The organism is Actinobacillus seminis (assembly GCF_002263215.1).
Classification (GTDB): Bacteria; Pseudomonadota; Gammaproteobacteria; order Enterobacterales; family Pasteurellaceae; genus Actinobacillus_B; species Actinobacillus_B seminis.
In genome coordinates this window covers 1-57,671 of the sequence record NZ_NLFK01000002.1, presented here as the reverse complement: position 1 = coordinate 57,671, position 57,671 = coordinate 1, and the positions used below count along the sequence as shown (strand labels likewise).

General features: G+C 41.5%; 53 protein-coding genes, 1 pseudogene and 1 riboswitch (1 of these 55 running past the window's edge). Of the genes and pseudogenes, 12 read left to right on the top strand and 42 right to left on the bottom strand.

Translation table 11 applies throughout. The annotated features are described in order from the left end of the window. From rodA to rhlB, 5 genes are all read right to left on the bottom strand, one after another. Positions 1-1,010, bottom strand: partial view of a rod shape-determining protein RodA gene (gene rodA / locus CFY87_RS02485; protein ID WP_094945726.1) — the 5' portion only. 82 nt of this gene lie to the left of the window's left edge; the window shows 1,010 of its 1,092 coding nt (coding positions 1-1,010); it begins with the start codon at positions 1,008-1,010; the stop codon falls past the left edge of the window. Then, a complete protein-coding gene (mrdA, locus tag CFY87_RS02480) occupies positions 1,010-2,935 on the bottom strand; it encodes a penicillin-binding protein 2 (protein ID WP_094945725.1) in 1,926 nt (641 codons plus the stop codon). Before mrdA ends, rodA begins: the two co-directional genes overlap by 1 nt. 15 nt (positions 2,936-2,950) lie before the next feature. After that, positions 2,951-3,418 (bottom strand): 23S rRNA (pseudouridine(1915)-N(3))-methyltransferase RlmH, encoded by a 468-nt coding sequence (gene rlmH, locus CFY87_RS02475; RefSeq protein ID WP_094945724.1) that lies wholly within the window; start codon positions 3,416-3,418, stop codon positions 2,951-2,953. A 9-nt stretch (positions 3,419-3,427) separates the two neighbouring features. Beyond that, positions 3,428-3,736, bottom strand: coding sequence for a ribosome silencing factor (rsfS, locus tag CFY87_RS02470; RefSeq protein WP_094945723.1), 309 nt, complete (start codon positions 3,734-3,736; stop codon positions 3,428-3,430). Between the two features lie 158 nt (positions 3,737-3,894). Further along, entirely contained in the window at positions 3,895-5,175 is a 1,281-nt protein-coding gene (rhlB, locus tag CFY87_RS02465) for an ATP-dependent RNA helicase RhlB (RefSeq protein ID WP_094945722.1), read from the bottom strand. Between the two features lie 200 nt (positions 5,176-5,375). Between rhlB and rho the strand changes: the two genes are divergently transcribed. The 6 genes from rho to slyD all read left to right on the top strand — a co-directional run bounded on the left by rho (position 5,376) and on the right by slyD (position 10,611). Beyond that, entirely contained in the window at positions 5,376-6,638 is a 1,263-nt protein-coding gene (gene rho, locus CFY87_RS02460) for a transcription termination factor Rho (protein WP_094945721.1), read from the top strand. Positions 6,639-7,044: 406 nt separating this feature from the next. Continuing rightward, positions 7,045-7,090, top strand: a riboswitch (PreQ1 riboswitch). A gap of 1 nt (position 7,091) precedes the next feature. Next, the gene (queC, locus tag CFY87_RS02455) at positions 7,092-7,784 is read left to right on the top strand and encodes a 7-cyano-7-deazaguanine synthase QueC (protein WP_094945720.1); all 693 of its coding nucleotides are present in this window, start codon (positions 7,092-7,094) and stop codon (positions 7,782-7,784) included. After that, positions 7,777-8,196 (top strand): 6-carboxytetrahydropterin synthase QueD, encoded by a 420-nt coding sequence (queD, locus tag CFY87_RS02450; protein WP_094945719.1) that lies wholly within the window; start codon positions 7,777-7,779, stop codon positions 8,194-8,196. Before queC ends, queD begins: the two co-directional genes overlap by 8 nt. Next, positions 8,193-8,819, top strand: coding sequence for a 7-carboxy-7-deazaguanine synthase QueE (locus CFY87_RS02445; RefSeq protein WP_094945718.1), 627 nt, complete (start codon positions 8,193-8,195; stop codon positions 8,817-8,819). The genes queD and CFY87_RS02445 overlap by 4 nt, the downstream gene beginning before the upstream one ends. Before the next feature lie 408 nt (positions 8,820-9,227). Further along, positions 9,228-9,938, top strand: a complete 711-nt coding sequence (locus CFY87_RS02440) for an SIMPL domain-containing protein (protein ID WP_158216600.1) — start codon at positions 9,228-9,230, stop codon at positions 9,936-9,938. Between the two features lie 61 nt (positions 9,939-9,999). Continuing rightward, on the top strand, positions 10,000-10,611 hold the full coding sequence (slyD, locus tag CFY87_RS02435) for a peptidylprolyl isomerase (protein WP_094945716.1): 612 nt from the start codon (positions 10,000-10,002) through the stop codon (positions 10,609-10,611). A gap of 122 nt (positions 10,612-10,733) precedes the next feature. Here the strand turns inward: slyD and CFY87_RS02430 are convergent, their stop codons facing one another. Next, positions 10,734-12,392 carry a putative transporter gene (locus tag CFY87_RS02430; protein WP_094945715.1) on the bottom strand — a complete coding sequence of 553 codons (1,659 nt, stop codon included), beginning with the start codon at positions 12,390-12,392 and terminating at the stop codon, positions 10,734-10,736. A gap of 207 nt (positions 12,393-12,599) precedes the next feature. Between CFY87_RS02430 and CFY87_RS02425 the strand changes: the two genes are divergently transcribed. After that, on the top strand, positions 12,600-14,387 hold the full coding sequence (locus CFY87_RS02425; RefSeq protein ID WP_094945714.1) for an ABC transporter ATP-binding protein/permease: 1,788 nt from the start codon (positions 12,600-12,602) through the stop codon (positions 14,385-14,387). A gap of 168 nt (positions 14,388-14,555) precedes the next feature. On the opposite strand, the gene rpoC is transcribed toward CFY87_RS02425, so the two are convergent. From rpoC to alaS, 8 genes are all read right to left on the bottom strand, one after another. Beyond that, entirely contained in the window at positions 14,556-18,818 is a 4,263-nt protein-coding gene (rpoC, locus tag CFY87_RS02420) for a DNA-directed RNA polymerase subunit beta' (RefSeq protein WP_094945713.1), read from the bottom strand. A gap of 98 nt (positions 18,819-18,916) precedes the next feature. Further along, on the bottom strand, positions 18,917-22,945 hold the full coding sequence (gene rpoB / locus CFY87_RS02415) for a DNA-directed RNA polymerase subunit beta (protein WP_094945712.1): 4,029 nt from the start codon (positions 22,943-22,945) through the stop codon (positions 18,917-18,919). Positions 22,946-23,371: 426 nt separating this feature from the next. Continuing rightward, positions 23,372-23,740: a 50S ribosomal protein L7/L12 gene (rplL, locus tag CFY87_RS02410; RefSeq protein ID WP_094945711.1), complete on the bottom strand. Its 369-nt coding sequence runs from the start codon at positions 23,738-23,740 to the stop codon at positions 23,372-23,374. A 51-nt stretch (positions 23,741-23,791) separates the two neighbouring features. After that, positions 23,792-24,283, bottom strand: a complete 492-nt coding sequence (rplJ, locus tag CFY87_RS02405) for a 50S ribosomal protein L10 (protein ID WP_094945710.1) — start codon at positions 24,281-24,283, stop codon at positions 23,792-23,794. Positions 24,284-24,601: 318 nt separating this feature from the next. After that, entirely contained in the window at positions 24,602-25,489 is an 888-nt protein-coding gene (gene galU, locus CFY87_RS02400) for a UTP--glucose-1-phosphate uridylyltransferase GalU (protein WP_094945709.1), read from the bottom strand. A 75-nt stretch (positions 25,490-25,564) separates the two neighbouring features. Further along, the gene (locus tag CFY87_RS02395) at positions 25,565-26,929 is read right to left on the bottom strand and encodes a phosphohexomutase domain-containing protein (RefSeq protein ID WP_094945708.1); all 1,365 of its coding nucleotides are present in this window, start codon (positions 26,927-26,929) and stop codon (positions 25,565-25,567) included. Between the two features lie 42 nt (positions 26,930-26,971). Then, positions 26,972-27,145, bottom strand: a complete 174-nt coding sequence (gene csrA, locus CFY87_RS02390) for a carbon storage regulator CsrA (protein WP_094945707.1) — start codon at positions 27,143-27,145, stop codon at positions 26,972-26,974. 159 nt (positions 27,146-27,304) lie between these two features. Continuing rightward, entirely contained in the window at positions 27,305-29,932 is a 2,628-nt protein-coding gene (gene alaS, locus CFY87_RS02385; protein ID WP_094945706.1) for an alanine--tRNA ligase, read from the bottom strand. A 348-nt stretch (positions 29,933-30,280) separates the two neighbouring features. On the opposite strand from alaS, the gene CFY87_RS11440 reads away from it, so the two are divergent. Further along, positions 30,281-30,373: a hypothetical protein gene (locus CFY87_RS11440; protein ID WP_115610066.1), complete on the top strand. Its 93-nt coding sequence runs from the start codon at positions 30,281-30,283 to the stop codon at positions 30,371-30,373. Between the two features lie 98 nt (positions 30,374-30,471). Here the strand turns inward: CFY87_RS11440 and mnmA are convergent, their stop codons facing one another. The 10 genes from mnmA to CFY87_RS02335 form a co-directional block, all read right to left on the bottom strand. Further along, a complete protein-coding gene (mnmA, locus tag CFY87_RS02380) occupies positions 30,472-31,623 on the bottom strand; it encodes a tRNA 2-thiouridine(34) synthase MnmA (protein ID WP_094945705.1) in 1,152 nt (383 codons plus the stop codon). Positions 31,624-31,660: 37 nt separating this feature from the next. Beyond that, positions 31,661-31,915 (bottom strand): (Na+)-NQR maturation NqrM, encoded by a 255-nt coding sequence (gene nqrM, locus CFY87_RS02375; RefSeq protein ID WP_094945704.1) that lies wholly within the window; start codon positions 31,913-31,915, stop codon positions 31,661-31,663. Between the two features lie 3 nt (positions 31,916-31,918). After that, the gene (locus CFY87_RS02370; RefSeq protein ID WP_094945874.1) at positions 31,919-32,962 is read right to left on the bottom strand and encodes an FAD:protein FMN transferase; all 1,044 of its coding nucleotides are present in this window, start codon (positions 32,960-32,962) and stop codon (positions 31,919-31,921) included. Positions 32,963-33,161: 199 nt separating this feature from the next. After that, positions 33,162-34,385 carry an NADH:ubiquinone reductase (Na(+)-transporting) subunit F gene (nqrF, locus tag CFY87_RS02365; RefSeq protein ID WP_094945703.1) on the bottom strand — a complete coding sequence of 408 codons (1,224 nt, stop codon included), beginning with the start codon at positions 34,383-34,385 and terminating at the stop codon, positions 33,162-33,164. Between the two features lie 14 nt (positions 34,386-34,399). Continuing rightward, a complete protein-coding gene (nqrE, locus tag CFY87_RS02360; RefSeq protein ID WP_094945702.1) occupies positions 34,400-34,996 on the bottom strand; it encodes an NADH:ubiquinone reductase (Na(+)-transporting) subunit E in 597 nt (198 codons plus the stop codon). Positions 34,997-34,999: 3 nt separating this feature from the next. After that, a complete protein-coding gene (locus tag CFY87_RS02355) occupies positions 35,000-35,623 on the bottom strand; it encodes an NADH:ubiquinone reductase (Na(+)-transporting) subunit D (RefSeq protein ID WP_094945701.1) in 624 nt (207 codons plus the stop codon). Beyond that, entirely contained in the window at positions 35,623-36,399 is a 777-nt protein-coding gene (locus CFY87_RS02350; RefSeq protein ID WP_094945700.1) for a Na(+)-translocating NADH-quinone reductase subunit C, read from the bottom strand. Before CFY87_RS02350 ends, CFY87_RS02355 begins: the two co-directional genes overlap by 1 nt. Continuing rightward, a complete protein-coding gene (locus CFY87_RS02345; RefSeq protein ID WP_094945699.1) occupies positions 36,392-37,630 on the bottom strand; it encodes an NADH:ubiquinone reductase (Na(+)-transporting) subunit B in 1,239 nt (412 codons plus the stop codon). The genes CFY87_RS02350 and CFY87_RS02345 overlap by 8 nt, the downstream gene beginning before the upstream one ends. A gap of 2 nt (positions 37,631-37,632) precedes the next feature. Continuing rightward, entirely contained in the window at positions 37,633-38,973 is a 1,341-nt protein-coding gene (locus tag CFY87_RS02340) for a Na(+)-translocating NADH-quinone reductase subunit A (RefSeq protein ID WP_094945698.1), read from the bottom strand. 359 nt (positions 38,974-39,332) lie between these two features. Further along, positions 39,333-39,644, bottom strand: coding sequence for a BolA family protein (locus CFY87_RS02335; RefSeq protein WP_094945697.1), 312 nt, complete (start codon positions 39,642-39,644; stop codon positions 39,333-39,335). A 115-nt stretch (positions 39,645-39,759) separates the two neighbouring features. Between CFY87_RS02335 and CFY87_RS02330 the strand changes: the two genes are divergently transcribed. Continuing rightward, positions 39,760-40,356: a YajG family lipoprotein gene (locus CFY87_RS02330; protein ID WP_094945696.1), complete on the top strand. Its 597-nt coding sequence runs from the start codon at positions 39,760-39,762 to the stop codon at positions 40,354-40,356. A gap of 121 nt (positions 40,357-40,477) precedes the next feature. On the opposite strand, the gene CFY87_RS02325 is transcribed toward CFY87_RS02330, so the two are convergent. Next, a complete protein-coding gene (locus CFY87_RS02325; protein WP_094945695.1) occupies positions 40,478-41,293 on the bottom strand; it encodes a Cof-type HAD-IIB family hydrolase in 816 nt (271 codons plus the stop codon). Between the two features lie 150 nt (positions 41,294-41,443). Between CFY87_RS02325 and CFY87_RS02320 the strand changes: the two genes are divergently transcribed. Both CFY87_RS02320 and nfuA read left to right on the top strand, forming a co-directional pair. Further along, positions 41,444-42,130 (top strand): ComF family protein, encoded by a 687-nt coding sequence (locus tag CFY87_RS02320; RefSeq protein ID WP_094945694.1) that lies wholly within the window; start codon positions 41,444-41,446, stop codon positions 42,128-42,130. A gap of 112 nt (positions 42,131-42,242) precedes the next feature. Then, on the top strand, positions 42,243-42,824 hold the full coding sequence (gene nfuA, locus CFY87_RS02315; protein ID WP_094945693.1) for a Fe-S biogenesis protein NfuA: 582 nt from the start codon (positions 42,243-42,245) through the stop codon (positions 42,822-42,824). 17 nt (positions 42,825-42,841) lie between these two features. Here the strand turns inward: nfuA and paeA are convergent, their stop codons facing one another. Genes paeA through mltG form a run of 6 tightly spaced genes read right to left on the bottom strand, consistent with a single transcriptional unit; the run spans position 42,842 to position 48,206 of the window. Further along, the gene (paeA, locus tag CFY87_RS02310; RefSeq protein ID WP_094945692.1) at positions 42,842-44,164 is read right to left on the bottom strand and encodes a polyamine export protein PaeA; all 1,323 of its coding nucleotides are present in this window, start codon (positions 44,162-44,164) and stop codon (positions 42,842-42,844) included. A gap of 11 nt (positions 44,165-44,175) precedes the next feature. Beyond that, positions 44,176-44,706: a DUF1523 family protein gene (locus tag CFY87_RS02305; RefSeq protein ID WP_094945691.1), complete on the bottom strand. Its 531-nt coding sequence runs from the start codon at positions 44,704-44,706 to the stop codon at positions 44,176-44,178. A gap of 32 nt (positions 44,707-44,738) precedes the next feature. Further along, entirely contained in the window at positions 44,739-45,521 is a 783-nt protein-coding gene (locus CFY87_RS02300) for a TatD family hydrolase (protein ID WP_094945690.1), read from the bottom strand. Further along, on the bottom strand, positions 45,512-46,522 hold the full coding sequence (locus CFY87_RS02295) for a DNA polymerase III subunit delta' (RefSeq protein WP_094945873.1): 1,011 nt from the start codon (positions 46,520-46,522) through the stop codon (positions 45,512-45,514). The genes CFY87_RS02300 and CFY87_RS02295 overlap by 10 nt, the downstream gene beginning before the upstream one ends. Positions 46,523-46,528: 6 nt before the next feature. Next, positions 46,529-47,158 (bottom strand): dTMP kinase, encoded by a 630-nt coding sequence (tmk, locus tag CFY87_RS02290; RefSeq protein ID WP_094945689.1) that lies wholly within the window; start codon positions 47,156-47,158, stop codon positions 46,529-46,531. Position 47,159: 1 nt separating this feature from the next. Then, positions 47,160-48,206, bottom strand: a complete 1,047-nt coding sequence (mltG, locus tag CFY87_RS02285; RefSeq protein WP_094945688.1) for an endolytic transglycosylase MltG — start codon at positions 48,204-48,206, stop codon at positions 47,160-47,162. A 261-nt stretch (positions 48,207-48,467) separates the two neighbouring features. On the opposite strand from mltG, the gene CFY87_RS02280 reads away from it, so the two are divergent. Then, a complete protein-coding gene (locus CFY87_RS02280; RefSeq protein ID WP_094945687.1) occupies positions 48,468-48,797 on the top strand; it encodes a ComEA family DNA-binding protein in 330 nt (109 codons plus the stop codon). Between the two features lie 56 nt (positions 48,798-48,853). Here CFY87_RS02280 and nlpD read toward each other — a convergent pair whose 3' ends face one another. From nlpD to CFY87_RS02225, 11 genes and pseudogenes are all read right to left on the bottom strand, one after another. Then, positions 48,854-50,008 (bottom strand): murein hydrolase activator NlpD, encoded by a 1,155-nt coding sequence (gene nlpD, locus CFY87_RS02275; protein WP_094945686.1) that lies wholly within the window; start codon positions 50,006-50,008, stop codon positions 48,854-48,856. Between the two features lie 217 nt (positions 50,009-50,225). Further along, positions 50,226-50,801 (bottom strand): YqaA family protein, encoded by a 576-nt coding sequence (locus CFY87_RS02270; protein WP_094945685.1) that lies wholly within the window; start codon positions 50,799-50,801, stop codon positions 50,226-50,228. Positions 50,802-50,848: 47 nt separating this feature from the next. After that, a complete protein-coding gene (gene surE / locus CFY87_RS02265) occupies positions 50,849-51,589 on the bottom strand; it encodes a 5'/3'-nucleotidase SurE (RefSeq protein WP_094945684.1) in 741 nt (246 codons plus the stop codon). A gap of 24 nt (positions 51,590-51,613) precedes the next feature. Beyond that, positions 51,614-52,615 (bottom strand): tRNA pseudouridine(13) synthase TruD, encoded by a 1,002-nt coding sequence (gene truD / locus CFY87_RS02260; RefSeq protein ID WP_094945872.1) that lies wholly within the window; start codon positions 52,613-52,615, stop codon positions 51,614-51,616. Further along, complete coding sequence (ispF, locus tag CFY87_RS02255; protein ID WP_094945683.1) at positions 52,615-53,094, bottom strand: 2-C-methyl-D-erythritol 2,4-cyclodiphosphate synthase; 480 nt, start codon at positions 53,092-53,094, stop codon at positions 52,615-52,617. Before ispF ends, truD begins: the two co-directional genes overlap by 1 nt. A gap of 30 nt (positions 53,095-53,124) precedes the next feature. Then, on the bottom strand, positions 53,125-54,936 hold the full coding sequence (locus CFY87_RS02250; RefSeq protein ID WP_094945682.1) for a monovalent cation:proton antiporter-2 (CPA2) family protein: 1,812 nt from the start codon (positions 54,934-54,936) through the stop codon (positions 53,125-53,127). 16 nt (positions 54,937-54,952) lie between these two features. After that, positions 54,953-55,645 (bottom strand): 2-C-methyl-D-erythritol 4-phosphate cytidylyltransferase, encoded by a 693-nt coding sequence (gene ispD, locus CFY87_RS02245; RefSeq protein WP_094945871.1) that lies wholly within the window; start codon positions 55,643-55,645, stop codon positions 54,953-54,955. A 5-nt stretch (positions 55,646-55,650) separates the two neighbouring features. After that, positions 55,651-55,932: a cell division protein FtsB gene (gene ftsB / locus CFY87_RS02240; RefSeq protein WP_094945681.1), complete on the bottom strand. Its 282-nt coding sequence runs from the start codon at positions 55,930-55,932 to the stop codon at positions 55,651-55,653. 217 nt (positions 55,933-56,149) lie between these two features. Then, positions 56,150-56,651 (bottom strand): annotated as a pseudogene (locus CFY87_RS02235) (helix-turn-helix domain-containing protein); the annotation flags it as partial. A gap of 167 nt (positions 56,652-56,818) precedes the next feature. Further along, on the bottom strand, positions 56,819-57,232 hold the full coding sequence (locus CFY87_RS02230) for a type III secretion system chaperone family protein (RefSeq protein WP_094945680.1): 414 nt from the start codon (positions 57,230-57,232) through the stop codon (positions 56,819-56,821). Next, on the bottom strand, positions 57,225-57,410 hold the full coding sequence (locus CFY87_RS02225) for a hypothetical protein (RefSeq protein WP_094945679.1): 186 nt from the start codon (positions 57,408-57,410) through the stop codon (positions 57,225-57,227). Before CFY87_RS02225 ends, CFY87_RS02230 begins: the two co-directional genes overlap by 8 nt. Positions 57,411-57,671: the final 261 nt, after the last annotated feature.

Genomic DNA, 57,671 nt, shown 5'->3' with positions numbered 1-57,671 from the left:
GGCAGCGGTACACCTACAACTGGCAAAATGCCACTCACCATCCCGACGTTAACAAACACATACACGAAAAAAATCAAAATCAAAGCACCAACCAAGGTACGCCCAAAGGCATTTTGTACATTAACGCTAATCATCAGCCCACGAGAAACAATAAAAATATAAATCGCCATTAAAATACAAAAACCAATCATACCATATTCTTCACTTAATACCGCAAAGATAAAATCCGTATGAGGTTCCGGCAAAAACTCCAGCTGCGATTGGGTACCTTGCATCAGGCCTTTGCCCCAAATGCCGCCTGAACCGATCGCAATTTTTGATTGTAAGATATGATAACCGGCGCTCAACGGATCTTTTTCCGGATCGAGCAAGGTGAGCACCCGCGTACGTTGATAATCATGCATTAAATAAAACCACATGATCGGAATAAACGCTGCCAAAGCAACTATCGCCGCAGAAATCAGCCTCCAACTCATGCCCGCCAGGAAAACCACAAAAAACCCTGAAACGCAGACCAAAATGGAAGTTCCCAAATCCGGCTGAATCGCCACCAATAATGTTGGCACAATAATCAGCAATAAGGCGATAAAGGTATCTTTTAAGCTCGGCGGTAACATACGTTTTCCCAAATAACTCGCCACCATCAAAGGTACAGATAACTTCACAATTTCAGAAGGTTGAAAACGAAATATGCCTAAATCCAGCCAGCGTTGCGCCCCTTTACTTATCGAACCGACTAAATCCACCAAAATTAACAAAATAATTCCCATTCCAAATAAATAAGGAGCAATCCGTTGATAAAATTTAGGTGGAAATTGTGCCATCACCAACATCACGGTAAAACCTAAAGCGACTTGGATAAGACGATTTTTAAACATATTTTCGTTACCGCCAGAGGCACTGTATAACACCACTAATCCCAATCCGGAAATCACCACTAAGCCGAGAAATAGCCAAAAATCAATATGTAATCGTCGCCACAAAAAAAGCCAACTATTTTTCTCCTCCATTATGGGGCCTCTCCTTTTTGTTTGTCAGCTTGCTGCCGACTAACTTCCGGTAATCGAATATTCAAATAATACTCCATAATACTACGCACTACAGGTCCGGCATTACTACCGCCACCACCGGCATTTTCCAATATCACCGTTACTATTATCTTAGGATTTTCATAGGGCGCATAGCCGATAAACCAAGCATGATCATGCAGTTCTTTTACCAAATTGCCGGCATTATATGTCTGATTTTCTTTCAAGCTAAATACTTGTGCAGTTCCGGATTTACCGGCGACATGAAAATTCGTACCTAAGAACAGTTTCCGCCCCGTCCCATTCGCGGCATTAATCACATTAAACATACCACGTTTCGCTATATCCCAAAAAGCTTGCTTAGGTTCATTAATATCCTCATATAACAAAGGGTCTTTGTAATATACAATTTGATCGCCTTCAATATAGTGCATCAGATGAGGTGTGTTAATCTTACCGTTATTGACCAATATGGCGAGAGCCTTGGCAACCTGCAATGGCGTAGCAATCCAATACCCCTGCCCAATACCAATTGAAATTGTATCCCCTTGAACCCAAGGTTTTTTATATTTTTTCTGTTTCCAATCACGCGTTGGCATAATACCGGAAGTTTCTTCTAAAATATCAATACCGGTTGGTTCACCAAAGCCAAAACGCTTCATCCAAGCCGACATACGATCAATTCCAAGATTATAGGCAACTTGATAAAAATACGTATCCGACGATTCCGCAATCGCCTTGTTTAAATCCGTGTTACCGTGTCCTGAGCGTTTCCAGTCTCTAAAGCGTTTGGTCGAACCGGGTAAAATCCAATAACCCGGGTCAAACACCGTCGTAGACGGGGTGACGACATTTTCTTGCAATGCCGCCACCGACATAAAAGGTTTGATGGTAGATGCCGGCGGATAGGCACCTTGTGTCGCGCGGCTATACAGTGGGCGATTAACGTCTTCCAATAAACGCTTATAATCTGCACTGGAAATTCCGCCAACAAATAAATTGTTATCGTAGGTCGGCGTGGAAACCATAGCCAACACGCTACTGTCTTTCGGATCCAGCACCACCACCGCTCCCTTGCGGTTACCCAATAAATTGAAAATATAACGTTGCAATTCCAAATCAATGGTCAAATGAATACTTTTCCCTGCCACTGCCGGCTGCTCGCGCAGTTTACGAATCACTTTTCCGCGGTTATTCACTTCTACTTCTTCAAAACCGACGGTACCGTGCAATTCGTCCTCATAATAACGCTCAATTCCTAATTTACCGATATCCGAAGTACCCGCATAATTGGCGTATTTATCTTTATTTTTCAAACGTTCTACATCTTTATCGTTGAGTTTCGCCACATAGCCCAAAATATGCGTCAACGGTTCGCCATACAGATAATGCCGTTTAAAATAAGGTTTGACCTCTAAACTCGGAAATTTATATTGATTAACCGCAAAACGAGCAATTTGTTCTTCGGTCAAATCAGATTTCAACAAAATTGGCGTATAACGTGAAGATCGGCGACGTTCTTTGCGAAAATTCTCAATATCGGCAGCATTTAACCCCACAACCAATTTTAACTCTTCAAAAGTGCGGTCTAAATTTTCCACTTTTTCCGGCACAATATACAACCCGAAAAAAGTCAAGTTTTCCGCCAACAATTTCCCATAACGATCATAAATTAATCCGCGCGTTGGCGACAAAGGCAATAATTTAATGCGATTCCCGTTGGAGCGGGTTTGATAGGTTTCGTAATTAATGACTTGAAGATGATATAAATTGGTAAACAAAATTGCAGACAATCCCAGCACGCCGATAAAGGAAATTAACGCTCGACGGGCAAACAAATTCCGCTCCGCTTTTTTGTCACGAATCGGATCTTGAGGCGGTTGAGAAAGCCATTTTTTCAAGTTCATGGAATGTTTCTCAAATTATTCGCGGTGATAAGGATGATTTGTAGTCAACGACCAAGCGCGATACAAACTTTCCGCCACGACTACGCGCACTAACGGATGCGGTAACGTTAGTGGCGATAACGACCAACTTTGCTCCGCTGCCGCTTTACATTCGGCGGACAACCCCTCAGGTCCACCAATCAATAAACACAGATCGCGCCCGTCATTTTTCCAAGCTTCCAATTGTTGCGCCAGTTGCTCCGTAGTCCAAGGCTTACCCGGAATATCCAAGGTAACAATTTTCCCCTTACCACAAGCCGCCAACATGGCTTTTCCTTCTTGATCCAAAATGCGCTTAATATCCGCATTTTTGCCACGTTTTCCAGCAGGAATTTCAATCAGCTCAAAAGGCATTTCTTTTGGGAAACGGCGTTGGTATTCTTCAAACCCGGCGGTGACCCACGCCGGCATTTTGGTGCCTACTGCAATCAATTGAATTTTCATGGCACCAAACTATGCCCAAAGTTTTTCTAATTGATACAATTCGCGACTGTCTGCCTGCAAGATATGCACCATGGCTTGACCAAAATCCACCACAATCCAATCGGCAGTGGCTTTACCTTCCTCGCCAAAGGTCTCAAATCCCGCTTGTTTACTTTCATCAATTAATTTTTGCGCCAACGAAGATACATGGCGGCCGGATGTTCCGGTACAAATAATCATATCGTCAGTAATCGACGATTTACCACGCACATCAATGGTTAAAATGTCCGCAGCTTTTAAATCATCCAATGTATTGACTAAAAAATCGACTAAATTCATCACTCTTGTTCATGGGTTATGGTTAAAATAAAGGGGATAATTCTAACACGAGAAACCCCGGATAGGAACGAAAGATACATATTTAAGCAGGAAATTGATAAAACAGCGCCAAAAATGACCGCACTTTACGACGTCGCGTCAATAAAGTGCGGTGGGTTTTAGAAACGTTTTTTAAACGGACGAGAATTGCCGCGCGCATTACTGCGACTATTATTATGCGCATTGGTGCGATTTAACGGTTGCGCGCGTTTTAAGTGCAACGGTTTTGGCAAATCGGTTAACAAGGCATTCGGGTCATATTGACTGACAGGAATAGAATGCCCGATATATTCTTCAATTGCTGGTAAATTTATGGCGTATTCTTCGCAGGCAAAACTGATCGAGACGCCGCTTTCGCCCGCGCGCCCAGTGCGTCCAATACGATGCACATAATCCTCCCGATCATCCGGCAAGTCATAATTGAACACATGACTGACATCAGGAATATGCAGGCCGCGCGCCGCCACATCCGTTGCCACCAAAATATCCAGTGCTCCGTCGGTAAATTGTTTCAACAGGCTTAAACGTTTTTTCTGTACAACATCACCGGTGAGCAAACCGACGCGATTCCCATCCGCCGCTAAATACCCCCAAATTTCTTCGCAACGATGTTTAGTATTCGCAAATACAATACAACGCTGCGGCCATTCTTCTTCGAGCAGGGTCATCAACAATGCCATCTTATCTTGATTAGACGGATAGAATAATTCTTCTTTAATGTGGTGACCGGTTTTTTGCAAGGGCTCGATTTCCACATATTGCGGATCATTCATATCTTCAAAGGCAAGCTCCCGTACTTTGTAAGACAGTGTGGCAGAAAATAACATAGTCAAGCGTTGTTGCGCCGGCGGGCATTTGCGCAATAAATAGCGAATATCTTTAATAAAACCCAGATCAAACATCCTATCCGCTTCATCCAGCACCACCACTTGAATGTGATCCAAGCGAATAATCCCTTGCTTGACATAATCAATCACCCGTCCAGTCGTACCGATCAAAATATCCACGCCTTGATCAATGGCTTTTAATTGTTTCTCGTAACCGTCTCCGCCATACGCCAAAGCGGTCTTCAAGCCGCTGACTTGCGTGAAAATGGTGGCATCATGATCAATTTGCACCGCCAATTCGCGGGTCGGCGCCAAAATTAGCGCGCGCGGTTGGGAAGTTACTTTGCCCGTATTTTGCAATAAATGATGAAAAGTGGCGGTCAAAAACGCCATGGTTTTTCCTGTTCCGGTTTGTGCCTGTCCTGCCACATCATGTCCCTGCAAACTCACGGGCAAAGACAATGCCTGAATCGGTGTACAATATTTAAACCCCTGCTGCTGCAAGGCTTGCAAGAGGGTTGGGTGTAAAGGTAAATCAGCAAAACGGCACTGACTTAAATGATGATTTTGCATAATAAAGTCTATTTTATTGAAAATTTGTGCCTAAGCATATCATGAAGTCAAAAAATCCCCAAAAAGGACCGCACTTTTTATAAAAACTTGTAGAATAACTAGACAGTATAGAGATTTAATGATAATTTACCCCTTGTCTATCGCCCTTAAAAAGGCAATTCAAATAAATTTACAACATCCAATCTAATGACATTTCAATTATGCATTTAACAGAACTTAAAAATACACCGGTCTCTGAATTGGTGGCTCTTGGCGAAGGGCAAATGGGCTTAGAAAATTTAGCTCGCTTACGCAAACAAGACATGGTATTCGCAATTCTGAAACAACACGCTAAAAGCGGTGAAGACATTTTTGGCGGCGGTGTGTTGGAAATTCTTCCTGACGGTTTCGGCTTTTTGCGTTCAGCCGACAGTTCTTATTTAGCCGGTCCGGATGATATTTATGTCTCTCCAAGTCAAATTCGTCGTTTTAACTTGCAAACCGGTGACAAAATTGAAGGTAAAATTCGCCCGCCAAAAGACGGAGAACGCTATTTTGCCCTCCTTAAAGTGGATCAGGTCAACGACGACAAACCGGAAGTTTCCCGCAGCAAAATCCTTTTCGAAAACTTAACGCCTCTTCATGCCAACTCCCGTTTAAGAATGGAACGCGGTAACGGTTCGACCGAAGATTTAACCGCGCGTATTTTAGATTTGGCATCACCTATTGGGAAAGGACAACGCGGTCTTATCGTTGCGCCACCTAAAGCGGGTAAAACCATGTTGTTGCAAAATATTGCGCAAAGTATCACCCACAATTATCCGGAGTGCGAGCTGATTGTGTTGTTGATTGATGAGCGTCCGGAAGAAGTCACGGAAATGCAGCGTTCAGTAAAAGGCGAAGTCATTGCCTCTACCTTCGACGAACCCGCCGCACGTCATGTTCAGGTAGCAGAAATGGTGATCGAAAAGGCAAAGCGTTCAGTAGAACATAAAAAAGACGTGATCATTTTACTCGACTCCATCACTCGTTTAGCGCGCGCTTACAATACGGTCACTCCGGCTTCCGGCAAAATATTATCCGGCGGGGTGGATGCCAACGCCTTGCATCGTCCAAAACGTTTTTTCGGGGCAGCGCGTAACGTAGAAGAAGGCGGCAGCTTAACTATTATTGCTACCGCTTTAGTGGATACCGGCTCTAAAATGGATGAAGTTATCTTTGAAGAGTTCAAAGGAACAGGTAACATGGAATTACACTTATCCCGCAAAATCGCGGAAAAACGTGTCTTCCCGGCAATTGATTTCAACCGCTCCGGTACTCGTAAAGAAGATTTACTCACTACTCCTGAAGAATTGCAAAAAATGTGGATTTTACGCAAAATCCTTAATCCAATGGGTGAAGTGGAAGCCATGGAATTCCTCATTGATAAATTAATGATTGCGAAAACCAACGAAGAATTCTTTGAAATTATGAAACGTTCATAACCTTAAATCACATTTTTTGATCTAACCCCTAAAAATTAGATCGTTATTCAAAGGGCTGATTTTGATATCATATCAAACTCAGCCCTTTTAGTTTTAATTGAATTCGTTCTGCATTATAGTACACCTCATCATTGTTTACTTGTTCAAGTTCACCAATGTTCTCAAAAATTTCCTTTCAGGCATTTTTACTTATCCCAGATAAGATGACGTGTCATACTAAATTGTGATGCGTGCAAGCGAATAAAGCTCGCAAACAACTCTATAATGATAAAAAAGATTAAAATACAATGAGTTATACAATGAACAAGATAAAATCGCTCTTTAGCGTTAAAACTCATGTGATTTGCTGATGTATTTCTGTTAAAATCCTGACCGCACTTTTATGTGGACAAAAGTGCGGTGAATTTTACTCGTGGTTCGCAATCCATCCCACGCAAAAAAACTAGGAAAACTATGCAAATTTCAAAAATTTTAAATCCCAATAACGACCGTAAAGCGGTTGTCATTTTTTCCGGTGGACAAGACTCTACAACCTGTTTACTGCTCACCATTGAAGAATATGGCGTAGAAAATGTTCATGCCATGACTTTCCAATATGGTCAACGTCACCATATCGAATTGCAAAAAGCCCAATGGATTTGCCAAGATTTAGGCGTAAAGCAGCATATTTTAGATATGACTGCTATGCAGGTTTTCGCGCCCAATGCCATGATGAACGAAACGAAAATCGTGAAAAACGAAAAAGGCGTGCCTAATACGATGGTGGACGGGCGTAATGCCTTGTTTTTACTTTACGCCGCGATTTACGCCAAAAGCCAAGGCATGACAGATATTATCACGGGTGTTTGCGAAACAGATTTTAGCAGTTATCCCGATTGTCGTGATGTGTTTATTAAATCCATGAACGTCACCTTGAATTTATCCATGGACTATAATTTTAATATTCGCACTCCGTTGATGTATTTAACCAAAGCACAAACGTGGCAACTTGCTGATGATTTAGGTCGCTTGGATTATGTGCGCGAGCATACCCATACTTGTTATGTGGGCGTGGATGGCGGTTGCGGCGAATGCCCAAGCTGTATTTTGCGCGAAAAAGGGTTGGCAGAATATTTAGCGCAAAAAAGTGCGGTAAAAAATGTTTAAGGTTTCAAAAGAATTTAGTTTTGATATGGCGCATATTTTGGACGGTCATGACGGCAAGTGCCAAAATTTACACGGTCATACTTATAAACTTCAAGTAGAAGTCAGCGGCGATTTAGTGCCGGACGGTGCAAAAAAAGGCATGGTGGTGGATTTTACTGATGTGAAAACCGTGGTGAAAGAAGCGATTTTAGATCCTATGGATCACGCCTTTATCTACGACACCACCAGCGAGCGCGAATGCAAAATCGCCGCGTTGCTCAATGAGTTAAACTCAAAAACCTTTGGTATTCCTGTGCGCACGACTGCGGAAGAAATGGCACGTTTTATGTTTAACCGCTTGAAAGGCAAACTATCGATTTCAGCAATTCGCTTGTGGGAAACGCCCACGTCATTTTGTGAGTATCGCGAATGAGTTTGCTCATTAACGCCCCCTGTTTCCCTATTGTAGAAATCTTTGAAAGCCTGCAAGGGGAAGGGGCGAACACGGGTATGCCGAGCATTTTTGTGCGCCTTGGCAAATGCAACTTGGCTTGCCCTTGGTGCGATACCAATTACAATAAATTTGAGCCATGGACGTTAAGCCAAATTCTCGCCAAAGTGCAGTCATTTTCGGCGAAAAATGTCATCATCACCGGCGGCGAACCTACTATTCACCCTAAAATAGTGCTGTTACTTGATGAACTCAAAAAAGATGGGTATTTCCTTGCCATTGAAACCAATGGTCTAAAAGAAATTCCGTCTCAAATTGATTATATCGCCACTAGTCCCAAAGCCATGTACGCAGAAAAATACCAACGTCGCTGCATCAAAAAAGCCAACGAAGTGCGTATTGTGATGGATGCCGACGCCCGTGAGTTTTGTGAGTTTATTGAAAGGAAAATTAGCGCCGACTATTATTTCCTCAGTCCTTGTGAAGTAGATGGTAAAATGAACCTACACGAAACTATCCAATTACTCGGCGAACTTAATGCGCGCCCTAATAAACCAAAATGGTTGTTGAATATTCAAACCCATAAATTGATTGGGATTGAGTAAAAAAGAAGTCAAAAAACTGCGGTCAAAATTCTTGATGTTTTTTAACCGCACTTTAAAACGGAAATTAGCCCATCCGTCCTTTGATATAGTCTTCCCGTTTTTTGGTTTTGTGGCTCGAAGATTTTTTTCGTTTCGTCGATTACCATGGTGTAATCCTGTTTTCCCCTCATGTCCGCTCATGTACGCAATCAGCAATCTTGAACAAGCCAAAACCAATGTGGTAATTAAGAAAGGGACTGTAGTAGATTAGCATAACTGATATACTACAGTCCCAAAAAGAAATATGACAATTTGATGACAACAATGTAAATCAATCAATAAAAAGATGACGTAAAGTACGGTCATTTTTGAACTATTTTTAAACCATATTGACTAAGAGTCAATTTACTGAAAGAAAGGAAAATGAAGATGAAATTAAAACATATTGCCTTTATTTTAATGGCGGCATTGCCCATGAGCCTCTCTGCGAATACCTCACCTGCCGGCACTATTAAAAACGGAAATATCGTGAGTTTTAGTACGGAAGTTGAAAAAGAGGCAGCTCAAGATTTATTACAAGCCACTCTGTTTATTCAAGTTGAAAACGCCACTCTCCCGAAAGCCAATCAGGAAGTAAACAGTAAAATTAACCAAGCGCTTGAGATGATTAAAGCGCAAAGTGCGGTGGAAATTAAACAAAATTCGCGCAACACTTATGTGCGCTATAACCAACAAGGCAAACAAAACGGTTGGGTAGCGTCAGGACAATTGGTATTACAAAGTGCCGACAGCGAAGCCTTATCCAAAATACTATCCGATCTTGACGGTATTTTAGCGATTTCTTCTGTGAACGCGCTGGTTTCGCCAGAAACTATCGCTAAATCCGAAGATGAATTGACCGCGAAGGTGCTGAAAAAATTTGAGCGACAAGCGCAATTAATTAAAACCACGCTGAAAGCCAAAGATTATGCGATTGTGGAGTTAATTTTAACCTCGCCGATAGAAAATGACGACATGGTCGCCAGACCATATGGCGCAATGGCGCGGGTGGCGAAAGCGGATGGTGGTTTCGTGAATCTGGAACAAGGGAAAACCCGTCTAAAAGCGCGTCTTGATGCCAAAATTGAATTAGTGAAGTAATAATGACAGGTTAGCGGATTTCCGCTACAATGAAGCGATTTTAACCAGCAATGAGGTAATGATGAAAGTTGCAAAAAATATCGTGGTAAGCATTGCTTACCAAGTTCGCACCGAAGATGGCGTATTGGTAGATGAAGCGCCGACAAATCAACCGTTAGAATACTTACAAGGTCACAATAATTTAGTGATTGGTCTTGAAAATGCGTTAGAAGGAAAAGCAATCGGCGATAAATTTGAAGTACGCGTAAAACCGGGAGAGGCTTACGGTGAATACAACGAAAATATGGTACAACGCGTACCGAAAGACGTTTTTGTCGGTGTTGATGAATTAGTAGTCGGTATGCGTTTTATCGCTGATACGGATATGGGTCCCTTACCGGTGGTGATCACTGAAGTGGGCGAAACTGATGTGGTAGTTGACGGAAACCATATGCTCGCCGGTCAAGAATTATTATTTACCGTTGAAGTTGTTGCAACGCGAGAAGCTACATTAGAAGAAATTGCCCACGGTCATATTCACCAAGAAGATGGCTGCTGTGGCGCTCACCATCATGACAGTGATGAAGCAGGTCATGGTTGCGGTTGTGGCGGACATCACCATCATCACGGACATGATCACCACGATCATGACCATAACGGTTGCTGCAACGGAAAAGGTGGCTGCAAACATTAATTGAGAAAATGGCGCGCACACAATATAGGGCACCATTAGCGATAAAACGCGTAAAAAAATTGACTGCACTTTATTTCATTGAGCAAAAGTGCGGTCATTTTTATGACAATTCTTCTCTTAATTTATACGATAGTCCATAGCAAGATGGCGAGTAATTGTGGCGAGATGATCCGCAAAAACATGACTAACGGATACACCGTCGCATAAGATAATGCCGCCGCACCACTGTCTTCTTTAATCGCATTAGCAAATGCTAACGCCGGCGGATCCGTCATGGAACCTGCTAATAATCCGCATAGGGTTAAATAGTTTAATTTTAAATATAAACGTGCCAAAATCCCGACAAACATTAACGGAATAAACGTAATAAGCGCACCATATCCCATCCACTCCAAGCCACTTCCATGAACAAAAGTCGCCACAAAATTACCACCGGATTTAAGCCCGACTACGGATAAAAATAATACAATACCGATCTCGCGTAACGCCAAGTTAGCGCTTGGCGGCATAAACCAATAAAGTTTGCCGATACTGCCAATACGCGCAAGAATTAAAGCAATCACTAACGGCCCGCCTGCCAAACCGAGCTTTAAAGCAACCGGAAAGCCAGGAACATAAAACGGAATAGATCCTAACAATACGCCAAGCCCAATACCGATAAACACCGGTAACATTTGTACATGTTGTAATTTTTGCTGTGCATTGCCAATAATTGCAATAGCATGCCCAATCAAATCAGAACGACCAACAACGTGCAAGACATCCCCAAATTGCAACGTAGTATTCGCTGTCGGGACAAGCTCTACCCCGGCGCGATTGAGACGCGAAATCACTACACCGTATTTTTGATGAATACCTAAACCTTTTATTCGTTTACCCAACACTTTTTCATTGGTCACCACAATGCGTTCGGAACGTAAATCACCACTCAATGTTGCCATTGGCACATCAACCTCTTCACCAATCACCAAGCGCATTTTTTTCAAAGCTTGAATTTCGCCCACGATATGCAATAAATCACCTTGGTAAATAGGGGTGTCCGCTTTAGGTACACAAATACTCTCTTCCCGCTTCAGCCGAGAGCAAACTACATCTTTATTATCAAAACCGGGAATATCAATAAGATGCAAACCATTTATATTAGGGTTAGTGACTTTAACATTCATGGAACGCAATATTTCTTTATCTTGTCCACTTTCTTTTTGAAAGCCAAGTGCTTCTTCTTCGACTTTTATTTTAAAAAATAGACGAACCAACCACATGGTCAACAAAATTCCACAAATCCCAAACGGATACGCAACCGCATATGCCATCCCCATAGTTTCAGTCAAATTACTCATGCCCAATTCGGATAAAATTTGTTGCCCCGCCCCAAGAGAAGGTGTATTAGTTACTGCACCGGAATAAATCCCTAAAATAATATCTAATGGAACATCCCCAACTTTATACAAGACTACGACACTTAATGCCCCCACTAAAACAATCAGTGCTGCAAGTCCGTTAAGTTTCAACCCTGACTGTCTTAAGGAAGAAAAAAAACCCGGACCAACCTGAATTCCAATAGTATAAACAAACAGGATTAAACCAAATTCTTGGATAAAGTGCATCGTATGAGCTTCTAATACCAATCCGTATTGACGGGTAAAATGTCCAACAATAATACCGCCAAACAGTACACCGCCAATCCCTAATCCAACGCCTCTAATTTTCCAAGAACCAATCCACAGTCCGATAACTGCAACAAGGGCAAGAAGACTGATGGTGATTGCAATATCACTCATATTTACCTCTTATGACAAAATTTATAAAAAATAACTAATAAGAATTATAACAAGCTCCTTTGGACAAATAAGCAAACAAATATAAAAAGTTGAACGTTTATCACATTTTTCTTGTCAAAGAGATGGTTTTTTTTAACAATATTTGAACAAACACTTGTCTGGCAAATCAAATTTTGCCACAAAAACAATTTTTATTGAGAACAGATCATGAATTGGATTGAAGAATTTTTTACCTCATTACTTTGGATTTTTAAAAGTCTGACAATTACCGGCATTATTTTCACCATTATGCTCGTCATTTTGGCAAAAACAACTCGCTGGGGACACCAGTTTTGGCTACTCGCTCAAGGTTATCTCTCCCCGAAAAACGGGTTAAAACCTATCGGTTATTTCTTTATTATTGTATTTTTTAATTTATTATCTGTACGCTTAGATATTTTATTTTCCAATTGGTATAACACCATGTACAGTTCATTACAAGAAATGAACGCAAAGGTATTTTGGCAACAAATGTTTGTTTTCTCGGGACTTGCGGCGGTGCACGTCATAAACGTCTTATTGACATATTATTTAACGCAACGTTTTACCATTCAATGGCGAACTTGGTTAAATGAAAAAATGTTAGCACAATGGACTGAAAATCAAGCATATTATAAAACCCAATTTCTGACAACGCAGCTTGATAACCCGGATCAACGTATTCAGCAAGATATTGTTTCCTACGTATCCAGTTCCATCGATTTTGCAACCGGCGTGATTTCATCCTCAGTATCATTAGTAGCATTTACCCTTATTTTATGGGATCTCTCCGGTCCGATGACTATTGCCGGCGTAAATATCCCACATACAATGGTGTTTTTAGTGTTTATTTATGCATTGATTAGTAGTGTATTGGCATTTAAAATTGGGCGTCCATTAATTACGCTAAATTTTATGAACGAACACTTAAATGCAAACTATCGTTATTCCCTCATTCGCTTAAAAGAATATGCTGAGAGCATTGCCTTTTATCGCGGTGAAAAAGCGGAAAAAAGTTTACTACTGAAACAATTTGAGAAAGTCATCCATAATGTATGGCAAATGACCTATAGAACTTTAAAATTATCAGGTTTTAACTTGATCGTTTCACAAGTATCAGTAATTTTTCCATTTATTATTCAAGCCACCCGTTATTTCAGTGAACAAATTAAATTAGGTGATCTGGTCCAAACTGCTCAAGCATTTGGTAAAGTTCAAAAGGCACTTTCGTTTTATCGTAACTCATACGATAGTTTTACCGCTTACCTAGCAGTACTGGATCGTCTAACCGGTTTTCACAGCGCCATTGAACTAAGCCACCAAGCATCGCAAACAAAGTTACAACATTCACCGCAACAAGTAGTGTTTAAAAATTTAGATGTTAATACACCGGACGGTGAACCTCTAATAAAATCGCTAAATTTTATTTTAAACCAAGGCAACTCTTTGTTAATTCAAGGTCCATCAGGTGTGGGAAAAACCACATTACTCCGTACGGCTGCCGGTTTATGGTCATATTCGGAAGGCTATATTGCTTGCCCACAAGATAATACCTTATTTCTGTCCCAAAAGCCCTATTTACCGCAAGGGCGTTTAATCGACACTTTATATTATCCGAAAGCTACACCGGAAAATGTCAATCTTGCAAAAGCCCAAGAGATCGTAAAAAAAGTACAACTCGGACATTTAGCGGAGAAATTGGAGCAAGAAAACGATTGGACAAGAATATTATCCTTGGGAGAGCAACAACGCCTTGCTTTTGCTCGCTTGTTATTACATAAACCAAGTGTTGCTTTTTTGGATGAAGCCACTGCCAGCATGGATGAAGGATTAGAGGATGCAATGTATCAACTAATCCGTACAGCGCTTCCTCAAACCATTATTATCAGCGTTGGCCATCGCTCCACCCTACAAAGTCACCACCAACAACATCTACGTATTAACCCAGATAAGAGTTGGCAGTTATTAACGCATTGATCACTTTTCTTATATCACAAATTATGCTCCCAATCCATTTATTGAATTGGGAGCAATCAGAACTTGTGAAAAAAGTACCGCACTTTGCCTAAAGTGCGGTACTTTTTAGTGAAATATCAACAAAACCCTTACTTTCAGCAAGGGTTTTTATCTTCGTTAAATGAGAGGTTATTCCTCGTCCACCATATTCAACATTTCAGCTAAACTCGCGGTCGCATCTTCTGCAGTCATCGTAAACTCCTCTGCAATCGCCTCCTCATCTTCGACAGAAAATCTTACCGGTACTTCCTCTTCAACAAAGCCATTTGTTTTATTTTTCAAACGGTTTTGATGATAAGCAAAACCGGTACCTGCCGGAATTAAGCGACCAACGATAACATTCTCTTTCAAGCCACGCAATTCATCACGTTTACCCGCCACCGCTGCCTCGGTAAGCACGCGCGTGGTTTCTTGGAATGATGCCGCAGAAATAAAGGATTCCGTTGCCAATGACGCTTTAGTAATGCCCAGCAATTCACGTTCAAATTCCACCAACGGTTTGCCTTCAGCTTCACGTTGACGGTTAACAATTTTCACACGTGCCACTTCCACCTGCTCACCCTCTAAGAATTCAGAATCGTAAGCTTGGGTGATGATTCCTTTACGCAACATTTGACGCACGATAACTTCGATATGTTTATCGTTAATTTTTACCCCTTGTAAACGGTAAACTTCTTGTACTTCGTTAACAATATAATTGGTTACCGCGTGTACACCACGTAAGCGTAAGATATCATGTGGCGTTTCCGCACCGTCGGAGATTAAATCACCACGTTGTACCATTTCGCCTTCAAATACGTTCAATTGACGCCATTTTGGAATCATTTCTTCGTATACTTCGCCACCATCTGTCGGTGTAATTAACAGGCGACGTTTACCTTTGGTTTCTTTACCGAAGGAAACAATACCTGAAATTTCCGCTAAAATTGCCGGTTCTTTCGGTTTACGCGCTTCGAAAAGATCTGCCACGCGCGGAAGCCCCCCGGTAATATCCTTGGTTCCCACGGATTCTTGCGGAATACGTGACAAGGCAATACCGATATGCACTTCGGCACCGTCGTCTAAGGTAACAATCGCTTTACCCGGTAAGAAGTATTGCGCCGCGACATCAGTACCCGGAATAACAATATCATTACCTTGTGCATCAACTAATTTCAATGCCGGACGTAAATCTTTACCGGCTGTCGCACGTTCTCCCACATCTTGCACCACGATAGAAGACAAACCGGTTAACTCATCAGTTTGACGAGTAACTGTCAAGCCATCAACAATATCTACGAATTTCACAAAACCGCTTACTTCTGAAATAACCGGCATCGTATGTGGATCCCAGTTTGCCACGATTTCACCGGCATCTACTGCTTGACCGTCGCCTTTATTTAAGATAGCACCATAAGGTACTTTATAATGCTCTTTGGTACGACCAAAAGCATCAATAACGGTTAGCTCCGTATTACGTGAAGTGACAACCAATTTACCTTCATTATTTGTTACAAATTTCACATTCGTCAAACGTAAGGTACCGGTATTCTTCACTTGAATACTGGACTCTTTTGCTGCCGCAGATGCCGCACCACCGATATGGAACGTACGCATGGTTAACTGTGTACCAGGCTCGCCGATAGATTGAGCCGCAATTACCCCAACTGCTTCACCTTGGTTAATCAAATGCCCACGAGCAAGATCGCGACCATAACATTTCGCACAAACACCGAAGTCAGTATTACAGGTCACTACAGAACGCACTTTAATGCTATCCACAGAGTTAGCATCAATTACGTCACACAATTTTTCGTCCAACAAGGTGTTACGTGGAATTAATACTTCGTCGGTACCCGGTTTTAAGATGTCTTCTGCCGCCACACGACCTAATACACGATCACGCAAGGCTTCTTTAACATCTCCCCCTTCGATCAATGGTGTCATCACAATGCCTTCGTGAGTACCGCAGTCATCTTCTATGATCACCAAGTCTTGTGCTACATCAACCAAACGACGGGTCAAATAACCGGAGTTCGCTGTTTTCAACGCAGTATCCGCAAGCCCTTTACGTGCACCGTGGGTAGAAATAAAGTATTGTAAAACGTTCAAGCCTTCACGGAAGTTTGCAGTAATCGGGGTTTCGATAATCGAACCGTCTGGACGTGCCATCAAACCACGCATCCCCGCTAACTGACGAATCTGCGCTGCAGAACCACGTGCCCCAGAATCTGCCATCATAAAGATGCTGTTGAAAGAGGATTGTTTTTCCAATTCACCATGACGGTTCACCACTTCTTCGGAAGATAAGTTTTCCATCATTGCTTTAGCAACACGCTCATTAGCCGCAGCCCAAATATCGATCACTTTATTATAACGTTCACCCGCTGTGACAAGCCCTGATTGGAATTGCTCTTGAATTTCAGCCACTTCTTCTTCCGCCGCAGAAATAATTTCATATTTTTTCGCCGGAATAACCATATCGTCAATGCCGACGGAAGAACCGGAACGTGCCGCATAAGCGAAACCGGTGTACATGATTTGGTCAGCAAACAATACACTTGGTTTCAAACCTAAACGACGATAACTTTCGTTGATCAATTTTGAGATCGCTTTTTTACCCAAGGTTTGGTTGAACAAACTAAATGGCATTCCTTTTGGCGCGATCATCCATAAAATAGCACGACCGACGGTAGTATCCACCAAGTTAGTTTGTGCTACCCATTCATTTGCCGTATTTTTCACATATTCTGTAATACGCACTTTCACGCGAGAATGCAATTCCGCTTCACCGGTACGATAAGCTTTTTCCGCTTCACACGGATCTTGCAATAACATTCCTTCGCCTTTACCGTTTACTTTGTCGCGCGTCATATAATATAAACCTAAGACCACGTCTTGCGACGGAACGATAATTGGCTCACCGTTTGCTGGTGATAAAATATTGTTGGTTGACATCATTAACGCACGCGCTTCTAATTGCGCTTCAAGTGTTAATGGAACATGAACCGCCATTTGGTCTCCATCAAAGTCCGCGTTAAACGCCGCACAAACAAGCGGGTGTAACTGGATCGCTTTACCTTCGATCAAAATCGGCTCAAAGGCTTGAATACCCAAACGGTGCAAGGTTGGCGCACGGTTTAACAGGATTGGGTGTTCGCGAATTACTTCCGCAAGAATATCCCAAACAATCGCATCTTCACGCTCAACCATTTTCTTAGCGGCTTTAATTGTCGTCGCAAAACCGCGACTTTCTAATTTCGCATAAATAAATGGACGGAATAATTCCAACGCCATTTTTTTCGGCAAACCGCATTGATGTAGATGCAAGTATGGTCCTACGGTAATTACGGAACGCCCCGAATAATCAACACGTTTACCTAATAAGTTTTGACGGAAACGACCTTGTTTACCTTTGATCATATCCGCAAGCGATTTTAACGGACGACGGTTAGAACCAGTGATAGCACGACCACGACGACCATTATCTAATAACGCATCTACTGATTCTTGCAACATCCGTTTTTCATTACGCACGATAATATCCGGCGCAATCAAATCTAAAAGACGTTTTAAACGGTTGTTACGGTTGATCACGCGACGATATAAATCGTTCAAATCTGAAGTTGCGAAACGACCGCCGTCTAAAGGAACTAATGGGCGTAAATCCGGTGGTAATACTGGCAATACAGTTAGCACCATCCACTCCGGTTTATTGCCGGATTGAACAAAGGCTTCTAATAATTTCAAACGCTTAGTGATTTTTTTACGTTTTGTTTCAGAGTTGGTTTCTTGCAATTCTTCACGTAAATTTTCGCATTCTGCTTCTAAATCCATGTCACGCAACAAGGCTTGGATGGCTTCTGCCCCCATTTTAGCATCAAATTCATCTTGCCAACGATCTTCCGCTTCCATAAATTGTTCTTCAGTTAACAATTGTCCACGTTCCAGATCGGTCATGCCCGGCTCGATCACAATATAAGATTCAAAATAAAGCACACGTTCGATATCGCGCAATGGCATATCTAATAATAAACCGATACGGGATGGAAGTGATTTTAAAAACCAAATATGTGCTACCGGGGAAGCAAGTTCAATATGTCCCATGCGTTCACGACGAACTTTGGCTTGGGTAACTTCAACACCACATTTTTCACAAATTACACCACGGTGTTTTAAACGTTTATATTTACCGCATAAACATTCATAGTCTTTAACCGGCCCGAAAATACGGGCACAGAAGAGACCATCACGTTCAGGCTTGAACGTACGATAGTTAATGGTTTCCGGTTTTTTTACTTCACCAAATGACCAAGAACGGATCACATCCGGTGAGGCTAATCCAATTTTGATGACATCAAAATCATCACTTGATTTTGATTGTGCTTTTAAGAACTTAACTAAGTCTTTCACGATTTGCTCCTGTCGGAGTTAAACTTATTCAAGTGCGGTCAAAAATTTTTATTTTTTAACCGCACTTGGGCGTACATTAAAGTCTTTTTTCGCTTAGATTACTCTTCATCTAAGTCGATATTGATACCAAGCGAACGGATCTCTTTCATGATTACATTGAACGATTCCGGTGTGCTTGGATCCATTTGGTGCGTGCCGCTAACGATGTTTTTATACATCTTCGTACGACCGTTCACATCATCGGACTTCACGGTTAACATTTCTTGTAATGTGTATGCCGCACCATAAGCTTCAAGCGCCCACACCTCCATCTCACCGAAACGTTGACCACCGAATTGTGCTTTACCCCCCAATGGTTGTTGTGTAACAAGACTATAAGAACCCGTTGAACGAGCGTGCATTTTGTCGTCAACTAAGTGGTTCAATTTGAGCATATACATATAACCGACGGTAACCGGACGTTCAAATTTCTCACCGGTACGACCATCATATAAGGTAATTTGACCAGAAGTCGGCAAACCGCCTAATTGTAAAAGCTCTTTAATTTCTTTTTCATGCGCGCCATCAAACACCGGCGTCGCAAGCGGCATACCTTTACGTAAGTTTTGTGCTAAACGCATCACTTCTTCATCAGTAAAGGTACTTAAATCTACTTTTTGCGATCCTTCACCCAAATCATAAGCTTTTTGAATATAACCGCGCAATTTTTCTACACTTTGTTTTTGTTTGATCATGGCATTGATTTGATCACCAATCCCTTTTGCCGCCAAACCTAAGTGTGTTTCAAGAATCTGACCGATATTCATACGTGACGGAACCCCTAGAGGGTTTAACACGATATCCACCGGTTGACCGTTTTCATCATAAGGCATATCTTCAACCGGGTTAATTTTTGAAATAACCCCTTTGTTACCATGACGCCCCGCCATTTTATCACCCGGTTGGATGTGGCGTTTCACTGCAAGATAGACTTTCACGATTTTTAAAACGCCCGGTGCCAAATCATCCCCTTGAATAATTTTGCTACGTTTCACTTCGAGTTTATGTTCAAACTCTTTGCGCAATTCTTCGTATTGTTCCGCTAATTGCTCTAACTGATTTTGTTTGTCTTCATCAGCTAAGGTTTGCTCCAACCATTTCGTGCGATCCAATTTATCCAATTGTTTTTCATCCACACCGCCGGAAACAAGCAATTTACGTACGCGGGCAAATAAACCAGCTTCTAAAATCTCCAATTCTTCCACAAGGTCTTTTTTCGCTTGTTTCAGCTGCATTTCTTCGATTTCTAAAGCACGTTTATCTTTTTCTACGCCATCGCGCGTAAAGACTTGAACATCAATAACGGTACCAGACACACTGTTTGGCACGCGTAAAGAAGAATCTTTTACATCAGAAGCTTTTTCACCAAAGATCGCGCGTAATAATTTTTCTTCCGGCGTTAATTGCGTTTCACCTTTTGGTGTCACTTTACCCACCAGAATATCGCCACCTTTTACTTCAGCTCCGATATAAACAATACCGGATTCATCAAGTTTGCTTAACGCTGCTTCACCTACGTTTGGAATATCCGCTGTGATTTCTTCCGAACCTAATTTGGTATCACGTGCCACACAAGATAATTCTTGAATATGAATTGTTGTGAAACGATCTTCTTGTACAACACGTTCAGACACTAACATTGAATCTTCGAAGTTATAACCGTTCCATGGCATAAATGCCACACGCATATTTTGACCTAACGCCAGTTCACCTAAATCGGTTGATGGACCGTCGGCAAGAATTTCGCCACGCTCAATTGGTTCACCTAAATTCACACAAGGAATTTGGTTAATACAAGTATTTTGGTTAGACCGAGTGTATTTAATTAAATTATAAATATCAATCCCTGCTTCACCTGCTATGGTTTCATCTTCATTTACTTTCACCACAATACGGGAAGCATCCACATATTGAATAATACCGCCACGTTTTGCTACCACTGCGACACCGGAGTCCAATGCCACCGGTTTTTCCATTCCGGTACCCACCAACGGTTTATCTGCACGTAATGTTGGAACCGCTTGGCGTTGCATGTTCGCCCCCATCAAGGCACGGTTCGCATCATCATGTTCAAGGAATGGAATAAGCGCCGCCGCTACAGAAACGACTTGCTGCGTAGAAACATCCATATAGTGAATTTCTTCCGGACGATATAAACCAGATTCACCAAATTCACCGCGACAAGTAACGAACGCATCAGTAAAACGCAATTCTTCGTCTAAATTTGAGTTTGCCTGTGCAATGACATATTTACCTTCTTCAATAGCAGACAAATACTCAATTTCTTCGGTCACTTGACCATTAACAACTTTACGATATGGCGTTTCTAAGAACCCATAATCGTTCGTACGCGCATACACGGAAAGTGAGTTAATCAAACCGATATTCGGACCTTCCGGGGTTTCAATCGGACATACGCGACCATAGTGAGTCGCATGAACGTCACGAACTTCAAAGCCGGCACGTTCACGGGTCAAACCGCCCGGTCCCAATGCAGAAATACGACGTTTGTGTGTGACTTCTGACAACGGGTTATTTTGATCCATAAATTGTGATAATTGAGATGAACCAAAGAATTCTTTCACTGCTGCAGAAATCGGCTTCGCGTTAATTAAATCTTGTGGTGTTACCGCATCTAAATCCCCCAAAGACAAACGCTCTTTTACCGCTCGTTCTACGCGCACCAAACCGATGCGGAATTGGTTCTCTGCCATTTCACCTACAGAACGGATACGACGGTTACCTAAGTGGTCAATATCATCCACTTCGCCACGACCGTTACGAATTTCAATCAGTTTTTTCATCACACTGATAATATCGTCTTTACTTAAAATACCGCTACCGGTTTCTTCTTCAATACCGATAGAACGGTTGAATTTCATACGACCAACCGCTGATAAATCATAGCGTTCTTGAGAGAAGAATAAGTTATCAAACAAGCCTTCTGCAGCTTCTTTTGTTGGTGGCTCGCCCGGACGCATCATACGATAAATTTCTACTAAAGCGCTTAAACGATCATTTGACGGATCTACACGCAAAGTTTCGGAAATATAAGGACCATGGTCTAAATCATTGGTAAATAACGTTTCAATGGTTTTATAACCGACTTGTGCTAATTTCGCTAATAGCTCTAAGGAAATCTCCATATTTGCAGCACAAATAATTTCACCCGTTTCTAAATCCACATAATCTTTAGCAGACACTTTACCGACAATGTATTCAGTCGGTACTTCAACTTGAGAAATTTGATCTTTTTCTAAAGCACGAATATGACGCGCAGTAATACGACGACCGCGTTCCACATAAACTTTACCGTTGGCTTCAATATCGAAAGTTGCAGTTTCGCCACGCAATCTTTCCGGTACTAAGGTCATCAATAACTTGTTATCTTTGATTTCAAAAACAACTTTATCGAAGAAAATATCTAAAATTTGTTCAGTCGTAAAATCTAACGCGCGCAAAATGATGGTGGCCGGCAATTTACGACGACGGTCGATACGTGCATAAAGGTTATCTTTCGGATCAAATTCAAAATCCAACCAAGAACCACGGTAAGGAATAATACGTGCGTTATAAAGCACTTTACCGGAAGAATGGGTTTTGCCTTTATCACTATCAAAGAACACACCCGGGCTGCGGTGTAATTGCGACACGATAACACGTTCAGTACCATTAATCACAAAGGTACCGTTATCGGTCATTAATGGAATTTCGCCCATATAAACTTCTTGTTCTTTAATATCTTTGATAGTACCGGGTGCTGCATCTTTATCATAGCTAACTAAGCGCAATTTTACGCGTAACGGCGCGGCAAAAGTCGTACCGCGAATTTGACATTCACGCACATCAAAAACCGGCTCGCCTAATTGATAGCTCACATATTGCAATTCCGTATTGCCATTATTGCTGACAATCGGGAATACAGAACGGAATGCGGCTTCTAACCCTTGCTGCCCATCCGGATCTCTTTGAATAAATTTTTCAAAAGAATCTAATTGAATTGTTAATAAATAAGGTACATTTAAAACTTGCGGACGTTTTCCGAAGTCTTTACGAATACGTTTTTTCTCGGTATATGAGTAAACCATAGGGTTCCTCTGCTTGCTGTTCAGTGACCCAATCGTGCAACATTGAAAAATGTAAAAGCGCACGACAATGATTAACCGTTAATAATGACCGCACTCTGAACCTTACTTCTGTAGTGGGACAACACTCAACAATAACCACAAAATTTACTGTGAGTAAAGCAAAAATCATAACGGTTAATGAATTTTCGCTTTTGGAGCAGCATAAAAGACCAGATGATCATTCACCTAGTCAACTATGCAAAATTTGGATTGCAAATTATAACAAATTGACTATTTTTTAGCAATAGCGAATTATAACTTATATGCTAAGTTACAAAAGCTTGTTATTAGTTTTGAGCGCATAAGCAAACGATACACCCCAAAAAAAGACCCTAATGTTACTATCCGGGTCTTTTTGAATGTTGAAAAGTTGACTAAAGATCAAAATTATTTGATTTCTACTTGTGCGCCAGCTTCTTCCAATTCTTTCTTCAAGGCTTCAGCTTCAGCTTTAGCGATACCTTCTTTCAATACTGCCGGTGCAGATTCAACTAAGTCTTTCGCTTCTTTTAAGCCTAAACCGGTTGCACCACGTACTGCTTTGATAACTGCAACTTTATTAGCACCCGCTGCTGCAAGAACTACGTCAAATTCAGTTTTTTCTTCAGCTGCTTCAGCCGGACCTGCTGCTACCGCTACCGCTGCTGCCGCTGCAGAAACACCAAATTTTTCTTCCATTGCAGAAATTAATTCTACGATTTCAGTTACAGATTTAGAAGCAATTGCTTCAATGATTTGTTCGTTAGTTAATGACATAACAATCAATTCCTAATGTAAATAAATTAAACGAGTTAAGAAACGGTTGAATTAAGCCGCTTCTTGTAATTTGTCGCGATATGCCGCAAGAGTGCGAACAAGTTTGCCTGCCGCCGCTTCTTTCATAGTACCCATTAAACGTGCGATAGCTTCTTCGTAAGTCGGTAATGTTGCTAAGAATTCAACATCTTGGATCTTACCTTCAAAGGCTGCACCTTTAATTTCAAACTTATCGTTTGCTTTCGCAAAATCTTTAAACAAACGAGCTGCTGCGCCCGGATGTTCGTTAGAGAACGCAATAAGTGTTGGACCTACAAACGCATCTTTTAAACATTCGTAATCAGTGCCTTCAACTGCACGACGTAATAAAGTATTACGCACAACACGCATTGAAACACCAACTTCACGAGCTGCTTTACGTAGTTCAGTCATTTTATCTACGGTTACACCGCGAGAATCCGCGATCACAGCAGATAGGGCACCTTTGGCTGCTTCATTTACTTCAGCAACAATTGCTTGTTTGTCTTGAAGATTTAATGCCATTGGTTTTAGCTCCTGAATACACTCCGATTGCTCGGAAATAAAATACCTAATATAGACACATATTAGGGCGAATTCGGTGCCCAGAAGCAAGAAAAATTCTTATTCTGTTCACCATCTACGTAGGATAATTAAGAGACGAAACTTCAACTCCCCTACGGTCTTGGACGGGGCTTGAAAAGGTCAAGCACCAACCAGAAAACCATTATGCAAATAACTTGCATAAATCATAAATAAGGTAGCGGATTATAGCCTCTATACACCTTGTTGTAAAGAAAATAAGCAAATAAATCAAAAAATGACCGCACTTTACCGGTGTAATTACAAAGATTTTACCAATTTCTTCAAATAATCTGCAAATTTTTCACCTAATTGCGGGTGATGCAATCCATACTCAACAAAGGCTTGCATATAACCGATTTTATCGCCACAGTCGAATGTTTCTCCCGTCATATGAAAAGCTTCAACTGTTTCTTTCTCAATTAACATATCAATTGCATCCGTCAATTGAATTTCATCACCAACACCAATTGGCGTTTTTTCCAACAAATCCCAAATTTCAGCAGAAAAAACATAACGTCCCACTACGGCTAAATTTGATGATGCTTCCTCAATACTCGGTTTTTCGACAATGCTGTTAATTTTGGCACTTTCGCCGCCATGTAACTCAACACCGCCACAATTCACAATACCATAACTACTGACATCTTTTTTCGCAACTGGCGCCACCATAATCTGGCTGGTATTTGTTTCTTTAAAACGTTTTAACATTGCCGCCAAATTTTCCGTTTTTTGATTTGCAGTAAAATCCGCGAGCAACACATCCGGCAAAATAACTGCAAACGGTTCATTCCCCACAACCGGACGACCACATAAGACCGCATGACCTAATCCTTTGGCGTTTCCTTGACGTACGTGCATAATTGTTACATCTTTCGGACAAATAGAACGCACTTCATCCAATAACTGACGTTTCACCCGTTTTTCCAACATAGTCTCCAATTCAAAAGAAGTATCAAAATGGTTTTCGATAGCATTTTTGGACGAATGTGTGACTAATACGATTTCTTTAATACCGGCAGCAATACACTCATTAACAACATACTGAATTAACGGTTTATCAACTAATGTTAACATTTCTTTCGGTATTGCCTTGGTTGCCGGCAACATTCTCGTTCCAAGCCCGGCAACAGGAATAATCGCTTTCATTGGTTTTCCTTATTCTAAACAATAAACAACCGCACTTTATGCAAAACGACAAAGTGCGGTAACTTTTTTATACAATTATTGACGTAATAACGCGAGAATTTCCTCAGTTTTTTCCGCCATCAATTGCTTATCGCCTCGAGTTTCAAGATTTAAACGCACAACCGGCTCGGTATTTGAACTGCGTAAATTGAAACGCCAAGTCGGATATTCAATACTGATCCCATCAATTTCATTCACATCGATAGCATCTTTCTCATAAGCGGCACGTACACGGGCAATCGCCGATTTCGCATCAGCAAGTTTGCTATTAATCTCGCCCGGAGAAGGATAAGTATTAATACTGCCACCCACCAATTGTCCTAAGGTTTTTCCAGTGGTGCAGACTAATTCCATGACCAACAACCAAGGAATCATGCCGCTATCACAATAGAAGAAATCACGGAAATAGTGGTGTGCGCTCATTTCACCGCCATAAATAGCATCTACTTCACGCATTTTTTCTTTAATGAAAGAATGTCCAGATTTAGACATAATCGCTTCACCGCCATTTTCTTCCACTAATTTAATCGTATTCCAAATCAAACGCGGATCATAAATGATTTTCGCGCCTTTATTTTTCTGTAAGAAAGCATGACTGAGTAAACCAACAATATAATAACCCTCAATAAAGCCACCGTTTTCATCAAATAAGAAACAACGGTCAAAATCTCCGTCAAAAGCAATCCCCATATTTGCTTTGTTCGCTAATACCGCATCAATAGTATCTTGACGATTTTCAGGTAAAATCGGGTTAGGAATACCGTTAGGGAACGTACCGTCCGGATTATTATGCACTTTAATAAATTCAACCGGTACTTGTTTGGCGCGGAACTGCGCTTCAATCGCATCAACCACGTGACCTGCGACACCGTTACCGGAGTTGATCACCAATTTCATCGGTTTTAGGTTATCTAAATTAATGTAAGACAGCAGATGCTCAACATAATCCCCCAAAACAGATAGCTGCTTATATTCGCCACGTTTGGTCACTGCCGGAAATTGATTTTCTTCTGCTAAACGTTGAATATCAGCCAAACCGGTGTCAACACTAATTGGACGAGAGCCTTTGCGAACAAGTTTTAATCCGTTGTAATCCATTGGGTTGTGGCTGGCAGTCACTTCAATACCGCCATCAGCATCTAAAAAAGAGGTCGCAAAATATACTTCTTCGGTTCCAGTCTCACCTAAATCAACCACATTCACACCGGAGTCCAACAACCCATTTGTCACCGCGCTTTTTAATTCTTTACTGGTTAAGCGAACGTCTCCGCCTACAACAATTGTCTTAGGTTGAAGAAATTGCCCGAATGCACGCCCAATACGATACACAATATCCACGTTTAGTTCATCACCTAAACGACCACGAATATCATAAGCTTTAAAGCAAGTTAATTTACCCATACATTCTCCATATCTTACCAATTACAAAGTCATTTAATTGGGCTACTCACTCTGCTCCTCTTTGATGCGCTGATAAATCTCTTCACGATGAACAGATACATCTTTAGGTGCATCAACCCCAATCTTCACTTGATTACCACGAATATTCAAGATCGTAACAGAAATATCATCCCCAATGAGTAAGCTTTCGCCAACTTTTCTGGTTAAGATCAGCATCTAAACCTCCTCATTTTTTTATTTTTTTGACTAAACATTCCGGTCACCTAGCAATATCCCTATCTGAAATAAAAATAATAAATTTTACGTATCCTACAGCATGTAAAAATAAAATGTCATCACTAAAATACAAACTTGTGAGTTACCTCACAAATTTTATTATTGTATATGAGACTGTAACCATTCAGCACAAACTGCCAGTGCTTTTTCAATATTTTCAGGCTGAGAACCGCCCGCCATTGCCATATCCGGACGTCCGCCCCCTTTTCCACCAACTTGTTGTGCCATTAAATTAACCAACTCACCGGCTTTTACTTTAGTGGTTAAATCAGGCGTCACTCCAACAACCAGGTTCACTTTCCCTTCAAAAGAGGAAGCAAATACAATCACTCCCGAACCCAATTGATTTTTAAGATCATCAACCATCACGCGCAAAGATTTTGTTTCAACTCCATCAAGCTGTTGAATTAAAACGGAAACCCCATGAATTTTAACCGTACTTTTAATTAAATCCGAGCTGGCTTGCATTGCCATTTTTTCTTTTAATGCGCTCAATTCTTTCTCATTTTTCTTCGATTTGTCTTGCAACTGCTGAATTTTTTCCACTAACGAATTCACATCAGATTTTAATAACTCAGCGCTTTGATTGAGTAAATCTTGTTGATGGAACAACCAAGATATTGCATTTTCACCGGTCACCGCCTCAATACGACGAATACCCGCAGCAATCGCCGTTTCACTGATAATTTTAAACAATCCGATATCACCAGTGCGTTTCGCATGAACCCCACCGCACAATTCGATAGAAAAATCTCCCATAGTCAAGACACGCACTTGATCAGCATATTTCTCCCCAAAAAGTGCCATCGCCCCTTTGGCTTTTGCCTCATCCAATGCCATCACATCTGTTTGAATCGGATTATTCGCACGAATTTGTTGATTAACCAAACGCTCAATTTTCGCCAATTGTGCCTTATTAATGGCTTCCTGATGAGTAAAGTCAAAACGCAATGCCACATCAGAGACCAAGGATCCTTTTTGTCCCACATGCGTCCCTAAAACTTGACGCAATGCGGCGTGTAACAAATGGGTTGCTGAGTGATTTAATGAGGTTTGTTGGCGACGTTCTACATCCACCACCGCATTCACTGACTGACCAACGCGCAATTCGCCTTGTGTTAGCTCACCGATATGGCCAAATACTTGACCATATTTTTGCGTATCTTTCACATCAAAATGCAACGCATTACCTTCTAAACGACCGCTATCGCCGATTTGACCGCCTGACTCTGCATAAAATGGCGTATTTTCTAAAATAACAATGCCACTTTGCCCTGCAACCAAACGCTCTACCGCTTTTCCATCATGGAAAAGTGCGGTCACTTTTGCCAAACTTTCTGATTCTGTATAACCTTCAAATTTTGTCACGCCATCCACACGAATGACATTACTGTAATCCATACCGAATTGGCTCGCAGCTTGCGCACGTGAACGCTGCGCGTCCATTTCACGCTCAAAACCTTCTTCATCAATTTTAATATTGCGCTCACGACATACATCTGCGGTTAAATCCAGCGGAAAACCAAAGGTATCATAAAGTTTAAATGCCACCTCACCGGATAATACATTGTCTTTGACATTCACCAAGGCTTCATCCAATAACGTCAAACCACGCTCTAGCGTTCGTGCAAATTGTTCTTCCTCTAAACGCAATAACTTTTCTACATTCACCTGTTTGGCTTGGACATCTTTACCCGCCTCTGCCATCACCTCGATCAAGGTCGGCACTAATTTATAGAAAAATGCCTCTTTGGCGCCAAGTAAATGTCCATGACGTACCGCGCGACGAATAATACGACGTAAAACATAACCACGCCCTTCATTTGATGGAATTACGCCATCCGCAATCAAATAAGCGCAAGAACGAATATGATCCGCGATCACGCGCAATGATTTATTACTTAAATCTGTCTGCCCGGTTAATTGCGCTGCTTTGGCAATTAATTTTTGGAAAATATCAATATCATAGTTGGAATTTACATGCTGCATCACTGCGCTGATACGCTCCAACCCCATACCGGTATCCACGGATGGTTTCGGTAAATTGTGCAGCGTACCGTCTGCCTGACGATTGAATTGCATAAACACAATATTCCAAATCTCAATATAACGATCACCGTCTTCTTCAGGCGATCCCGGTGGTCCTCCCCAAATATGCTCACCGTGATCATAGAAAATTTCTGTACAAGGACCACAAGGTCCGGTATCGCCCATTTGCCAGAAATTATCTGAGGCATAAGACGCGCCTTTGTTGTCTCCAATGCGAATAATACGTTCTGCCGGAATACCTACTTCGTTGTGCCAAATATCATAAGCCTCGTCATCCGTTTGATAAACCGTAACCCATAATTTTTCTTTCGGCAACCCTAACCATTGTGGTGAAGTTAAAAATTCCCAACTGAAATTAATAGCGTCATGTTTAAAATAATCACCAAAACTGAAATTACCAAGCATTTCAAAGAAAGTATGGTGACGAGCAGTATATCCAACGTTTTCTAAATCGTTATGCTTACCACCGGCACGGACACAACGCTGTGCAGTAGTTGCGCGAGAATAGGCTCTTTTGTCCATACCGAGAAAAACGTCTTTAAATTGGTTCATGCCGGCATTGGTAAATAAAAGAGTCGGATCATTTTCAGGTACGAGAGAACCACTCTCAACAATTTGATGCCCCTTACTATGAAAAAAATCAAGAAATGATTTTCTAATTTCAGCCGTAGTTTTCATTAATAAACCCTGTGTTATCCTATTAACAGTCATAAAAAGTTCTCATATTCTTACACATTTTTTCCTTTTAGAAAAAGCATTTTTAGCAATCATCAAAAGAATTTCGCTCTGTATCACAAAACTGAAAAACGTTGACCTCGCCTTATCTAATTCTAAAAAAGTGCAGTTATTTTAATCTGCGCAAAAAAAGTTAAACCGGCTGTCCAATTGATTAAAGTGTAGATTTTTTATAACTAAATCCAACCAAACATTCAAACAGCAAGTTGTGAGTTTCTATTTCAAACATTACCAAAAGACATTTCGTTATTTTTCTCCGATTCCGGAGTGCATTAATAACGTTTCAAACGAATGAAAACAGAAGGTCGTTACGAAAAAGCCTTTGAATGTATTGATGAAGTCAAACAGGAAATCCATAACGATGTGCGTTGCTATAATGCATAACAAATTCAATTAAAACTAAAAAGACTGAGTCCGATACAATATCAAAATCAGCCCTTTGAATAACCATCTAACTTTTTATGATCAGATAAAAACAGAAATTATTTCAACTGTATATCAATAATCCCTCCTCCAAGGCACACTTCGCCTTGGTAAAAAACCGCGGATTGTCCCGGCGTGACCGCAATTTGCGGCTCGTCGAAACACACTTTAATGCAGTCATCGTTGACAGGGATGACGTTGCAAGGGATATCCTGTTGACGGTAGCGGGTTTTAACTGTGCAACGAAAAGCTTCATGTATCGATTGACGATTGACCCAATGCAATTGCTGCGCGATTAATCCGCGGGATAATAAAGCAGAATTATCCAAGCCTTGTGCTACAATTAATTCATTGTTTTTCAAGTCTTTTTTGACTACATACCAAGCATTTTCATCTTTGCCTTTAATTCCTCCGATACCTAAGCCTTTGCGCTGACCTAGGGTGTGATACATCAATCCTTGGTGATGCCCGATAATTTCGCCCTCCAAGGTTCGAATATTGCCGGGTTGTGCCGGCAGGTAACGAGCTAAAAAGTCTTTAAATTTACGCTCACCAATAAAACAAATTCCGGTAGAATCTTTTTTCTTCGCCGTTATCAAGCCAAGATCTTCAGCTATCGCTCGCACAACCGGTTTTTCAATATTACCAACCGGGAACAAACTTTGCGCCACCTGATATTTGCTTAATGTATAAAGGAAATAGCTTTGATCTTTATTTGGATCCAGCCCGCGTAAAAGTTGCGCCCCATCCGGCAGATCACGACGACGCACATAATGCCCTGTCGCAATATAATCAGCACCTAAATCTTCCGCGGCATATTCCAAAAACGCCTTAAATTTAATTTCTTTGTTGCACAAAATATCCGGATTTGGTGTGCGACCGGCTTGGTATTCCGCCAAAAAATGTTCAAATACATTATTCCAATATTCTGCGGCAAAATTAATTTTATGTAGCTTAATACCAAGTTTATCGCATACTGCCTGTGCATCCGCTAAATCGGCGGCGGCAGTGCAATAATCCGTATCGTCGTCCTCTTCCCAGTTTTTCATAAACAAGCCTTCCACCTGGTAGCCTTGTTGTTGAAGAATAAAGGCGGATACGGAAGAATCCACCCCTCCGGACATCCCGCAGATGACTTTTTTACTACGATTTACCGCCCGTTGTTGCTCGCTAAGCGGTGCAAAATATTGTTCGTATGTTTTTGATTTCATTATTATCCTATAAAGTAAAGTGCGGTCATTTTTTCCATTATTTTACTTCGTAAAATTGTACCGCTTTTTTAGCAAATTTTTCTTCATATTCCGCAATGGCTTTTTCATCACCGGCATCCAATTTTGCCTGTAGCGTATCGCAAGGTTCTTCACAGTCACACACTTTCTGTAGCCCAAGTGCAGCAATACCGCCGCAGCTCCCCGTGATAGCTTTTTTCTTGAAAATATAACCCAACGCCATTCCTAAAATAACCAGCATAAAAATGCCGAAAGTGATCATAAATAATTGCATAGTTTACTCCTGTTGCATCAGCTTCTTAAACGCGGATGACATTTTATTTTCAAATCCTTTATCTGTCTTGATAATTAAATAAACTGCCAAATTTTCCTTTTCCGCGATCTGTAACGCGCGTTCATCCCCCAGCACAAATAATCCTGTGGATAATCCATCAGCGGTCATTGATGAAGGCGATAACACGGTGATAGAAGCTAAGCGATGCTGAATAGGTAACCCCGTTGCCGGATCAATTTCGTGTGAAAAACGCTGTCCATTTTCTTCAAAATAATTACGATAATCACCCGAGGTTGCCATGGCTAAATTATGCAATCCAATAATTTCTTCGACAGCGCGAGAACCATCAAATTTCGGTTTTTCGATCGCAATTTGCCAAGGTTTGTTCTCAATATTTTTTCCTTTAGCGCGAATTTCGCCGCCAATTTCTACCAAGTAATCGGTTTTATTGATTTTTTCAATATAGTTGGCAACCTGATCAACGCCAAAACCTTTCGCAATGGAAGAAAGGTCAATATAGAGCTGTGGAACGCTTTTTTCAAGATAAAACTTACCAAATTGCTCAGTTAATTTTAATTTATCAATACCAATCCATGCTCGGCGTTCGGCAAGTTCTTGATCTGTAGGACGTTTATCAACGCGTTTTTCCGGACCAAATCCCCACAGGTTAACCAATGATCCCACGGTCACATCCAATTTTCCTTCAGTTATTTGATTTAAGCGAATAGCTTCTTTGATCACCATCGCTAAATCTGCTGAAACTTCAATTGGTGTATTAATTTGTGTATTGTGATTAAATTGACTTAATTCCGACGTTGGAATGTAAGTGGACATTTTATTATTAACATCTTTCAAAATGTTTTCTACGTTCTCATGGACTTCATCTGGTGATAATGGGGTTTCTCCGGAATTCACATATTTAATCGAATAGGTCGTCCCCATAGTATGACCGCTGAGGCTGACTAATTCCGGCGAGTTGTCGCAAGCCGCGAGCATCAATATTAAAATAATGGCGCCAAGCCATGTCGTTAATTGTTTTATTTTCATCATATTCCACTGCCTAAACGCATTTTTTAAAATCATATCTAATATGGTAATTCAGTTATTTCTGCCAAATGCCATATTGCTTTTTCTTGGAAAGAAAATTATCTTCTTTGTCATAGTTTATCTGCAACAAATTTTTATCAACCGCAAGAATGGTGAAAGCGGTCAGAAATCTGACCGCTCTTTTATGGTTTTGGTTGCATCAACCACCGAAATCATCTAATAAGATGTTTTCGTCTTCAACGCCTAAGTCTTTCAACATTTTGATTACCGCGGCATTCATGACCGGAGGTCCACACATATAGTATTCACAATCTTCCGGCGCTTCATGATTTTTGAGATAGTTCTCATAAAGCACGTTGTGGATAAAGCCGGTGTAACCTGTCCAATTATCTTCCGGCAACGCATCTGATAGTGCAACGTGCCATACGAAGTTATCATTTTCAGCTTGTAATTGGTCGAAGTCTTCTTGATAGAAGATTTCGCGTTTAGAACGCGCACCATACCAGAATGACATTTTACGTTTACTATGTAAACGTTTTAATTGGTCAAAGATATGAGAACGCATTGGCGCCATACCGGCACCACCACCGATAAATACCATTTCAGCGTCAGTTTCTTTCGCGAAGAATTCACCGAATGGACCGGAAATCGTAACTTTATCACCCGGTTTTAATGACCAAATATAAGAGGACATTTGACCCGGCGGAACATCCGGGTTACGTGGTGGAGGCGTTGCGATACGCACATTAAGCATAATGATGCCTTTCTCTTCCGGATAAGACGCCATGGAGTAAGCACGGATAATATGCTCGTCCACTTTGGATACATAACGCCATAAGTCGTATTTGTTCCAATCTTCATGGTATTCTTCCGGAATATCAAAATCTTTATATGCTACCGTATGTGGATCCGCTTCGATTTGAATATAACCACCGGCACGGAATGGCACTTCTTCGCCTTCCGGAATCGCTAATTTAAGCTCTTTAATAAAGGTAGCTTTGTTATCGTTAGAAATAACGGTACATTCCCATTTTTTCACGCCAAACACGTCTTCCGGCAACTCAATTTTCATGCTGTTTTTAACGTTAACTTGGCATGAAAGACGATAACCTTCTTTAGCTTCACGTTTAGAAATATGAGACAATTCGGTCGGTAAAATATCGCCACCGCCTTCTAATACTTTAACTACGCATTGACCGCAAGAACCGCCGCCGCCACAAGCGGATGATACGAAGATACCTTTACTTGCCAAGGCACCTAATAATTTTCCGCCGGCCGGTAAATTAATTGCCTTGCTCGGATCATCATTAATTTCAATAGTAATGTCACCGGAATTCACCAATTTTGATTTAGCAAATAAAATCAATACCGCTAAAACCAAAACGATGACGGTAAACATTGCAATACCTAGTGTAATTTCCATTTAGTATCCCCTTTTTACAACTGAATACCTGAAAACGACATAAAGCCAAGCGCCATCAAACCTACGCTGATAAAGGTAATCCCTAAACCACGTAAACCTGCAGGAACATCCGCATATTTCATTTTTTCAGTAATACCGGCAAGCGCAACAATCGCTAACATCCAACCGATACCGGCACCAAAACCGTACACCACGGATTCGCCGAAGTTGTAGTCACGTTGCACCATAAATGATACGCCCCCAAAGATTGCACAGTTTACCGTAATTAACGGTAAAAAGATCCCTAATGCGTTATAAAGTGCGGGGAAGTATTTATCCAAAATCATTTCGAGAATTTGAACTAACGCTGCAATTACACCGATAAAAGTGATGAAGTTTAAGAAAGTTAAATCAACACCCTCCACCAATGCGCCTTCCTTCAAAATAAGATCATATACCAATTGATTAGCCGGTACGGAAATACCCAATACCACGGTTACCGCAACCCCTAAACCAAAGGCAGTAGAGACCTTTTTGGATACTGCAAGGAAAGTACACATTCCCAAGAAGAAGGAAAGTGCCATATTTTCGATAAATACGGATTTAACGAAAAGGCTAAGATAATGTTCCATAAATTATTTCTCCACCTGCTCCGGTTTCCACGTTCTAAGACCCCAGATAATGAAACCAATGATAAAGAATGCGCTTGGTGCAAGTAAGAATAAACCGTTAGTTTGGTACCAACCGCCATCATTGATAGTTTGGAATACCGTCATACCGAATAGCTTACCTGAACCGATTAATTCGCGAATAAACGCCACGGTGATCAACATTGCACCATAGCCTAATCCGTTACCGATACCATCCACAAAACTTTCCACCGGACCGGATTTCATTGCATAAGCTTCCGCGCGTCCCATTACGATACAGTTCGTAATAATCAAACCGACGAAAACGGAAAGTTGTTTAGATAAACCATAAGCATAAGCACGTAAAATTTGGTCAACTAGGATTACCAAAGAAGCGATAATCGCCATTTGCACAATAATACGGATACTATTTGGAATGTAGTTACGGATTAAAGAGATAAAGAAACTGGAAAACGCAGTTACTAAACTCACTGCAATTGCCATAACAATCGCGGTTTCAAGTTTTGTTGTTACCGCTAACGCAGAACAAATACCGAGAATTTGTAATGCAATCGGGTTGTTATTAACAACCGGTGATAACAATAAATTTTTAAGATTTGAGCTTGCCATTAGTGAGCCCCCGCTTTTAATTTCGCTAAATACGGACCAAAACCTTTCTGACCTAACCAGAATTTAAAGGTTTTATTTACCCCGTTACTGGTTAATGTTGAACCGGAAATAGCATCAATTCCGTGTTCTTTGTCAGCAGATGCGGCTTTCCCTACGTGTAATGCCGGCTGATCTTGTTCGTTAAATAATTTTTTATTAACAAACTGTGCTTGCCAACGAGGGTTTTCAATTTCGCCCCCCAGTCCCGGTGTTTCACCGTGTTCATAGTAAGTAATACCGTTAACGGTATTACCATCCGGTTGAACGGATAAGAAACCGTACATGGTTGACCATAAACCGCGTCCGTAAATAGGAAGCACAATTTGTGAAGTTTGTGCATTCGCATCTTTCACTAAATAAACTTCCACTAAATTTTCACGACTGCGGATACCGGCTGTATCTTCTTCCGGTGTGAGTGCGGTGCTTGTTTGCGGATTTTTGGCTGCGGCTTTCGCATCAAAATTTACCGGACAATCCACGTAATCGCCGGAATCCAAATCCACACAACGAGCTTCGATATTTTTAGCAAAAATATCTTTAACTTCGCTGTTTTTAGTATTTGCTTGTAGCAAACCCGCCACACTTAAAATATTTTTTTGTTTATCAAGTTGTTTTTGTTCTTCTTGAGGGGTTTTCAGTAAAACCGCTGAGCCCGCTACAATAACAGAACAAGCCAAACTCAACAGCACAACAATCGAAATTGTTCCGCCTACACTGTCTTTATTAAACTTAGCCATTGCGCGCTCTCCGACGTTTGATATTTGCTTGAACTACGAGGTAGTCGAATAACGGTGCAAATAAGTTAGCAAACAAAATTGCCAGCATCATCCCTTCCGGATAGGCCGGGTTGATAAATCGAATTAACACACACATTACTCCGATCAAAATACCATACCACCATTTACCTTTATTGGTGAAAGCAGCTGATACCGGATCCGTAGCCATAAAGAACATCCCTAATGCAAAACCACCTAATACCATATGCCAATACCAAGGCATAGCAAACAATGGATTTGTCGCTGAACCGACAGCGTTAAATAATGCCGATGTTGCGATCATACCGATCATTACACCTGCGATAATCCGCCAAGATGCAATACGTGCGAACACAATAATTGCCGCACCAATTAACAATGCTAATGTTGAGGTTTCACCGATAGATCCCGGAATATTTCCTAAAAATGCATCCATCCATTGAATTGGTTGACCCGTTGCTACGTGTTTTAATGCTGCTTCACCGCCCATAGACCATTGAGATAACGGTGTTGCACCGGAAAACCCATCAGCTGCGGTCCACACTAAATCACCCGAAATTTGAGCAGGATAAGCGAAGAATAAAAACGCACGACCCGCTAATGCCGGGTTCATAAAGTTTTTACCTACCCCTCCAAAAACTTCTTTGGCAACAACCACACCGAAAGTGGTAGCTAATGCGGCTTGCCACAATGGCAATGTTGGCGGCACGATTAACGCTAACAAAATAGACGTCACGAAGAAACCCTCGTTAATTTCATGTTTACGCACCATCGCAAATAACACTTCCCAGAAGCCACCCACCAAGAATACAACCGCATAAATTGGCAAAAAGAAAACGGCACCTAAAACCATTTTAGCCAGTACACCGGCATCTTGTGACAGCAATCCGAGCATATTTGCTAAAGCAAAATGCCAATCATTGGCAACATTGGTTGCAACGTTTTGATCAAAATCACCGACATTTAATGCCATTAATGATTGCGAACCGACATTAAACATGCCATAGAACATTGCAGGGAACAACGCAAGCCATACCAACACCATCATGCGTTTTGAATCTAACGCATCACGAACATGTGAGGCTTTGCTTGTTACCGTACCCGGCGTATATAAGAAAGTGGCAGTTGCTTCAAATAACGCATACCATTTTTCATATTTACCGCCCGGTAAAAATGCAGGTTCCATTTTCTCTAAAAGATGTTTCAAACCCATTTTTAACCTTCCTTCTCGATCTTATCTAAAGCGGCGCGAAGCATTGGACCATATTCGTTTTTACCCGGACAAACAAAGGTACAAAGCGCCAAATCTTCTTCGTCCAACTCTAAACAACCTAATGCTTGTGCAGAATCCGTATCGCCTGATGCTAAATCACGCAATAATAACGTCGGAATAATGTCCAGCGGCATAATACGCTCATAAGCACCAATTGGTACCATGGCACGATGCCCACCGTTCACCGCAGAAGTAAAATTAAATAATTTGCTGCTGAAATGTCCTAAGACCGTACGGGTAATTGAGAACTTATCTGCACCCGGCATAATCCAACCAAGGAATTCTTTATCACGCCCTTCTGCAATCACAGAAACCTGCAACGCATAGCGTCCTAAATAATCGACAGGACCGACCGCTTTATGTCCATTTAGCACCGAACCTGAAATCACACGATTTTCACCCTCATTCAATTCGTTAGCGGTTAATTGAGAAAGATTCGCACCAAGTACTGTACGTACTAAACGCGGATTTTTCACTTGCGGACCGGCTAAAGCGACTACGCGACCGTTATAAAACTCACCTGTAGTAAATAATTTACCGATCGCAATCACATCTTGGTAATTAATATACCAAACGGATTTTTTCGCGCTGACCGGATCAATGAAATGAATATGCGTTCCGCTTAATCCCGCCGGATGAGGCCCGCTAAATTCATGCTCTTCAACATTAGCAAGATCAACTGTCGGAATATTGCTATTGCCGGCTTTACATAAATGTAATTTACCTTCATGTAAACGACTTAATACCGTTAATCCATCAATAAAATCTTGTTCATTTTCTTTTAACACCGCCACAGGATCCGCCGCTAACGGATTGGTATCCATAGCATTGATAAAAATTGAAGACGGAACACCATCAACTGCGGCCACTTTACTAAATGGACGAGTACGAAGTGCGGTCCATAATCCTGAAGTTTGCAAGTTTTGACGAACTTGTTCTGAACTCAAGGTTTTTAATTCATCGGCAGTATATTTGGCAAACATGATTTGCTCATCACCTTCCACCTTAATTACCACTGATTGCAACACCCGCTTAGCACCACGATTAATCGCAGTTACAGTACCGCTGGCGGGTGCAGTAAATAAAACGCCCGGATTCTTTTTGTCTTCAAAAAGCACCTGACCTTTTTTTACCACATCACCTTCACGCACCTTCATTGAAGGGCGCATCCCCACATACTCTTCACCAAGCAAAGCAACTTCGGTAATCATATTACCGTTATGGATTACTTGTTCTGGTTTTCCCGAAATAGGAAGATCCAATCCTTTTTTAATCGTAATCATATTGTTTGCACTACTTTTCGTTAGATTAAAAATACAGCTACCACAACCAACAAACCTTGCGGTAACCTCGTCTTGAGTAATGATTTTTGAAATGTAAGCGCAAACAACGCGCTATTTCGCCACCATATAAATTAAAACTCAAATTCGGTTTATAATGCTCCGTTTGCCATCACAACAAACCGCATCGTTAATTTTTGATAAAAAATTAGCGATCCATTTTAACCAAATAATAACGTTCACGCCACTTTATGAGGTCTCTTTTCTGTTTTTTTGCATAAAAAAAGCTGTTTTTGTGGTAAATCAACTTTTAAAATGAGTAAAAAATGAATTTCCTGATAAATACGTATCGTGTTGCCTGTTTAATCACCAATGCCAAGACAATTGGTAGAACGTGGAATTTGTTGCCCTAATTTCGTCCATTCCGCCTTTGTATATAAGTGTAACGCTAAGGCATGAATACCTTGCTGCAAATCTTGCACTAATAATTGGTAGATTTGACGATGACGCCCGACTTTACTCACCCCCTCAAAATGATCGCTTACTAATACGATTTTAAAATGCGATTCCGCACCGCGTCCGGAGCTATGTAAATGGCTTTCATTTTCCACCGCCACAAAGTGCGCTTGAAATTCTCGTAATAATCGTGTCTCCAATTCCTGTTGTTTTGACATAATGTCCTTCTCTTTTTCAATAATCAAAAAATTTTCCCCTAAGTTAATAGGGAAAAGCTATACATTCTGCCTGAAGTTTGCAAGAATACATAAATAAATTTCCAAGGAGATTTCTATGAACTTAACAAAAAAACTGTCTTTCGTTGCTACCATGGCAGCTGCAACTCTGCTCGCTGCTTGCCAAAGCCAACCGAGCAACACGCTTTATTTTACCCCGGCACCGGCAACAGGCAAATTTAATACTGCCAACCAAAATATCGTATTAAACGTGTCCACCCGCGATAACCGTGTGCGACCGGAAATATCCGGTTATGTATATAACGAACAGCTGTTAAAACTCAATTCCGCACCACAGATAACGCAATTATTTGATCAAATCGTCAAACAGGACTTAAACGCCAAAGGTTTCCGTGTCGGTACACCGTCTGCCTCCAATACCAACGTGATTGTTAATGTAAACGATTTCTATGCCAACGTGGAATCCGGCAACTTGCGCCATAAAATCAACGCCTCCATCCAACTGGATATCCAAGTTCAGGGAGCAAAAGGGCAATATACCAAGAAAATTGTCGCAACTCGAATGCAAGAAGGCGCGTTTAGCGCAAATAATGCCGATATTCACAAAGTCTTAAACCAAACATTAGCGGAGGTTGCTCGAACCATCTACCAAGATCAAGAAATTCCGGCAGCCATTCATCAATATTCCAACTAAGCACGTGGAATATTACCACATACCAAAATGCGCCAACGATTTAAAAAGCGCATTTTTATCACTGCGCTTTTTCCGGCTTAATGCATCCTGTCAAAGTGCGGTTATTTTTCCTAGTTTTTTCTTATGCCTCAATTAATCCGCATTGTACTAAAAAATGATAAACCCCGTCATTTTCCACGGAATCTGCAACATAATCCGCCACTTGTTTCACTTTATCCTGAGCATTTCCCATTGCCACCCCAACACCGACGTGCGTCAACATCTCAATATCATTTAGCCCATCACCAAACGCCATCACGTTTTCCATTGCTAAACCCAAATGGGTTGCCGCAATTTCAATACCACGTGCTTTTGAGCCCTGTCCATCAAACACGTCCACGGAATTCGGATGCCAACGCACCACGCTTAACCCCTCTAAAATCGCCGATTGTGCAATCAATGCATCCTGTTCTTGCGTATAAAAAGGCAAAATTTGATAGATATCATGTTGTTTAAAATAGGTTTTATCCACGGAATAATCTGTCGTGATCACATCAAACGCCTCGCGCAACATTGGTGTCCGTTCGGAAACAAACACCTGTTCGTTAGTCAAAAAAGCATAAGCAATTTGATGTTGTTCAAAAAACTCCACAATAGTCGCGATACGCGTTTTCGGCAGCGGAAATTTAGCAAGCGTCTGACCTTGATAAACCACTGATTGCCCATTCATAGTGACAAATAAATCGACGCCCGCCTGCGCAATGACATGCTCCAATTTTTTGGGGAAGGTCACCCGCGCGCGCCCACTGGCAATCGCCGGAATAATCCCATTTGCCCGCAATTTTTTAAATATCTCCAAAGCCCGCTCGGACAAGTGATCTTTATCTTTCATATACAAAGTGTCATCAATATCAAAAAACACCATTTTAATTTGTTGGCGTAAATTAAGAATGCTCATTTATCTTCCTTCTTTTATCAAAAATCGACAAAAATTTTATCATTTTTGCGATCTGGTGCAAAAAAATAAAACACAAAACCAACAAAGATTTTATGCCTTGCACAGAACTTACTACACTTTCCTCAAAGTGTAGTTAAAAAATGGAAGAAAATGAACTGGTTCGGAATACGTTGCGTACAATGTCAACGAAAGTTAGCGATTCCCTCACATCATCTGTGCAGCAATTGTTATCGCGCCATTCGGCGTTTTCACTATTGCGCACGTTGTGGCGCCGCACTTTCAGCATTCGCACTCCATTGCGGAAATTGTTTACGCCAGCCGCCACACTGGGATCAATTGATTATTACAGGACATTATAGCGAACCGCTGTCCAATTTAATCCATCGTTTTAAATTTCAACGTCAATATTGGCTGGATCACGCTTTAGCACGCTTAATGCTGCTGGCAATTTATGATGCCCGACGACATTATGGATTATTAACTCGACCGGAAGTCATTATTCCCGTTCCGCTACATCATCTACGCCAATGGCAGAGAGGCTATAATCAAGCGGCACTCATTGCCAATGTGCTTGCCAAAAAATTATGCATACCCGTTGATCATCAATTTATTCAACGCCAAAAATCCACCAAAACACAACGCGGATTAAGCGCCAAAGATCGGCGCAACAACTTAAAAAATGCCTTTCAAATTAACGCTAAAAATGACCGCACTTATCACAGTATCGCCTTGATTGATGATGTGATCACCACAGGTTCAACCTTAAACGAAATCGCCTTATTAGTCAAAAAAGCCGGCGTAGTACATATTCAAGTATGGGGAATTGCCAAAACTTGACCTATTATTTTTATAAATAACATTTATATAATTAAAATAACAGTGGAAAAAAAAACACACAAAGAGTATGATTTTCCGACAAGGTTACTCAAGTATTAATGTGGGAAAAACTATGCAAATTACTATTTCAGATGCGGCGCAAGCCCATTTTCGTAAACTACTCGATCAACAAGAAACCGGTACCAATATTCGCGTGTTTGTGGTAAATCCCGGTACACCAAAAGCAGAATGCGGCGTATCCTATTGCCCTCCAAATGCAGTAGAAGCAACCGATACCGAAATTAAATATACGACCTTTTCAGCCTTTGTTGATGAAATCAGTTTGCCATTTTTAGAAGATGCGGAAATCGACTATGTTACCGAAGAGTTGGGATCACAATTAACCCTCAAAGCACCGAATGCCAAAATGCGCAAAGTAGCGGATGATGCCCCATTGATTGAACGAGTGGAATATGTGATCCAAAGCCAAATTAACCCGCAATTAGCCGGACATGGTGGTCATATTACCTTATTAGAAATCACTGAAGATGGTTATGCAATTTTACAATTCGGCGGCGGTTGCAACGGTTGCTCAATGGTTGATGTGACCTTGAAAGACGGGATAGAAAAACAATTAGTGAGCCTGTTCCCGGAAGAATTAAAAGGCGCAAAAGATATTACCGAACATCAACGCGGCGAACATTCTTACTATTAAACAAAAAAATCCCATACCTAGGTATGGGATTGTTCTATTTCGCTTGGCGCCAAGTCTGTTCTTAAAGATACCATCAGTTGATCGATTTTAAAATTCTCCGTATCAATAATTTCAAACTTATACCGATCATACAGTACAAAATCCGTTTTCTTCGGAATTTTACGCAGCATGTACATCATAAATCCACCTATGGTCTCGTAATTTTCCGCCTCAGGAAATTGCTCGATCTCTAAGGAACGCATCACATCTTCCAATGGCGTCGCTCCGTCCACCAGCCAAGAACTCTCATCACGCTGAATAATTTGTTCTTCTTCGCTGGAAACCAATTCACCCATGACAATACTCATCACATCATTTAAGGTCACAATCCCCACCACCAAAGCATATTCATTAACGATCACCGCAAAATCTTCACCTGAAGATTTAAATAATTCCAACACCTCATATAAAGATAAGGTATCCGGAATAAATAATGCCTTACGTAAAATACGCTGATCGGTTAGCGACACCGGCTGTTCTTCTTGTAAATAACGCGTTAATAAAGAATGTGATTCCACATAACCTAAAATTTTATCCAATCCGTTATCACAAATCAGAAATTTAGAATGAGGATTATTTTCAATGATACCCAACACCTTTTCACGATTAAAAGCGCGGTCTAAAAACACAATATTTTCACGTGTCGTCATGGTAGATGTGACGGTACGTTGCTGCATGTCAAAAATATTTTCGATCAAATAATGTTCTTGCGCTTTTAACACACCAGCTTCCGCCCCGGCATCCATTATCGCTACAATATCTTCCGACGTCATATTATCCTCACGTACGGTGGAAATTCTAAAGAATCGAAATAGCGCATTAGCAATTGTATCAAATAACCACACTAGGGGTTTAAACACAAAAATACAAAGTGTCATAAGTCGTACAATACGCAATGCCGTCTTTTCCGGATTAGTCATTGCCATTCGTTTCGGCATTAAATCAGCAAATAAAATAAACGCCATCGTTACTAAAATAAAAGATAACCATGAAGCAGATAATTCTAACCACGCTGCCGGCATATAAGGGGATAACGCCTGTTGCAAATAAGGACGGATAGCACTTTCGCCGATAATCCCGCCCAAAATTGCCACCATATTTAAACCAATTTGTACAACGGTAATAAAACGTCCCGGATGTTGCTGCAAATCCAATACCAGTTGCGCCCGCTCATCCCCATCATTGGATAAATTTTGCAACTTTAATTTTCTTGCCGCTGCCAATGAAATTTCAGCAGAAGATACCACCGCACTGACAACAATTAAGGCAACAATACTTAATACAGCCTCAAATAACCCCATAACCTATCCTATTACACATTCTCGCTATCAAACCAGCCTCGGATAAATTGTACCGAGAAAAACAGCGTAATTAACAAACCAAAATACAACACATACGCTAAAATTGGATGTGAACGACCTTCCTCCAATGTCACCTCACGCATTGAAGTCGCATTGCGGAACTCATCAAACATCACTATTCGCCAACCATAGTATTTCACTTCCACAAGCTTATGAGCGCCGGCAAAACTTGCCGCTTTTGCTTGCAAATCTGCCGAACCGAATTTGAAATAAAACGGAAAACCCCAGCGCGTATCTTCATTACGATACACCATTACATTTTGCTCATTTGGTTTTTGCGTATAAATATAGTACACATCCCGCGTCGGCCCATCCGCCGGATTGGCTTTGGTAATCGGTCCGTCTTTATCTACCCGTTTTACTTCAACGCCGGTCACATTCGTCACTTCATAATTTGGCGTCACATAATTTACCACGCCAAACAACACCACGTGGAGTAATAACGCCACTGCTAAAAAGAAATATTTTAAAACCTTCCGCATTTTTATTCTCCTATCAAGCAACAATGCTTATACTATTGTAGCTGAATTTTAAAAAGTTGCTCAAAATTTCGCGTGGTTATTTGAGCACAATCTTCTAACGAAACCCCTTTTAAGGTCGCCACATATTCGCACACTTCACGCACATACGCCGGCTGATTTTGTTTACTACGATAAGGTACCGGCGCTAAATATGGGCTGTCAGTCTCTACTAACAAACGATCCGACGGAATTTTGCGCACAACCTCACGCAAATCTGCCGCATTTTTAAAGGTCACAATGCCTGAAATGGAAATATAAAATCCCAAATCCAAAGCCTGTTTCGCCATCTCCCAATTTTCAGTAAAACAATGCAAAACACCACCGCACTTTTCCGCATGATGTTGTTTTAACAACGCTATCGTATCTTCGCGCGCCGAACGGGTATGCACAATCATCGGTTTATGCAACTGATTGGCAATGTCAATTTGCTTTGCAAACACCGCTTGTTGCAGGCTTTTATTTTCCGCACTGTAATAATAATCCAAGCCGGTTTCCCCAATGGCAACCACTTTCGGATCCGCCGCTAAACGCAACAAACGCTCAAAATCAAAAGGTTCATCATCTAAATCCAAAGGATGTACACCGCAAGACAGCGACACAGAATCAAAAGGTTTTAACGCATCCACAATTTGTTCGTAGCGACGCAAGGTTACGCCTACCGCCAAGATATGTTTTACTTCCCGCGCCTGCGCTTTAGCAATCACATCCTCAATATCCCGGTGTAAATTTTCATAATCCAACGCATCCAAATGGCAATGGCTATCAACTATAAACATCTAAAAAAGTCCTGTTTGTTATTCTCTTCAAAAACCTCGGTAACCAATTTCGTCAATCCGTCTAACAACATTAACTCTTGATTAACCCCATTAATTTGCAGTAAATCTGACCGCACTTGACTGATAATTTGATTGGCACGCAACAACCCAAGCACGGTTTGTTTTTGATTAAATTGTTCAATACCGCGTACCAAATCCTGACAAATCCAACCTTGGTGTATGCCAAGCTTTGCTTTCAGCGCATCTGACAAAAAGCCCGCCAGCCAATCTAATTGTTGAAATAGCAAGTCATTTTCAAAATAAGGCAGCAACTCCAAGGGCGAGCACCGCATATAAAACACCCAAAATTGACGCAGAAAATTTTTCCGTTTGGCTAATAATCCTTGCATCAACATAGTCAACGCCGCTAATGGACGCCCATAACTGACCAAAAGTGCGGTCTGAATTTCGCTTATTTCTTGCACACTTTGCCCCTGCAACCAAGCTATCGCCACAGTTTGCGGCGGCGTATTGATTAACCAACATTGACAACGACTGTAAACGGTTGCTAACAAACTTGCCGCAACATCCGCTTGCAATAAAAAATAGGTGTTCGGACGCGGCTCCTCCAAGGTCTTCAACAAGGCATTCGTCGCGGCTTCGGTTAAACGTTCCGCACCTTGAATCACCACCACTTTATTGCCATTTTGCTGCGCGTGTTGCATAACTTTCTCATTGATTTCACGCACCTGTTCCACGCCAATATCCTTATTATCTATCGGCGCCAAGCGTGCATAATCGGGGTGATTTCCGGCGGAAAATAAATGACAACTATGGCATTTCCCGCAAGGTTCATCTCCTTGTGGTTGCGTGCAAAGTAAACGCTGCGCCACCATATCAACTAACTGCTCTGTTCCCAAACCTTGATCCGAGCGAAACAACAGCGCATGTGGCAACATCTCTTGATGAAGGGTTTGCATCAATTGTTGGTAATAGGGAACTAACCAAGGATAAAGCGCCATGTTCATTTATTTCACACAATTTACAAAGTCAATCACTGCACGTTGAATATCCGCGCGGACTTGCTCAATGGATTGTTCCGCATCAATCACCACCGCATTTGGCAATTGTTGCACTAATTGCAAATATTTAGCTCGAGTGCGGTGAAAAAAATCCAAGTTTTGCCGCTCAATACGATCCAACTCGCCTCGCCCGCACGCACGCGCTAAACCCACTGCCGGATCAATATCCAAATACAGGGTAAAATCCGGCACAAAATCGCCCAACACTGCCTGTTTCAAGGTTACCAATAAATTGGCGTCCAATTGTCTGCCACCTCCTTGATAAGCTTGCGAAGACAGGTCATGACGATCGCCAACCACCCATTTTCCAGCCCGCAAAGCAGGCTTAATCACATTTTCCACTAATTGCACACGCGCCGCGTACAACATCAATAATTCCGCTTTATCGATGACCGCTTCTTCCGTTTCATGTTTGATCAATTGGCGTAGTTTTTCTGCCAGCGGCGTGCCGCCCGGTTCACGAGTAAATACCACCTGTTCCACGCCCAATTGTTGCAGGGTCTTTGCAACCGCTTCATGTGCGGTGGATTTGCCGGCGCCTTCCAGCCCCTCGATTACAATAAATTTTCCTGTCATCTTATTTTCCTTTTTGCCGGTTTCTATACCAACGCAAATATTCCTGTACCGCGCGATTATGCTCCGTTAAGGTTCGGCTGAATTTGTGTCCGCCCGAACCGTCCGCTACAAAATAGAAATAATCGGTTTTTTCAGGATTTGCGGTCGCCTGCAAAGCGCTTTCCGCAGGCATGGCAATCGGTGTTGGCGGCAAACCTAAATTTAAATAAGTATTATAAGGTCCCGGCGTTTCCAAATCTTTACGCCGAATATTCCCGTTATACGCCTCGCCCATCCCGTAAATAATCGTCGGATCCGTTTGCAGCGGCATATTTTTGTTTAACCGGTTAATAAACACAGAAGCCACTTTGCCACGTTCCGCCGCCACCGCAGTTTCTTTTTCCACAATGGACGCCAAAATCAATAATTCATAAGGATTGTTCAGCGGTAAATTTGGATCTCGTTGTTCCCACGCTTGTTGCAACGCCTTTTCCATACGTTTAGCCGCACGTTTTAATAAATCCAGATCCGTCGAATTCGGCGTATAACTATAAGTATCCGGATACAACCAACCTTCTATCTTTTTTTGTTCATGAATGGCTTTGGCAAAATCCGGCAATTGCAACATATCGAAAATCTCCGCATCGCTTTTACCCACCAAGGTTTGTTTTAAGTGCGGTGCTTTTTCTAATTTTTTTCGCCATGCCTTAAAAGTTTCGCCTTCGATAAATTGCACATTAAATTGTACTTCTTTGCCTGAATTCAATAATTGTAATATATCACCTACGGTTTTCACCCCATTTAAAGCATAGGTTCCCGCTTTGACTTTATTTAAATCCGGTCGTAATTTCAATAGCCATGGCAACAATTCGGCATTATCCACTAATTTTTCTTGTTCAAATAAAGCTACCAATTGATTGCCCGTCGTGCCGCGTTTCAACACTAACAACTGATCCGGTTGCGTTTGTACCGGAAGCTCAACAAATGCGTTGATTTTTTGATATGCCCATGCGGCAACCGCCACCAAAATCACAATAAAAATACTGAATCCCAATAAAAATTTTTTCATATAATCCAATCAAACTCACGGAAAAATTCCTCGCCAGTTTACCATATACGCAAGTGCGGTCAATTTTCACAAAGAAAATGTTGGCAAAAACTCCTGAGTTTTGACCGCACTTTATGTCATTTTTGCGAGTTCGATCGCAAAAACGTAGATGCTTGATTGCCGACGATAACCTGTTCGTTCATATTTATCCCCGTTGAATGTTCAACACATTGAGATACCACAACCAATGAACTTAAACACTACCCAAAAGAGGAAATTATCATGCAAGTACTAAAATCAATCAGTTTGGCATTGGGTTTATTGACCGCTTTATTGGGCGCCAACTCTGCCCTTGCAACAACCGACCCACTGCCCAAGCCTGCGATCGCAGAACAAACAGCGCCGGTCATATTGAGCGATAAACTCAATATTAACACCGCCACGGCAGAAGAAATTCAAAGCGCATTACTCGGCATTGGCGCGAAAAAAGCGGAAGCGATTATAGAATATCGGGAAAAACACGGTAATTTCACCGCCCCTGAACAATTGCTGGAAATTCAAGGTATCGGCAAAGCCACATTGGAAAAAAACAAAGATCGTATTGCTTTTTAAGCAAAATAGCATGATGTTATTAATAAAAAACCCGGCATTCACCGGGTTTTCCTCTTTTAACGTTTTGGCAAATAACGTAGCGGATCCACGGATTTCCCTTTATAACGAATTTCAAAGTGTAATTTCACATCTGTTGTACCGGAACTTCCCATTTTCGCAATTTGTTGTCCCGCTTTTACCTCTTGTTGATCTTTAACTAAGATCGACTCATTATGGGCATAAGCACTCAGGTAATCATCATTATGTTTAATAATGATCAGGTTGCCATAACCACGCAAGGCATTACCCGCGTACACTACGCGACCTGCTGCAGCTGCATTGATCGCTTGACCACGAGAACCGGCAATATCGATCCCTTTATTACCACCGTCGGAACGGGAGAAACCTTGTGTAATTTCCCCGTTAGTCGGCCAACTCCAAGCCACATTGGACACCACCGGCGCTTGCTTTGCGACGGTCGTTGGCATTGGCGTGGTTTGTGCTGGTTGAGTAATCGTTGTGGTACCCGCCACTGTTCGTTGTGCTGCCGCACTTGCACTGCCTACCGAAGATTTAATTGGCCCGGTAATGGTTACGTCGGAACCATATTGGGTACCGTTAGGACCCGGCGTATAGGTCACTGCCGGTTGTACCGGTTTAGTCTCAACCGGCGCCGCTGCGACAGTTTGTGTGTTGATTGGCATTGCCGGCGCACGATTATTTGACACATTCAAAATTTGACCAACGCTTAAATTATAAGGCTCAGATATATTGTTCAATGCCGCCAATTCCTTCACATCCATACCGGAAATATAGGCGATTAAGAACATAGTATCGCCTTTACGTACCGTATAGCTGTCGCCTTTGTAAAAACCTTTATCGATTTTACTGTAATCCGGTGCATTGGTTTGTGGATTACGTGGAATTTCAAAATGTTGTGGCACAGATTTCGGCGTACTAACAGGCGTTGTCGGCGCCAGCGCTTGCGGTAAAGCTTGTTTCGGCGCTTGATAGGTTGGTCGAGTTACCACCGGCGTACTCATTTCCGGCGGCATGGATTGCTGCTGAATTTGCGGCTCCCAAGTGCCACCGGTCGCACCGCTGTTATCCACCGGCTGCATAATGCCCGGCGTTAAAGTGCCATCAACACTTTCAACCGGTGCCGGTGTGTTCGAACTGCAGGCAGCCAAAATTGCCATCACAACAGGCAAAACCAAAAACGATTTTTTCATCTCTTTTATTATCCTCTTTTACTTCATATTCGCCGGCATACTTAATTGTTCAATTTCAGGCAACCAACTGCCGCCTTAGACGGCACCCGTTCCTTCCACTGCTTATATAATTCCCGGCGGTAACGCACTTTCATCTTTAATTTCTTCTGATACACAAGCGCTCAACCCAAAAACTATAGACAACAATAATAGTAATTTATTCATTTTAAATCTCTATTTATCTTAAAACTAAATAGGCAACAACTGCAAGAACGACTACTGACCAACCAATTACTTCAATTGATTTACGTAATTTTGCCGCAAATTTCTCACCGCCCCAAGCCGCTAATTTGGCAACCAATAAAAAGCGAGCTGCACGGGAAACAAAGGCGGTAATCAAAAATGGGAAAAATGCCATTTGCATGACACCTGCACAAATCGTAAACACTTTATACGGAATTGGCGAAAAACCGGCAACAAAGACCACTAACACCCCCCAGCGCTCAAACCACGAAATCGCGGTTTCCCAATGATGTTGATAGCCCCATTGTTGGATATAATGTTGAACAAAATCAAAGGTATAATAGCCCAGCCCGTATCCAATAACACCGCCAACCGTTGATGCAATCGCAGTATAAAGTGCCAATCTGACCGCACGTTTCGGCTTGGTCATCGACATTGGAATAAGCATCACATCCGGCGGAATAGGAAAGAAAATAGCTTCAATAAAACTAACAAAAGAAAGCCAAAAAGCCGCATAGTGATGTTTTGACCATTCCATGGTTTTATCATACATAGCACCAAAAATGTTCAATTGTATTTCCTTAGTTAAAAAGTGAAGATATCGCATAAAGCGACGTATTATTCACTTTTTAACCAATCTTGTAAAGCAGCAAGTGAATGATGGGCTGTCATATCCGCTTGAATCGGCGTAATTGAAACATAACCGTTGCGCACCGCATAAAAATCCGTACCCTCTTGTTCATATTCCGGCAATCCGGATGGACCAATCCAATAAATATGCTCACCACGCGGATCTTGCTGTTTAATCACTTCTGCCGCAGAAGATCGGTAACCGAGATGGGTCACTTTAATACCTTTTAATTGCTCATAAGGCAAATCCGGCACGTTAATATTGATTATTTCCCGTGCGTTAAGTAATTCGCCATGCAATTTCGGAATCACATCCGCCACCACTTTCGCCGCACTTTCATAATGTTGACGCCCATCTAAAGATACCGCAATAGAAGGTAAGCCTAAATGACGCCCTTCTAATGCCGCAGCTACGGTACCGGAATAAATCACATCATCCCCTAAATTTGCCCCGGCATTAATCCCGGAAACCACCAAATCCACCTGCCCTGACAAAAATCCGTTGAGTGCCAAATGTACGCAATCCGCCGGCGTTCCGTTAATACAATAATCACCGCTATCTAATTTCATTGGGCGCAACGGTTGTACCAAAGTTAACGAACTCGACGCCGCACTACGGTTACGATCCGGCGCCACAACGGTCACTTGGGCGAATTTACGCAATTCGTGTGCTAAGGTTTTGATCCCCTCGGCATGAATTCCGTCGTCATTTGATAAAAGAATATGCATTTTAATTTCCCTATATAAATAAAATTAAATCGTTTTCACCAACTCACGAATTAACGCGGTCGCATAGCTGCCCGCCGGCAGAAAAAAGCGCAACGCCAACCCTTGAGTATTAAACGCCCAAGAAAAGTCTTCCGCGAACATTAACATAGCACGACGCATTGGCTTTACCCGTTCTTGTTTCATCAAACGCAATAAAGCGGAATGTTGTTCAATAATCTGCATTTCAAAACCATTTGTTTGCGGCATATTATCGCCAATTAACGCCGCGGTTAAGGCAATATCATTTTGCTGCAAGCGCTGTTGCAACGCCGCTAAATCTTCATTTTCATCCACCACAAACCAACTTTGCGAATGGCATAATTGCACAATATCCTTTGGCAAAACACGCTGAATATCCCCTTGCTGAATACGCGCCGACACAATCAAATTAAACACTTCGCTGCGCGCTGCAGAAAGATAAAAACGACGTTTTTTCCGATCTTTCACTTGAATTTCGCCCTTTGCCCAACGCAAAGCTTGCGTCAAATTTTGTCCGTCATGCCCAAAACGTTGATCCATAAAATAATTGGGAAAACCACAAAACATGACATTTTTTAACCGCACTTTTAACTCGTCCGTTTCCACTGCATGGCGCAATAAAATCTCAAAAGAGTTACCTTGCAAACTACCGATACGGATTTTACGTTGGTGCCGACTAACCGCCAGAATTTCTACACCCTCCACATAAAACCGGCTAAAATCCGGCGTAGTCTTACCCGGCATATGTAAAGAAAACCATTGGTCGGTCACCCCGTGGCGATCTTTCAGCCCCGCGTAACTCATATCCCGTGCGGAAATACCGGCAAACTCCGCCAACTTCTCACCAACAAAAATCGTGTTCGCGTTGGTTTTACGTACCTTGACTACCACAAATTCGCCTTCGCCGGAAAAATCGTAGCCCAATTTTTCTTTCACCACAAAATCAGCAAACTCTGCTTTTAAAAGTGCGGTCTGCTTTGGCGCAGTTTGTAAATAGGCTAACTCCATCATTGTTTTTTTACCAACAACGCCACCGCTTCACAAGCAATCCCTTCACCGCGCCCGGTAAAACCTAATTTTTCCGTTGTGGTCGCTTTCACGTTAACTTGCGTCATGTCGCACTGCAAATCTTGCGCAATCAGCACGCGCATTTCGTCAATATAGGAACGCATTTTAGGCGCTTGCGCAATAATAGTCACATCCACATTGCCCACCAGATAGCCCTGCGCCGTCACTTTCGCAAAGGCTTCGCGCAACAAACCACGACTGTCCGCACCTTTATATTGCATATCCGTATCAGGAAATAATTTGCCGATATCGCCCAATGCCGCAGCGCCCAATAACGCGTCCGTCAAGGCGTGCAACGCCACATCCCCGTCACTGTGAGCCAATAAACCTTGTGCATATGGAATTTTCACACCACCAATAACAATCGGACCCTCTCCACCGAAAGCGTGTACATCAAACCCGTGACCAATTCGTATCATTCATCATTTCCTTTTATTTTTGACCGCACTTTAGCGCGCTTTATTCATAATTTGTTGGATTTCCGCCATCAATTCTTGATCCACATCCAACGCAATTTTCACTAATTCTTTATTTTCAAAATTGGCAATTTTCGGATCATAAACCTCTGCCATTAATTTCAATTTATGCCGATCTTTATCAAAATAGGTTTCCGCAATTTCATTCACCACATCCGCCTCCATACCCAACGACAATAACGCTTTTTTACCGGTACGCAACGCCGAATCAAAGGCTTCCCGCACTTGAATATCCGCACCTTCGCGAAACAAATCAATGGCATGAATACGATCATAGGCGCGCGCAATAATGATAATATTCGGGTTCATTTTGCGAGCAAGGTGCACAATATGCGACGCCTGCTGTTTATCATTGATCGCGACAATCAGTAAATCTGCACAATCGACACCTGCGGCGTGTAACAATTCCGGACGAGTAGCATCACCATAATAGGTTTTTATCCCCAATTTTTTCATTCCTGCAATCAAACTCGCATCTTTATCAATCACGATCGGGCGATTTCCTGTCATCACCAACATTTGATTGATAATCTGTCCAAAACGCCCAATCCCGATTAACACCGTGGAACGTTGTTCCTCAATAGTATCGGCTGTTTTTTCGGTTTTATGCGTCAAACGAGGAAGCAAATATTTTTTCTGCAAAATAATAAATATCGGCGTCAACACCATAGATAACACCACGATCGCGGTCATATTCGCTTGTATTTCCACGCTGATCGCTCCTTGTGTCGCCGCAGCAGAAAAAAGTACGAACGCAAATTCACCCCCTTGCGCCATCATAAACATTCGATCGATCGCATTAACATGAGAGGTGCGAGTGATACGCGCGACGATATAAATACAAAGACCTTTGACCGACATAAAGATCAACACACCTAAAATAATCAGCACCCAGTTATCCGTCACCACGGTGAGATTTAATGACATTCCCACCCCTAAGAAAAATAATCCTAGCAATAACCCACGAAAAGGCTCAATATCGGCTTCTAATTGATGGCGAAAACTGGATTCAGATAATAAGACACCGGCAAGAAACGCCCCCATTGCCATGGATAAACCGCCTTCTTCCATCAATAAGGCAGCCCCTAAAACCACCAATAACGCCGCCGCAGTCATCACTTCGCGCGTTTTGGTTTTTGCCAATATTTTAAATAGCGGATTAAGCAACCATAATCCTGCTGCCACAAGTGTGGCTACGGAAACGGCGGCAATGGCGATTTTTTGCCATAAAGGCGTCGCATTTGCCACCTCCGCTGTTTCCATTGGCGATAAAAAGGTTACAAATGCCAATAAAGGCACAATCAATAAATCTTCAAATAATAAAATCGACACAATACGCTGCCCGCGTGGCGAAGCAATATCGCCCCGTTCGCTTAACTCTTGCATCACAATCGCGGTAGAGGTCAACACAAATCCCGCAGCGCCAACAAATGCTATCTGCCAACTAAATCCATAAAGCATTGCAACGGAAGTTAACGCCAACGTACACAAACCAATTTGCAAAGCACCGAGACAAAAGATATGGTGGCGTAGACCCCAAATATGTGACGGTTTCATTTCCAGCCCAATAATAAACAGGAACATCACCACACCTAATTCAGCGACATGAATAATTCCCTCCGAATCCGTGAACACACCAAAGCCAAAAGGTCCAATCACAAGCCCCGCTGCCAAATATCCCAAAACAGATCCTAAACCAAAACGCTTAAATAGCGGTACCGCAACGACGGCCGCCGCCAGCAAAGTGACCACATTGACCAGTTGATTCGCTCCTTCTGCTGCCATCATTTCCTCCTTGTCATCATCTACGAGTTAAATAAAATGCTGCCAATGCCAAATCTTCCGGACGAGTCACTTTAATATTATCGCTACGCCCGGCAACCAAGTGCGGTCGAAATCCCAGCAATTCCATCGCTGACGCCTCGTCAGTCACCACTAACCTATTTTTCTTCGCAAATTTTAAGGCGTTCGCCAACAATTTCGCGTTAAAAAACTGTGGCGTTTGTGCCAACCACAATTGCGCGCGATCTTCTGTTTGTTGAATTTGCAAATCTGCATCGGCGCGCTTAATGGTATCTGTTGCCGGAATAGCTAAAATTGCTCCATTATCATCATCTACCTGCAATAACTGATCTAAATCCTGGTGAGTTAAACAAGGACGCGCAGCATCATGTACCAACACCCAAGTTTCACGCTCCGGCTGAAAATTAATTGCCTTCAGCCCATTTAACACGGAATCCGCCCGATTTTCACCGCCTTCCACCAAACGAATTTTCGCCTGTTTGAGAAATGGCATTTTTTCCACATAAGGATCGGCTCCGGCAACCGCAACAATCACTTCGTCAATTAACGGATAACTTAATAGAACGTTTAACGTATGCTGCAAAATCGTTTTACCATCAATTTCCAAATATTGCTTGGGCTTATCTGCTTGCATTCGGCTCCCGACCCCTGCCGCCGGAACGACAGCAACAAATTGACGTTGAATCTTCATCTTTTTCATTGTCTATTTTCTTTTACAATACGATAAAATATTTCGTCAGATTTAATCATTTCATGCTGCAATCTGGCTCGTTCTTCAATGGCATCCACCCCTTCTTTCAGATTCTTAATTTCTGCTGCAATCAGTTGATTTCGTTGAGAAAGTTTTTCATTTTCTTGTTGACGCCGAGTGATTTCTTTTGATGTCTCTTGATAATCAAAATAACCGTTTTTACCAAACCAAAAATCGCATTGAAACAGCAATAGCAATGCTACTAAGATAAAAATAAATAAACGCATAAAAAGTTACTTCATTGTGAATAATAATCCTGTTAGTTTACCTTGAAACCGCCCCAAATGCGAAGCCCATACGAAGAAAAACGAAGGACTGAAAAAGTGCGGTCATTTTTTGACAATTTATTGCCAATAAGCTTGAGACAATCGCGGTAATAAGGTATAACCTTGGCTTTCAATGTATGGCGGTAACACTTTATCATTGAGCATGTCGGCAGCGACGATAGCCCGGATTGTGCCGTTTCGATTTCACCACAAGCCACATTATCTTCTTTTTTACGTTCTAAAGCTTGTACCTGTGCTTCGTTAAGAATAATACCTTGCTCTGCAATCAATTTCTCAAGTGCCGTCAATCTTTGTTTAACGTTCGCTAGGTGATGTCTAAGTCAAATTAAGCACACCGCCTGCTGAAACAAAGATCCCTTACTTGTGAAGCTCATTGCTTACACGGACTTATCCAAAAGCAGGATTATCTAAGGCAAACTTTACGACATCACGACAGCTTGTTCAACCGCTTCATCTACACGATTTTTGAGATTTGGCACGTGCCGATTTTGATTAAGAAGTGCTTCAACACCGCCTTTCTCCACGGCTTGTTGATATTGATAGAAGGTATCTCAGCTCACTCCCTTCACTTTACAGGCTTGAGAAATGTTACCGAGTTCTTCTGCTAAATTTAATAAACCCGTTTTGTGTTTAATGAGTAGATTGGTAGAATAAAAAATGAGAGTTTCCTTTTTCGTTTAGATTGAATTTGGACATTCATACTCTCATCGGGAATTCTCATTTTCCGAGGTGATTTGTCAGATTAAGTCTGAGCTTCTACACTATATATCAGGAAATGTTCCGATAATTTAAATTTTCTGTCTTTACCTTAAATCAAATTTCGAAATTATTTAAACATTTTCAGTAGAGACGCTACATGAGCTAATTCTCGTAAAGAAAACACAGTTTGAAGGGCTATGAATCTCTTGATAGATTCTATCAAATATGCTTCTGTTATACCTGATTCTAAGCTCATTTTTAAACATACTTTTCCGTCACATTTATAAACGCTCACAAATCGTTTTTCTGCATTCCATCGATTCATTTCTTTGAATGACATATCAATATCATCAAAGATCATGAATACATCTATAGAACCATCATCATAGCTATTATCTATAATATAGATCATGCTGTCATGCCTAAATTTGATTACACCTGACTTTATAATTTCCACATTTTCATAATCTTGCTCTTTCAAAAGAGACACTAACTCTCTATCTGTGAATTCATCAAAAACTTCTTCATAGGAACTACTCATAAATTCCTCCACCATTTTTATTTCTAGTCGGATTTACCGATAATTGATCTCTCATTTGAGCATCTAAATCCATTTTATAACTGAGTTGATCACTTAAATCAGAGAGATCATATTGGTATTTATTTCCTACCATATCTGTATAAAAGCATTTACCGTTTTCTATTTTTCGCATCAACATTTTCTGTCCTCTTTGTTAAGAAATACCATCTAAACAATTATTTTTATTCAGATCTATTTATTATTCACCTTGCATGGCAAGGTGAATAATGGGATTATCCCATTATTTGATTATCTTTTACCCACCATATTTTGCAAATTTTGAATATAAAAAACCGTTTGCATCCCTTCTACTACCGAGCGCAAGCGGTTTAATATCTTTATTTTCTTTTGCGTTATTGATGCTTGAGATTGTTCGTTATGATAAGAATATATCTTTTGT

Excerpts from the sequence above, each read along its gene's own strand:
- ispF (WP_094945683.1), bottom strand. The coding sequence starts at position 53,094 with ATGATACGAATTGGTCACGGGTTTGATGTACACGCTTTCGGTGGAGAG.
- CFY87_RS02370 (WP_094945874.1), bottom strand. The coding sequence starts at position 32,962 with ATGAAAATAAAACAATTAACGACATGGCTTGGCGCCATTATTTTAATA.
- CFY87_RS02440 (WP_158216600.1), top strand. The coding sequence starts at position 9,228 with ATGAAATTAAAACATATTGCCTTTATTTTAATGGCGGCATTGCCCATG.
- ftsB (WP_094945681.1), bottom strand. The coding sequence starts at position 55,932 with ATGCGTTTATTTATTTTTATCTTAGTAGCATTGCTATTGCTGTTTCAA.
- CFY87_RS02250 (WP_094945682.1), bottom strand. The coding sequence starts at position 54,936 with ATGGCAGCAGAAGGAGCGAATCAACTGGTCAATGTGGTCACTTTGCTG.
- mrdA (WP_094945725.1), bottom strand. The coding sequence starts at position 2,935 with ATGAACTTGAAAAAATGGCTTTCTCAACCGCCTCAAGATCCGATTCGT.
- slyD (WP_094945716.1), top strand. The coding sequence starts at position 10,000 with ATGAAAGTTGCAAAAAATATCGTGGTAAGCATTGCTTACCAAGTTCGC.
- CFY87_RS02230 (WP_094945680.1), bottom strand. The coding sequence starts at position 57,232 with ATGAGTAGTTCCTATGAAGAAGTTTTTGATGAATTCACAGATAGAGAG.
- tmk (WP_094945689.1), bottom strand. The coding sequence starts at position 47,158 with ATGACAGGAAAATTTATTGTAATCGAGGGGCTGGAAGGCGCCGGCAAA.
- rhlB (WP_094945722.1), bottom strand. The coding sequence starts at position 5,175 with ATGCAAAATCATCATTTAAGTCAGTGCCGTTTTGCTGATTTACCTTTA.
- CFY87_RS02430 (WP_094945715.1), bottom strand. The coding sequence starts at position 12,392 with ATGAGTGATATTGCAATCACCATCAGTCTTCTTGCCCTTGTTGCAGTT.
- truD (WP_094945872.1), bottom strand. The coding sequence starts at position 52,615 with ATGGAGTTAGCCTATTTACAAACTGCGCCAAAGCAGACCGCACTTTTA.
- CFY87_RS02330 (WP_094945696.1), top strand. The coding sequence starts at position 39,760 with ATGAACTTAACAAAAAAACTGTCTTTCGTTGCTACCATGGCAGCTGCA.
- CFY87_RS02340 (WP_094945698.1), bottom strand. The coding sequence starts at position 38,973 with ATGATTACGATTAAAAAAGGATTGGATCTTCCTATTTCGGGAAAACCA.
- csrA (WP_094945707.1), bottom strand. The coding sequence starts at position 27,145 with ATGCTGATCTTAACCAGAAAAGTTGGCGAAAGCTTACTCATTGGGGAT.
- rpoB (WP_094945712.1), bottom strand. The coding sequence starts at position 22,945 with ATGGTTTACTCATATACCGAGAAAAAACGTATTCGTAAAGACTTCGGA.
- CFY87_RS02395 (WP_094945708.1), bottom strand. The coding sequence starts at position 26,929 with ATGGGTAAATTAACTTGCTTTAAAGCTTATGATATTCGTGGTCGTTTA.
- CFY87_RS02225 (WP_094945679.1), bottom strand. The coding sequence starts at position 57,410 with ATGTTGATGCGAAAAATAGAAAACGGTAAATGCTTTTATACAGATATG.
- paeA (WP_094945692.1), bottom strand. The coding sequence starts at position 44,164 with ATGGGGTTATTTGAGGCTGTATTAAGTATTGTTGCCTTAATTGTTGTC.
- CFY87_RS02295 (WP_094945873.1), bottom strand. The coding sequence starts at position 46,522 with ATGGCGCTTTATCCTTGGTTAGTTCCCTATTACCAACAATTGATGCAA.
- CFY87_RS02280 (WP_094945687.1), top strand. The coding sequence starts at position 48,468 with ATGCAAGTACTAAAATCAATCAGTTTGGCATTGGGTTTATTGACCGCT.
- rplL (WP_094945711.1), bottom strand. The coding sequence starts at position 23,740 with ATGTCATTAACTAACGAACAAATCATTGAAGCAATTGCTTCTAAATCT.
- CFY87_RS02445 (WP_094945718.1), top strand. The coding sequence starts at position 8,193 with ATGAGTTTGCTCATTAACGCCCCCTGTTTCCCTATTGTAGAAATCTTT.
- CFY87_RS02355 (WP_094945701.1), bottom strand. The coding sequence starts at position 35,623 with ATGGCAAGCTCAAATCTTAAAAATTTATTGTTATCACCGGTTGTTAAT.
- CFY87_RS11440 (WP_115610066.1), top strand. The coding sequence starts at position 30,281 with ATGAAAACAGAAGGTCGTTACGAAAAAGCCTTTGAATGTATTGATGAA.
- rplJ (WP_094945710.1), bottom strand. The coding sequence starts at position 24,283 with ATGGCATTAAATCTTCAAGACAAACAAGCAATTGTTGCTGAAGTAAAT.
- queD (WP_094945719.1), top strand. The coding sequence starts at position 7,777 with ATGTTTAAGGTTTCAAAAGAATTTAGTTTTGATATGGCGCATATTTTG.
- nfuA (WP_094945693.1), top strand. The coding sequence starts at position 42,243 with ATGCAAATTACTATTTCAGATGCGGCGCAAGCCCATTTTCGTAAACTA.
- surE (WP_094945684.1), bottom strand. The coding sequence starts at position 51,589 with ATGCATATTCTTTTATCAAATGACGACGGAATTCATGCCGAGGGGATC.
- CFY87_RS02350 (WP_094945700.1), bottom strand. The coding sequence starts at position 36,399 with ATGGCTAAGTTTAATAAAGACAGTGTAGGCGGAACAATTTCGATTGTT.
- CFY87_RS02325 (WP_094945695.1), bottom strand. The coding sequence starts at position 41,293 with ATGAGCATTCTTAATTTACGCCAACAAATTAAAATGGTGTTTTTTGAT.
- rho (WP_094945721.1), top strand. The coding sequence starts at position 5,376 with ATGCATTTAACAGAACTTAAAAATACACCGGTCTCTGAATTGGTGGCT.
- CFY87_RS02345 (WP_094945699.1), bottom strand. The coding sequence starts at position 37,630 with ATGGGTTTGAAACATCTTTTAGAGAAAATGGAACCTGCATTTTTACCG.
- nqrM (WP_094945704.1), bottom strand. The coding sequence starts at position 31,915 with ATGCAATTATTTATGATCACTTTCGGCATTTTTATGCTGGTTATTTTA.
- CFY87_RS02335 (WP_094945697.1), bottom strand. The coding sequence starts at position 39,644 with ATGTCAAAACAACAGGAATTGGAGACACGATTATTACGAGAATTTCAA.
- queC (WP_094945720.1), top strand. The coding sequence starts at position 7,092 with ATGCAAATTTCAAAAATTTTAAATCCCAATAACGACCGTAAAGCGGTT.
- alaS (WP_094945706.1), bottom strand. The coding sequence starts at position 29,932 with ATGAAAACTACGGCTGAAATTAGAAAATCATTTCTTGATTTTTTTCAT.
- nqrE (WP_094945702.1), bottom strand. The coding sequence starts at position 34,996 with ATGGAACATTATCTTAGCCTTTTCGTTAAATCCGTATTTATCGAAAAT.
- CFY87_RS02425 (WP_094945714.1), top strand. The coding sequence starts at position 12,600 with ATGAATTGGATTGAAGAATTTTTTACCTCATTACTTTGGATTTTTAAA.
- CFY87_RS02320 (WP_094945694.1), top strand. The coding sequence starts at position 41,444 with ATGAACTGGTTCGGAATACGTTGCGTACAATGTCAACGAAAGTTAGCG.
- CFY87_RS02305 (WP_094945691.1), bottom strand. The coding sequence starts at position 44,706 with ATGCGGAAGGTTTTAAAATATTTCTTTTTAGCAGTGGCGTTATTACTC.
- nqrF (WP_094945703.1), bottom strand. The coding sequence starts at position 34,385 with ATGGAAATTACACTAGGTATTGCAATGTTTACCGTCATCGTTTTGGTT.
- mltG (WP_094945688.1), bottom strand. The coding sequence starts at position 48,206 with ATGAAAAAATTTTTATTGGGATTCAGTATTTTTATTGTGATTTTGGTG.
- ispD (WP_094945871.1), bottom strand. The coding sequence starts at position 55,645 with ATGAAGATTCAACGTCAATTTGTTGCTGTCGTTCCGGCGGCAGGGGTC.
- CFY87_RS02300 (WP_094945690.1), bottom strand. The coding sequence starts at position 45,521 with ATGTTTATAGTTGATAGCCATTGCCATTTGGATGCGTTGGATTATGAA.
- rlmH (WP_094945724.1), bottom strand. The coding sequence starts at position 3,418 with ATGAAAATTCAATTGATTGCAGTAGGCACCAAAATGCCGGCGTGGGTC.
- galU (WP_094945709.1), bottom strand. The coding sequence starts at position 25,489 with ATGAAAGCGATTATTCCTGTTGCCGGGCTTGGAACGAGAATGTTGCCG.
- rsfS (WP_094945723.1), bottom strand. The coding sequence starts at position 3,736 with ATGAATTTAGTCGATTTTTTAGTCAATACATTGGATGATTTAAAAGCT.
- nlpD (WP_094945686.1), bottom strand. The coding sequence starts at position 50,008 with ATGAAAAAATCGTTTTTGGTTTTGCCTGTTGTGATGGCAATTTTGGCT.
- mnmA (WP_094945705.1), bottom strand. The coding sequence starts at position 31,623 with ATGAAATCAAAAACATACGAACAATATTTTGCACCGCTTAGCGAGCAA.